The following is a 57,453-nucleotide window of genomic DNA, read 5'->3' as shown; positions in this document are numbered from 1 at the left end:
GCCGCTCGGTGCTGGGTGAAGCGGGAACCACTGTAGGCCGCAACTTCAACATGGGCAATGGCATGGTCGCCCAGCCTTATGTGCGCGTTGCGGTGCAGCACGAGTTCATCAATAACAACCGCGTGACGGTCAACGCTGATAATCAGTTCAACAACGACTTGTCTGGCACCCGTGGTGTGCTGGGCGCAGGCGTTGCAGTGGCATTGACCAAGGACCTGCAGGTGTATGCCGGTTACGACTACAGCCATGGCAAGTACATCGAGAAGCCGTATGAATTGACTGTCGGAGCGCGCTGGACGTGGTAAGCAGCGTCATGATGTGAATACCTGAAAAACGCCTCGCACCTGCCGGGCGTTTTTTTGTGCTGGCCTGCCGGTCAACCCGCTGTGCGGGCCGGCGGGTTGACCTGACGCCTGCGACTCAGGTGAATCGCAACACGTTGATTTCCTGATGCCCGGACTCATGCGTGCCCCGCCAGTGCGGCCCGTCACGGGACACCCGGTAGAACAGATTCAGTGCACCGTTCTCCAGCACCCGCAGATGTTTTCCCGGCACGTACAAGGTCACGAGATGATTTTCCACGTCCTGCGGGCTGACGATGTGCCGAACCTCATACAAGTAGGGAATGCCATTGGCCTTGGTGCCCAGCCAGGCCATGTCGACGATATCGTCCGCGGTCATGCCCGGGTACTGAATGTTCACGGTGGCCGATGTGATATCGGTGCTCACCGAATCGCCCGCGGCTTCGCTTAAGACCGGCGCGGGGATCCGGCCTTCCACGCTGGCGAGTTCGTGCCTGGAGGGGAGCGCAGAGCCATCGTCCTTTTTGTAGCGCACATACGATACGTCTGCGGTTCCCATGGCAATCGCCCGGACCTGCGCATTCGGAATCTGAAACATGAGGATGCTGGGGAAGCTTTCCACCCTCTGGGATTGTCGGTTGGGCAACGGAGCACCGGTGGGTGGTGTGCCTACCCAGGTCATGGTGACGGTGTCACCCACCTCGAAATCACTGGTGGAGGCGCGAACATGCACGTTGACATCGCGATTGTTCAATTTGTCGAGATCAATGATGCCGTTGACTGACTCCTGGATAATCGGCTCATCCAGCTGCCGGATTCCGGACATGACTTTGACTGGGGTCCTCAGCGACCACTTCTCGGAGTGGTTGAATACCTCGTCATGGATCCCGTAATGCACCACCTGCGCGTTGCCGTCGCCACCGGCCACAATATCGTCCTTGTGTGCGGTGATCTCGATAGGTGCCGTGCCGGCTGCTTCATCGGCGCTGACGGTATGAGGTGGCAAGAAGGCATTGCCCCATTGCACCTGGATAACGTCGCGCACGGCGATGTTCGGGTAGCGAGGAATAACCATCGGCACACCATTGGCTGCCCAAACCGCATCCACGCCGTTAACGATGACGTCGCGCGGCAGCTGCACGATGTGCAATTTTGCATGTCCGGGCAAATGGGGTTCATCGTCTTTGCCGCCTGGCAGATCCAGCTTCACCAATATTCGCAAGGGCGTGGCGGGCTCGTCGGGGCTGGTGCTGCCTGCGCGGGTCAGTACGTAGTAGACCTCGTCGACCCAGCCGGGAAGGATGTTCGTCACAGGCAGGAAGAAAAACACCGGTTGGTTGCTGCCGTCTTCGTCGTCCTGCAGAACCCGGGTAAAGATCTTGTGATCCTTGCCCCAATAGATATCGAGCGTGTCACCTTTGCGCATGGGTTCGGCGTAGGCATCGACGGAGCAGAACAAACCGTCGGGAAACTGGTAGTAGGTTTTGCAGTTGATACCGCCGTCCCCATCGACGATCGGCTCTATCATGGCCGAAATCCGCAAGGGACGCAGTTTCAGCCCCGGAATCTCAGTCTGCAAGCGTGGAAACAGGAAGGAGTGAAAGTGCGTCATGACGAAAAACCTCAGCGAAGGACAGGTGGCTCTGCGAGGAAGGCGTTGATTGATTGGGCCTGATATGGCGAGTGCTGCCAACTGTCAGAAATAACAGGTAGGAGGTTTTGTCCGACGAGCGGTCAGTGGCAGGGCACTTGGATAACTGGCTCGAAACACACGCAATAGACGGCCTGAGGCGCTGTATCGGGGATAAATGCAGAGGTAGCGGGAGCGGCGGTATTCAGGATTTATCCAAAGTCTTTTGCCGAAGGATGTACACCGTCACCAACACCGCACTGGTCAACATGAACCCCCGCGCCCACGGCAGTGGCACCAGGTAGCACGAGAACAGAATGCTCGCCCACATCAAACCGATCGCGTAGACCTTGCCCTTGAGCGGTATGCCGTTACCGTCGAGGTAGTCGCGGATCCATGGCCCGAGCTTCGGGTGCTCGACCAGCCATTGATAGAAACGCGGAGAGCTGCGGGCGAAACAGGCGGCCGCCAGCAAAAGGAAAGGGGTGGTGGGCAGAACCGGCAGGAAAATCCCGATCACCCCCAATGCCACGCTGAGCCAGCCGATGGCCAGCAGGAAGTAGCGCAACATCAGGGGGCGGTTGCCTATGGGGTTGTCCATAGGCCGGATCTTAGTGGTGACGTGGCTTGAGGATCGCCGGTTTTTCGTCTGGCGCCTGGCACAGCAGGTACAGCGCGGTCAGGGCTTCCGGGATCTGCACGATCATGTCGTCCATCAGGTTGGCGTCCTTGGCGATGTCTTCGAACTCTGGCTGCTCGTCGAACAAGCCCGAACCGACCATGATCGGCAGGAGCATTTCGCTGACTTCTTCTTCAGCGGTTTCGAACCAGGCCGCTTCACGCAGGAATACGCCTTCCATGAAGCCGATGCACCAGCCGCGCAGTTCAGAGTCGTCCGGCTCGTCGCCCAGGTCCAGGTCACACGGCAGTTCGAATTCTTCGTCGGACGCCAATTGGCGGGCGATGTGTGCCTTGAGACCAATCAGGGTGGCTTCGATTTCTTCGCGCTGGGCTTCGCTGCTGTAATGCGGCTCTTCGGCGAACAGGGCGTCGATCCACTCACGCTCCGGTACGTCTTCTGCACAGATTGACAGGGCGGTCAGGTAACCGTGGGCGGCCACGTAATCCAGCGCCTCTTCGTGCAGCTCGTCGGCGTCGAGAAAGACTTGCAGGCGGGTTAGTTGCTCAGCGAAGGACATTACGGGGCTACCTTGGGGGAATAAACAATGCGGGAATTCTAGGCCTTCTTGAGCGCTCAAGCCAGCCGCACGGCAGATTTGCCGCAATTACAGGCAACACGAATATCCCACAGGGTTTTCGTGTTGGCGGCTAGCGGAGTCTTATCAGCGGCACCCCCTGCCGGGGAGGGCTCGGGTATACTGCCGCGTTTTGCGCTCCCTGCTCGTATTGCGGTGGTCTGGCAATGCGCTCTTACGTTTTGTTTAAGCAGATGTGGCTGTCCTGAACCAGCCTGTGCAGGGATGTTTCGGTAGATTTTTGGAGTTTTTATGCTCGAACAGGCTCAACGCGTCCTCAAGGACATCTTCGGCTACGACAGTTTCCGTGGCCGTCAGGGTGCAATCATTGAGCGCGTGGCCAGCGGCGGTGATGCGCTGGTGCTGATGCCTACCGGTGGCGGCAAGTCCTTGTGCTTCCAGGTCCCGGCGTTGCTGCGCGAAGGCCTGGCGGTGGTGGTGTCGCCGTTGATCGCGCTGATGGACGATCAGGTCGCCACCCTCGAAGAGCTGGGCGTGGCCGCTGCGGCGCTGAACTCCACGTTGAGCGCCGAACAGCAGCGCGACCTCGCGGCGCGGATCAAACGCGGTGAAGTGAAGATGCTCTATCTGGCGCCCGAGCGTCTGGTGCAGCCGCGCATGCTGTCGTTCCTGCAAGGCTTGAACATCGCCCTGTTCGCCATCGACGAAGCGCACTGCGTGTCGCAATGGGGCCATGATTTCCGCCCGGAATACCTGCAACTGGGCCAGTTGGCGGAAATGTTCCCTGACGTACCGCGCATCGCCCTGACTGCCACCGCCGACAAGCGTACCCGCGAAGAAATCGTCACCCGCCTGCACTTGCAGAACGCCGAGCGTTTCCTGTCGAGCTTCGACCGCCCGAACATCTTCTACCGCATCGTGCCCAAGGAGCAGCCGCGCAAGCAGTTGCTGGCGTTCCTTGCCGAACGCCGCAGCGATGCCGGCATCGTCTACTGCCTGTCGCGCAAGAAGGTCGAGGAAGTCGCCGCGTTCCTCAGCGAGCAGGGCTTCCCGGCGCTGCCGTATCACGCCGGTTTGCCCAACGATTTGCGCGCCTATCACCAGAAGCGCTTCCTCAACGAGGAAGGCCTGATCATGGTCGCCACCGTGGCGTTCGGTATGGGCATCGACAAGCCCAACGTGCGTTTCGTCGCGCACCTCGATCTGCCGAAATCCCTGGAAGCCTATTACCAGGAAACCGGGCGCGGCGGCCGTGATGGCCTGCCGGCGGATGCGTGGATGGCTTACGGTCTGCAAGACGTGGTGATGCTCAAGCAGATGCTGCAGAACTCCGAGGGCGACGAGCGCCACAAGCGTCTGGAGCAGCACAAACTCGATGCGATGCTCTCGCTCTGCGAAGAAACCCGCTGCCGCCGGCAGACGCTGCTGGCGTATTTCGACGAAGACATGCCCGAGCCGTGCGGCCACTGCGACAACTGCGTCGACGGCGTGCAGACCTGGGACGCCACCGAGCCGGCGCGCCAGGCACTGTCGGCGATCTATCGCACCGGCCAGCGCTATGGCGTCGGCCATCTGGTGGACGTGTTGCTGGGCAAGGACAACGAAAAGGTCCGCAGCTTTGGCCATCAGCACCTGTCGGTGTACGGCGTCGGCAAGGCGCTGAGCGAGAGCGAGTGGCGCTCACTGTTCCGGCAACTGGTGGCGCGTGGTCTGGCCGACGTCGATCATGAAGGCTACGGTGGCCTGCGCCTGAGCGATACCTGCCGGCCATTGCTCAAGGGCGAGGTGAGCCTGGAGTTGCGCCGCGACCTCAAGCCGCAGGTCACCGCCAAGACCGCGAGCAAGAGCCCGGCCAGCCAACTGGTGCGTGGCGAAGAGCGCGAACAGTGGGAAGCCTTGCGTGCACTGCGGCGCAAACTCGCCGAAGAGCATGGCGTGCCGCCGTACGTCATCTTCCCCGACTCGACCCTGCTGGAAATGCTCCGCAGCCAGCCGACCTCGCTGGCCGACATGGCGCGGGTCAGCGGTGTTGGTGCGCGCAAGCTGGAACGTTACGGCGAAGCCTTCCTCGAAGTGCTCGGCGGCGAGGCCGAGGCGCCGAAAGTGGTGGCCGATGTGCGTCACGAACTGATCACCCTGGCCCGCGCCGGCATGACCCCGGTGCAGATCGCCGGGCAGTTGCAATGCTCGGAAAAGAACGTCTACACCATGCTCGCCGAGGCCATTGGCAAGCAACAGTTGTCGCTGGAGCAGGCGCTCGATTTGCCTGAAGAACTGATGGGCGAAGTGCAGGACGCGTTCCTCGACGGCGAGGGCGAGTTGCCGTCGGTCGCCGAAGTGGCCGAGCTGTTCGCCGGTCGCGTTCCGGAAGGCGTTCTTTACTGCGTAAGGGCTGCGCTGCAATCGGAATTCGAAATGTAAGAGGGCGATTGCGCCAACCGTCAGGCAGTTGTAACGATTCAGTACAGGTCGGCTCTTGCCTATAGCCAAATGTCATGCTTAGCTGACTAATAATTAGTTTTTCTCTATTTGTCAGTCTACTCATGAGTGTTTTATGCCGTTAACCGATCAACACCGCTTTGGCATGCAATTGGCCCAGATGTCTCGTGGCTGGCGTGCCGAACTGGATCGCCGGCTGGCCGGTCTGGGCTTGTCCCAGGCGCGCTGGCTGGTGCTGCTGCATCTGGCGCGTTTCGAAGACGCGCCGACCCAACGTGAGCTGGCGCAAAGCGTCGGTGTCGAAGGGCCGACCCTCGCGCGCTTGCTCGACAGCCTGGAAAGCCAGGGCCTGGTGCAACGTCAGTCGGTGATGGAAGACCGCCGGGCGAAAAAAATCGTGCTCTGCGCCCCGGCGCTGCCGCTGATCGAACAAATCGAAACCATCGCTACACAGTTGCGTCACGAATTGTTCGAAGGCGTCGACGAGGCGGATCTGAAGGTGTGCATGCGCGTTCACGGGCACATTCTGGGCAACCTGGAAAAATCTTGAGGCATAAACCGCGCGCCGGTTTTTTGAGGGATCGCGCAGAGCAGACTATAAGAACTACTGGGCAATATCGTGTTCGTACCGGATGTGCGAACGCATAGAAACCGGTTTTGCTTATTTAAGGGATGCTCATGCTCGCAAGTCGGCACGTTGTACTGCGCGGTGGCGCCAGATGGCTGCTGGTCGCTGGTGTATTCAGCTATTCGACCTGGTCGATGGCGCTGGGGTTGGGGGACATTACCGTCCATTCGGCCCTCAATCAGCCGCTCAAGGCCGACATCGCCCTGGTGGATGCCGTGGGCCTCAGTGCCAGCGACCTCTCGGCCAGCCTGGCCACCGCGGATGAATTCGGCCGGGCCGGGGTCGAGCGGGTGTTCTTCCTCAATGACCTCAGGTTCACCCCGATCCTGCATGGCAATCGCCAGATGATCCGGGTGACCTCGCGCAAACCGGTCAATGAACCTTTTCTGAATTTTCTGGTGCAGCTCGATCAGCCCAATGGCCGCTTGTTGCGCGAGTACACGCTGCTGATCGATCCACCCGGATCGCCGAGTATCGTGCCGGCCACCGACGAGCCCGATCCACGTCCGCAATCTTCTGAATTTCCCACCGTCGAACCTGCCACGGCGGCGCCTCAGGCTGCTCAGGGCAAGCGCGACGCCGCCCCTTCAGCGCCACCCGCTCCGGCGGCGCCAGCCAACGATGCCGTGGCCGAGCAATTGGCGGCCAGCGTGTTGCTCAATCAGCAGTTGCAGAAGACCGTGGACGAACTCAACGCCAGACTGCAGGCGCAAGATGTGCAGATTGCCGACGGCAAAAAGCAGGTCAGTGATCTGCAAACGCGTTTGAGCGAATTGCAAAAGCCAGCGGCACCGGCCGTTACGCCGCCAACACCCGCGCCGGTCACCACCGCGCCTGAAGCTGCCGACGATGGCCTCAACTGGCCGCTGCTCGGTGGCTTGCTGATGCTGCTGGGATTATTGGGTGCCGGGCTGTTCGTACGACGTCGGCGGCAACTGGTGGAGGGCGCGGCGCCACTGGCAGCTCTGCCGGCAGATCGGCAAACAGATCCTGAAGACCCGCCAACCACTCAATCGGCGAGCATCCGCGCAGCCACCGAACACCGTGAAGAACCGGCGGCCGGCGATGTGCTGGAGGCGGTGGGGATCTATCTGGCTTATGGGCGTTTGAGTGAGGCGGTCGGGTTGTTGCGCAATGCCATGGACAAGGAGCCCGAGCGCACCGAATTGGGTGTGCAATTGCTCGAAGTGCTGGGGCGGCAGGGCGACAGCGCTGCTTATGAACAACAGGAACATCGCCTGCGTGATGCCGGGGTGGATCCTCAGCAACTGGCCGCGATCCGTGAACGGCATCCAAAATTGACCGGCGCTGCGCCGATAACCCCGGCAGTGCCGATGGTCGCTGCCGCAGCGGTGGCGCAGGCGCCCGAGGATGATTTCGAATTGAATCTGGGTGAGCTGTCGATGGCGTCCAGTTGGGATCTTGAGGGCAGTCGCTCTGCACCTGAGCAGCACCCGGATCTGTCTGCATCGAACTCAGGACTTGAGATCCTGCCAGCAGACTTCGAGTTACCCGAAACCAGGGCCAGCGAAGAGGCGGAGCTGGAGTGGATCCCCGAACCGGACGCGCAGCCACTGGACGATGACTTTCTCAATGCGTTCGGCGATCCTCCGTCCACTCTGGCGCTGGAGCCGCTGAGCTTGCAGGAGCCGGAACCTGCTGTCGGGTCAGTGAAGCTCGAACAGGCACAGACCTGCATTGATGATGGGGATATCGACAGTGCGATTGCCTTGCTTAATGAGTTGCTCAAGGAAGGGGATGAACCCCTCAAGCAAACGGCGCGGACGTTATTGGCGGGGATTCGCTGAAGGTTGAGTCAGCGGAATTGTTCGCTGACTGAACTATCGCCTTCGCGAGCAAGCCCGCTCCCACAGTTGGAATGCGTTTCAGTGTGGGAGCGGGCTTGCTCGCGAAGGCGGCCTGGCAGGCAATATAGATCCACCTGAATGATCAGAATGTCTGCCCCAGATTCAGATAAACCGCCTGCTCGTTCGCATCATTCAAGCCATAGGTGAAGTTCAGCGGCCCCAACGGCGTATCGAAGCCGATAAACACGCTGGCGGCATTGATGTAGCCGCTGTCGAATTCATTGTCGTTGTTCCACGCCCGCCCACGCTCCAGCGAAGCCCCGGCATACAGCGGGAAATCGAGCGGCAAATAAGAGCGTGGCGTCAACCGGCGGTAGTACACCGCGCGCATCAGGCTGACGTTCTGCCCGGAAATCGAATCCTCGCGAAAGCCCGATAACTGTCGCGCACCGCCGAGCAGGAAGCTCGACGTCACCACATTGGCATCGTCCAGCGTTCGGCCATAACGGCCGCCGAGAATCAGCGTATCCGGGCCACGGCTCATGGCTTTATCGAGCTTGAATTCCCACTGCCGGTAGCGCGTGTCCGAGCCGAGGCCCGGTTCGAATTGCATCAGGGTCAGGCTGACGTCCTTGCCCTCGTGGGGGAAGTAGACGTTGTCCAGCGAGTCGAACGAGTACTTCAGCGAGTAGAACCCTTCAGTGAAGTTTTCTCTCGGCAAGTCCTGATCGCCGATGCGCACATCCGCTTTGCCCCAGGCCTCGCCGACCCCGAAGCGGATTTCACCGTTATTGCCGATCTGCCGGCCGAAATTGAGGCCGAAACCGTAGCGTTCGACGCGGTATTGGGCGATCGGGTCGTTGTCGAGCACAGCATCGACGTTCTGCGCTTCAAACGCAGCATACGGGGCGACGAAGTAGCGCGAGCCAACGTCCAGCGGCTGATAGAACTCGGTGTAGAGCTCCTGTTTGTCGCCGATTTGTGCGCGGGTCAGCCATTCCGCGCCGAGGCGGTTGATGCCGTTGATGCGGTAGCTGGCGCCGAGGTTGAAGGCGCTGTCACCGCGCATATCGTCTGACAGGTTCAGGCCGACCCGCAGGTAATCGGTGCCGCTGCGTTTGCCCCGGGCGCTGATCACCAGCGTGTGATCCTGGCCCTTGTGCACCACGCGGTACTGCACCTGTTCGAAGTAATCCAGGCCGTACAGCGTACCCATGTCCGAGTGCAGTCGGCCCAGGTCCAGCGGCTCGCCGATCGGCTGACGGATGTAATAGCGAATCACCTCATCGCCGACTTTCGAATCGTTCTCGACCCTGATCGCGGTGATGATCGGCGTGCGCTGGCCCGGGGCGCGGGCCGCATTGAGTTCGGCGTCTTGAGATTCGTGAGGTCTGAGCTGAGCGAGGCGGGCGTCGAGAATCCGTGTGGCGCGGTAACCGGCGTCGATCATTTCCTGGGCCTTGCCGAAATCGGTCACGCCGAATGCCGCCAGCGCTGGCTGGATCAGCACGTCGCTGGGTTTGAGGGCGGCCAGTTGCTCTTCGGAGTTGCGCCGGGTCATCAGGGTGATCGACTGGTTCAGCACATCGACCACGGTCGTCAGTTGTTTGCGGTTGCGCAGCGGCGTACCGATGTCGACCACGATTGCAACGTCGACACCCATCTCCCGCGCGACGTCGAGCGGGATGTTGTCAGTCATGCCACCGTCCACCAGCAGCCGCCCGTCCAGTTCGACCGGGGCAAACACCGCCGGAATCGACATGCTGGCGCGGATCACCTGCGGCAGGTGGCCTTTGCGGAACACCACTTTTTCGCCATTGGCGATGTCGGTGGCCACGGCGCGGAAGGGAATCGGCAGTTTGTCGAAGTCGCGGGTGTCACTGGTGTGCGCCAACAGGCTTTCCAGCATCAGCGCCAGGTTCTGGCCCTGAATCACCCCCAGTGGCAGGCCGAGGCTGCCATCATCGCGAAAACTCAGTTGCTGTTTCACCAGAAAGTCGCGGTCGTCCTGCTTGCGGCGAAACGGCACGTCTTCGCGGGGCGGTGCGTCGGACAGCGCCTGCTGCCAGTCGATGTTCAGCGCGAGTTTTTCCAGTTCATCGATCTTGTAGCCCGAGGCATACAGGCCACCGACCACCGCGCCCATGCTGGTGCCGGCAATCGCATCGATCTTGATGCCTTGCTCCTCAAGCGCCTTGAGCACGCCGATGTGCGCCAGGCCACGGGCGGCGCCACCGGACAGCACCAGGCCGACTTTCGGGCGGGGCGCTTCGGCGGCATGCACGGTGACATTAGCAAAGAGGGGCAGGAAGCCAAGCAGCAGGCAGAACAGCAAACGGCGCATGGTGAGTCTCGGGGCAAGCGATAAAGCCGGCTATTATAGCGGCGCCCTCTGTCTCAGGAGTTTCAGCGAACATGTCTGCTGCAAAACCGGAAATCGTCATCACTTATTGCACCCAATGCCAGTGGCTGCTGCGCGCCGCGTGGCTGGCGCAGGAGCTGCTCAGCACTTTCGGCGATGACCTCGGCAAGGTCTCGCTGGTGCCCGGCACCGGCGGGGTGTTTCACATCAGCTGCGACGACGTGCAGATCTGGGAGCGCAAGGCCGACGGTGGTTTTCCAGAGGCCAAGGTGCTCAAGCAGCGGGTGCGCGATCAGATCGACCCTGAGCGCGACCTCGGCCACAATGATCGCACTCAGTGAGACGCGGCTTCGGCAGCCACGGTTTTCTTGTCGGCACTGCCTGACATCCGCGCCGAGACCACGATGGCGATGATGATCAGCGCCCCCCCGATCAGCATGCGCACGGTCGGGTTTTCATCGAACAGCAACCAGGCGACGGTGATTCCGTAGACCGGCTCCATGGCGAACACCACGGCGGCGGTGCGCGCCTTGATCACCGCGAGGCTGGCGACAAACAGGCTGTGGGCGACACCGGTGCAGAACACTCCGAGCAGGCCGATCCACAGCCAGTCCAGCGCTCGCACTTCGCTCAGTTGCGGGGCAGCGACCGGCAGCAGACACAGCGCCACCACCACGTTCTGGCACAGCGCGGCCTGCACCGCCGGAATCCGTCCAGAGCTGGCGCGGTTGGTCAGCGACAGCAGGGCGAACAGCAAGCCCGACAGCACCGCCCAGAGCAACCCGGTGGTGGCGCCGCTGGCCAGATCGAACGCCGGGGTCACCAGCACCAAACCGACGCTGACCAGCACCACCAGCACGATTTCATTGGCGCGGATGCGTTCGCGGAAAATCAGCCCTTCGAGAATCACCGTGAACGCCGGGAAACTGGTAAAGCCCAGGGTCGCGATGGCCACGCCGGCGACCTTCACCGCGATGAAAAAACTCACCCAGTGCCCGGCCAGCAACACGCCGCTGAGCGCCAGACGCCGCCAGTCGACCGCCTGCAGTGTCCGCCAGCCGTGCTGACTGGCGAAGCGGGCAAAAAAGGCCAGGGCGAGCACGGCAAACGCTGCACGTCCGAAGACGATCACCGCCGGCGAGGCGGCCGCGAGTTTGCCGAACACACCGGTCAGACCGAACATTAAAGCGCCGATATGCAGGGCGCCGAGGGCGGTACGCGGAGTCATTGCAATCCTTAATCCGAACACGGTTTCAATGTTGCCCATTGAAACGTGTTGCGGCGCAGAAGTCTGTCGGCGAACTAGCGTTTTTTGTCGCAGGAGTCGCGGCGCAACTGCCCCGGCGAAGCGCCGAACTCGCGCAACACCGCCGCCGCGAACGCGCTTTGCGAACTGTAGCCGACCCGACTGGCGATCTCACCGATCGGCAGTGCCGTGTCGCGCAGCAGGCAAACCGCCTTGTGCAGCCGCCGGCTGCGAATGTAGTCCATCGGCGTCTGCCCGCATTCCGCCATGAACCGTGCGTGCAGCCGGGCGCTGGACAGCCCGGCGATCTGCGCCAGATCGGCCACCTGCAGCGGGTAGGCGGCGTATTGTTCGATGTGCGCATCCAGCGCTGCGTAGGGCAGGCGCCGCGCCGAATGTTCGGCAGGTCTGGCGTGATTCAGGCTGGCCAGCAGCAACACTGCGCCTTGCTGGGCGATCAGCGGATCGCTGACTGGGCTGTGCGCCAGCCAGTGGACCAACTGGCTTTGCCCGGCATCAAGCGACAACCGCGCAGGCTGGTCGAGCAAGCGCTGACTGGCGTCGGCGTGCTCGCCCAGCGAATCGTTCAGCCATGGCCCGTCGGGTACGTCCAGCACCAGACAACGGCTGCCATCGGGGCTGCCGCAGGCGTGATGCGCGCCGCCTGGAACCACCACGAAACTCTGCTGACGCACCTGGCTGCCCTGACCCTCGACTTCGAAATCCAGCGCGCCGGACAGCCCGAACACCAGTTGCGCGTGGTCGTGGCTGTGGACGATCAGGTCGTGGGTGTATTGGCGCAGGGTGAGGATCGGGCGCATGGCAGAGGTCTCCGAAGTGAGCGCCAGTCTACACCGGGGTGACGGGCTTGCGCGCTGTCACACGACTGACGCCTGTCTGTCATGGTCGATTCACCCGGTACGTGCACAGTGGCGAAAACATCGCAGAGGGTTGCCCATGACCAGCGCCGAGCTCGCCAAACCCAGCCGCAAACAACGGGTGCGTACCTTGTGGATTTCCGACGTGCACCTGGGCACGCGGGATTGCCAGGCCGAGCACTTGTCGCAATTTCTCAAGGGCTACCACGCCGACAAGATCTATCTGGTCGGTGACATCATCGACGGCTGGAAGCTGCGCGGTGGCATGTACTGGCCGCAGGCGCATACCAACGTGATCCGTCGCCTGCTGACCATGAGCAAGCGCGGCACCGAGGTGATCTACGTCACCGGCAACCATGATGAATTCCTGCGCCGTTATTCGAAGCTGATCCTCGGCAACATCCAGTTGGTCGACGAGGCGGTGCACGTCACGGCGGATGGCCGGCACCTGCTGGTGATCCATGGCGACCAGTTCGACGTGATCACCCGCTACCACCGTTGGCTGGCCTTCCTCGGCGACTCGGCCTACGAGTTCACCCTGACCCTCAACCGCTGGCTCAATCACTGGCGAGCGCGTTATGGCTACGGCTACTGGTCGTTGTCGGCGTACCTGAAACACAAGGTGAAGACGGCAGTGAGCTTCATCAGCGACTTCGAAGAAGCCATCGCCCACGAATGCGTGAAACGCGAGTTGCACGGCGTGGTCTGCGGGCACATTCACCATGCCGAGATCCGCAAGGTCGGCGAGGTGGATTACCTCAATTGCGGCGATTGGGTGGAATCGTGCACGGCATTGATCGAGCACTGGGATGGCACGATCGAGCTGTATCGCCTGGCGGATGCGCAGGCGCGGGAGGCACAGCTCAAGGCGGCCAAGGTTGCCGAGATTGCCTAGACCCCAGATATCTCCTGTGGGAGGGGGCTTGCTCCCGAATGCGGTGTATCAGTAAGTATATGTTTATCTGACACACCGCCTTCGGGAGCAAGCCCCCTCCCATGTTGAGTTGTGGTGTTCTCAGGCCGGGCTGTGTTCTTCCATCGCCGCCTTGTAGATCGAGTGCTTCGGCTGGGCAAACAACCGCTCCAGCATCGGCTCGAAGAAGCTCAGCGGCAGGGTTTCATAGGCCGGGTCGAACGCCGCCGCGTCGTACCTAGCGCAAAATTCCGCCGTGGCCTGATACTGCGGATGCGCGGCGAATTGCTCGCGCAGATGCCGATCCATGCCCAGGTGATGGAAGAAGTAGTAGCCCTGAAAGATGCCGTGCTTTTCGACCATCCACAGGTTCTCGGCGCTGACGAACGGTTTGAGAATCGCCGCCGCGATGTCCGGGTGGTTGTAGGAGCCGAGGGTGTCGCCAATATCATGCAGCAGCGCACAGACCACGTATTCCTCGTCACGCCCGTCGCGATAGGCGCGGGTCGCGGTTTGCAGCGAATGGGTCAGGCGATCCACCGGGAAGCCGCCGAAATCGCCTTCGAGCAACTTCAGGTGCGCGATGATCCGCGACGGCAATTGCCGAGCGTAGGCGCTGAAGTCGGCGGCGATGATCGCCCAGTCTTCCTGCGTGCCGTCCTGCATGTGAGTGAAGCGGGCATTGGCGTTCATCGGCAAGCCTCCTGATGGGTCGGGGTTCAGAACGCCACGCGGCCGAGGATCATGTCGCGGTACATGACGAAATCGCCGAGCAGGCTGTACAGCGGATGCTGGAAAGTCGCCGGACGGTTCTTTTCAAAGAAGAAGTGGCCGACCCAGGCAAAGCTGTAACCGGCCAGCGGCAGGGCCAGCAACAGCAGCCAGGCGCCTTTGGCGATGGTCATGGCCAGAATGAAAATCACCAGCGTGGTGCCGATGAAATGCAATCGTCGGCAGGTACTGTTGGCGTGTTCGCTGAGGTAATACGGGTAGAACTCGGCGAAAGTGTTGAATTGCTTGATGTTTTCCACGACTGCGATCTCTGTGGTTATTGTTCTGACGGCAAGTTGTTCGGCGGGTAGCTTATTTGAGTCTAGAGTGAACACTGGCATCAGCCAGTGACAATGGGCGCCACTTTAGTATCCTTCGCAAATCGGGTCGTAACATGCGATCCATCATGTAAAAGAATAACGCCATGAGCGAACGAACGACTTCTGCAAGCTGGGCGATGGGGATTGTCAAAGCATTGGAGATGGACGGCCTGGATTGCCGGGTACTGTTCAAGCAACTGGGGCTCGATTACGCGGCCCTGAATGATCCGGATGCGCGCTTCCCGCAAGATTCCATGACCCGCCTCTGGCAACGGGCGGTCGAGCTGTCCGGCAACCCGGCGATCGGCCTGAACATGGGCAAGGTGGTACGCCCGGCGTCGTTCCACGTTGCCGGCTATGCCTTGATGTCGAGCAACACCCTGGCCGAAGGCTTCCAACGCCTGGTGCGTTATCAGCGGATTATCGCCGAGAGCGCCGACCTGAGTTTTCGTCTGCTCGAAGAAGGCTATGCGCTGATTCTGACGGTGCATGGCGATCACCTGCCGCCAACCCGGCAGAGCGCCGAAGCCTCGCTGGCCTGTGCGCTTGGCCTGTGCGGCTGGTTGACCGGACGCACCCTGCACCCGGTCAAAGTGCTGTTTCAGGGTGACGAACCCGCAGACCTGCAACCCTACCGACAAGCCTTCCACGCGCCGCTGATGTTCAACGCGCCGTACGATGCGCTGATTTTCGAACGCGCCGACATGGAAGCACCGCTGCCCACCGCCAACGAAGCCATGGCGCTGCTGCACGACCGGTTTGCCGGGGAATACCTGGCGCGATTCTCTGAAAGCCGCGTGACCCACAAGGCGCGCCAGGTGTTATGCCGTTTACTGCCGCAGGGCGAACCCAAGCGCGATACCGTGGCGCAGACCCTGCATCTGTCGCAGCGCACCTTGCAGCGCCGTTTGCAGGAGGAGGGCACCAGTTTTCAGCAGTTGCTCGACGACACCCGCCGCGAACTGGCCGAGCAGTATCTGGCGCAGCCGAACATGACCTTGCTGGAGATTGCCTATCTGCTGGGGTTTGCCGATCCGAGCAACTTCTTCCGTGCGTTCCGCCGCTGGTTCGACACCACGCCCGGCGATTACCGGGCGCGGCTGTTGCAGGCGCCGGTCAGTGACGCCAAAAGGCCGGAATACACAGCACAAACACCGTAATGATCTCCAATCGGCCGAGCAGCATGCCGAATGACAGAATCCACTTGGCCGCATCCGGCAAGGTGGCAAAGTTGCCCGCCGGGCCGATGGTCTCGCCCAGGCCCGGGCCGACGCCGGACACGGTGCTGGCAGCGCCGGTCAACGCGGTCATCCAGTCGACGCCGAGCAGCGACAGCAGCAGGGCGATCACGCAGATGGTGATGGCGAAGAAGAACGAAAAGGTCAGGATCGAACGCACGATCTCTTCGTCGAGACGGTGGCCGTTGTACTTTTGCTTGATCACCGCGCGCGGGTGAATCAGCTGGTTAAGGTTGGCCTTGAGCAGGATGTAGGCGACCTGGAAACGGAAGATCTTGATCCCGCCCGCCGTCGAGCCGGAGCAGCCGCCGACAAAGCCCAGATAGAAAAACAGCATCAACGAGAAATTGCCCCACAGGCTGTAGTCGCCGAGGGCAAAACCAGTGGTGGTGACCACCGACGTTACGTTCAGCGCCACGTGCCGCAGCGCTTCCAGCCAGTGCAGCTTGGTGGTCCACCAATACCAGGTGCCGAGCACTAGCCAGGTCACCAGCAACATGCCGAGCAAACCCTGCACCTGCTGATCCTTGATCAGTGCCCGACGGTTGCCGCGCATGGTCGCCACATACAGGGTGAACGGCAGGCTGCCGAGGATCATGATTACCACCGCGACCCAGTGCACCGCCGGTTGCGTCCACTTCGCCAGGGACTGGTCGGAGGTCGAGAAACCACCGGTGGAAATCGCCGACATCGCGTGGTTGATCGCATCGAACGGGCTCATCCCGGCCCACCAGAACGCCAGGCTGCCGAGGATGGTGATACCGACGTAGGCTGCCACAATCAGGCGCGCCACCATGTGCGAGCGCGGCATGACCTTTTCCGAGCGGTCGGACGATTCGGTCTGGAACAGGCGCATGCCACCGATGCGCAGCAACGGCAGAATCGCCACCGCCATGCCGATGAAGCCGATGCCGCCGAGCCAGTGCAGCAGCGAGCGCCACATCAGAATCCCCGGGGACATGGTGTCGAGCCCGCTGAGCACGGTCGAGCCGGTGGCGGTGATGCCGGACATGCTTTCGAAGAACGAGTCGGTGTAGCTGATGTGCTGGGTCAGCAAAAACGGCAGCGCGGCGAAAATACACACCACCAGCCAGCTGCTGACGGTCAGCAGGTACATGTCGCGCGGGCGCAGGTGGATATGTTCGGGGCGGCCGGGGATCACCAGTGCGAGGCCGGCGAGGAAAGTGATCATGCTCGCCCAGAGGAACGACGGCAGATCGCCGGTGCGCTCGAAAATCACCAGGGTGGCCATGGGCACAACCATGGCGATGGCCAGGGTGATCAGGAAGATGCCGATGATGAAACCAATGATCCGTAAGGTCGGCAACGCCATGAAGTCCGCTCGGGCTGATGTAGGAAGGGCGCCATTCTACCCGTGGGGCAGGGCATGTAAACCGGCACCCTGTTGCCGGATACCGCTAGAATAGCCGCACATTTTTCTCAGGAGGTGGCCGATGCAGGCTCTCGACGCTTTGCTCAACCGTGTTTCCGTTCCACGTCTGGTCGAACCGGCCCCTACCGCCGAGCAGCGCGAAGCCCTGTTTGGCGCAGCCCTGCGCGCGCCGGATCACGGCCACTTGCAGCCGTACCGTTTCCTCACCGTCGAAGGCGCGGCGCGCGAGCAAATGGGCGAGTTGCTGGCTGAAGCGGCGCAGATGCAGGAAGGCGAAGTCACTGAAGCGATGATCGACAAGGCGCGCAACGGCCCGCTGCGGGCGCCGCTGGTGGTCGTGGTGATCGCGAAACTGCAGGATCACGTCAAGTATCCGAAGGCCGAGCAGTTGCTGGCGGCGGGGTGTGCGGCTCACGGGATTCTGCTGGCGGCGTACGCACAGGGGATTGGTGCGGTGTGGCGTACCGGTGATCTGGCTTATTCGGCGCACGTGGCCAAGGGGCTGGGCCTGGCTGAAGACGAACAAGTGATTGCCTTTCTGTACCTCGGCACGCCGCAGAAAGAACCGCGTGTGGCGGAGAAGGTTGATCTGGCCGCGTTCGTCAGCGCCTGGCCCGCCAAGGCCTGAGCCTTTGATGTCCATGTGGGAGGGGGCTTGCTCCCGAAAGCGGCGTATCAGACAAAACTATGTTGCCTGACACACTGCCTTCGGGAGCAAGCCCCCTCCCACATCTGTTTTACGGCTGCACGACAGCCCCTGGCACCAACGGCAATTCCAGGCTGGCGACAAACCCGCCCTCAGGATGATTGGCCAGCAGCAGGCTCCCGCCATGCCGCTCCGCCGCGCGCCTGGCAATCGCCAACCCCAGACCATGTCCCGGCGCCGTCTGACCCGGCGCCCGGTAGAACGGCTCGCCCAACTGGCTCAGATGCTCGGCCTGCACACCCGGCCCGTGGTCGCGCACACTCACCACAATTCGTTCGCCCTGACGCGTGGCCTGCATCTCGATTGCCTGATCCACCGGGTTGAAGCGTTGGGCGTTGCGCAAAAGGTTGTCGACGGCGCGCTCGATCATGGTTGGCCAACCGGTCAGCGTCAGGTGTGGTTCGGCATCCAGGCGCACGGTCTGCTCGGGTGAGCCGAGCTGGGCGTCCTTCTGCAAGGTGCCGAGCAGGGCGTTCAAGTCTACCGCTTCGGCACTGGCGTTGTCGGCATCGACTCGCGCCAGCACCAGAATCTCGCTGATCAGCGCTTCCAGCCGATCACATTCGCGGGTCAGGCGTGGCCAGAGCTTTTCCCGTTCTTCCGGGTTGGCCCGTTCCGCCAGTGCCAGCGCAATCCGCAGTCGCGCCAAAGGTGAGCGCAGTTCGTGGGACACATCGCGCAGCAACTGGCGCTGACTGCCGATCAGGCTTTGCAGGCGCGCGCCCATGCGGTTGAAGTCGTTGGCCAGCACGCCGAACTCATCGCGACGGTTGGCCAGTTTCGCCAGGCTGTTCTGCTGATAGGTGGTCTGCCCCAGATCATGCACCGCACCGCGCAAACGGCTGAGCGGGCGGGTGATGGAGAAGGTCACCAGCAGGCTGAACAGGGTCAGCACCACCAGCGCAATGCCCAGCGCACTGAGCGGCCAGAGCAGACTTTCGCGGTGCCAGGCGTCGAGCTCCGGGTGCGGGATGCGGAAGATGAACAGATAGGTGTCGCCGGTTTTTTCGCTGGTGAATTCGTCGGTCAGGCGCCGCCAGGGCAGGCGTCGGTCATCGTTGTTCTGCCGGGCTTCGAAGGCGGCGGCGCGACGCGGGAAGGTGCCACGCACCACCGGGTCGCCGCTTTCGTTCAGCACCTGCACATCGATGTGATATTGGCGTTTGCGCTGTTCGAGGATGTCCTGCGCGGCGTCTTCGCCCTGGGCTTCGTAGGTTTGCGTCCATTCGGCGGCCAGAGTGTTGAGGCCGGGATGGCGGCTGAGGATCCACGCGTCCTGGTTGAGCATGTGCCCGAGCAGAATCGACAGCCCCGCCACCAGAGCAATGGCCAGCCAGAAGCTCGCGAGAATACGCCAGAACAATGAACGCACAGAAAATCCTCAATCAAACAAAAAACTCAACAATGTGGGAACGGGCTTGCTCGCGAATGCGGTGTGTCAGTCAACATTACTTTGTCTGATACACCGTATTCGCGAGCAAGCCCGCTCCCACATTTGGATTGAGTGGCAACAGAACCGACGGCGCTTAGCCGTCGGATCCGAGGTTATCGCATTATTGCGCTTTTTGCGGTTGTTGCGCTTTCCACGCTTTGAACTCGGCCCATTCGGCGCGGCGTTCAGCCTGTTTCTTCTGAATCTCGTCGAATTTCTTCTGTTGATCCGGTTTCAGCAGGTTGCGTACGTCAGCTTCGGCTTTCTTGTGGTTGGCGGCCATCTCGTCTTTCATGGCTTTCTGGTCAGCCGGCGAGAGTTTTTCCAGGTACTTCTCGACTACCTGGCGACGCTCATGCATCTGCTCGCCCATGATCTTGCGGATCTGATCACGTTGTTCACGGGACAGGTCGAGTTGGCTGTACGGGCCTTTGCCGTGCTCGCCGTGCATCTGACCGCCGTGGCGTGGGCCGTCGAGCGGGCCACCCATCGGGCCGCCATCCTGTGGCACAGCCATGGCGACGGTTGGCAGAGCGGCAGCGAACATCAGAGCGATAAGAGTCTTGCGCATGGTGTATCTCCTTGTCTCGTTCCCGGTACGTTCCGGATGAGTTCAGATTACGGAGATCAAGGTCAGCGGCGGTCAGCGCTGCGTAAAGCTTGGGTAAAGACGCTTCGTACCCTGCCTGACAAATATCACTGGCACTCCGCCTGTGGCGCGGGAGCAAGCTCCCTCGCCACATATAGCATTCAGGCAGGTATTTCCCGATTTACAGGCTGTAGTAGTAACCGCGGCTGCGCAGGGCGACGATTCGCGGGCGACCGTCGGGGTGGGGGCCGATCTTCTTGCGCAGGTTGCTGACGTGCATGTCGAGGCTGCGGTCGTACAGGGTCAGCTTGCGGCCGAGGGCCAGTTGCGCCAGTTCCTGCTTGTCCAGCGGTTCGCCGGGCTGCTTGAGCAGGGCTTCGAGCAAACGACTTTCGGAAACGGTGAGAGTCAGTTCTTTCTCGTCGATGCTGACCACGCCGCGCACCGGGCTGAAGCTCAGGTCGCCCAGTTCGAGCTGGGTCGACACGGCAGCCGGGTGACTGCGGCGCAGCACGGCGCGCAGGCGCGCGGTGAGTTCACGCGGATCGCAGGGTTTGGCCAGGTAATCGTCGGCGCCCAGCTCCAGACCGAGGATGCGATCCAGCGGTTCGCCACGGGCCGAGAGCATCAGCACTGGCAAGTCGGCGTGTTCGCTGCGCAATTGCTTGAGCAGCTCCAGACCGCTGCCGTCGGGCAGCATCACGTCCAGCACCACCGCCGCCGGGGCAGATTCGGCCAACGCTTTGCGCGCGCTCTGGCCATCGTGGCAGGCGCGTACCTGGAAGCCTTCCTGGCTCAGCCAGCTACTCAGGAGTTCGCACAACTCCTGGTCATCATCAATCAGTAACAGCTCGCTCATGACTCACTCAATTTAGCCATTGCCGACGTTTTCGGCTTGCTCCACTGGCAAAGATACCGCACAGCAGCGCCAATAGCGCTACCCCGGCGCCGGTGACGAACCATTGCTGCTGTTCGGTCAACAGACGCGGCAATGGACTGGCCTGGGCTTCCTTGAGTTGCAGCTTCAGGCGCTGGTTCTCCTGACGCAACCGGGCAAGCTGGGCGCTTTCGCGGGTGTTATCGGCATTTTGCAGTTGTTTGCTCAGTTCTTCCCGCTGCTGCTCGCTGGCCTTCAGGCGCTGCTGCAGTTCGGTAATCTGACTGCCGGCACTTAACGACAATGGCGTGGAGCTGCCGCTTTCGGTGGTTTCCTCACCATGGGCGGGCGCCATGATCGACAACGTGACCCACATCAGACACAACGGACCTTTGCGCATTGCGATTCCTGCTTGCAAATGGATATTGGGCAGGTTGTCGGCAGGCAAACGAGAATAATGAGCGATTGAGAGCGGTTAGAGCCGGGAAGGTTCAGTGCTTGGAGTGGGTTGAGTGTGGCGAGAGAGCTGTTGTGGTGAGGGGATTCAGCGAAACGTCGCACCGCCCCGATGGGCTGCGAAGCAGACCTGAAATGGGAGCATGCGGTGTGTCAGGCACACCGCATTGGATGGCTTTGGGTTGCTGCGCAACCATCGGGGATAAATCCCCTCGCCACAGAGCCCCTCCACATTCCTTGGTTACGGCAAAACTTGCTTGAACGGCTTGACGATCACGTTGGCGTACACGCCGGCGGCGATGTACGGATCGGCGTCGGCCCAGGCCTGGGCGGCGCTCAGGGAGTCGAATTCGGCGACGATCAGGCTGCCGGTGAAACCCGCAGCGCCCGGATCATTGCTGTCGACCGCCGGGTGCGGGCCGGCCAGTACGATGCGGCCTTCGCCCTTGAGCACTTGCAGGCGTTCGAGGTGGGCCGGGCGCGCGGCGAGGCGGGCTTCGAGCGAGTTGGCGACGTCGGTGGCAATGATTGCGTAGAGCATGTCAGTCCTCGGTTTTTGGCGTTGTGGTATCGGCGTCATGCAGATGGCGGGACAGGTAGATGCCCTGACCGACCAGGAACAGCACGGTCATGCCCAGGCTGCCGAACACCTTGAAGTCGACCCAGATGCTCTGGAAGGTGAATGCCACGAACAGGTTGGCAGCGCCGCAGAACAGGAAGAAGGCGATCCAGGCGATGTTCAGGCGGGTCCAGACCGGATCCGGCAGGGTCAGCGCGTGGCCCATGATGCGTTTGATCAGCAGGCGGTCACCGATGAAGTGGCTGCCGATGAAGGCCAGGGCGAACAGCCAGTTGACCACCGGGGCTTTCCATTTGAGGAAGGTCTCGCTGTGGAAGGCCAGGGTCAGGCTGCCGAACACCAGGCAGGCGATCAGGGTCAGCCATTGGCTCTTTTCCAGCTTGCGCTGTTTGATGAACAACGCGCCGTAGACCACCAGGGAGCTGATGATCAGCATCGCCGTGGCGCTGTAAATACCGCCTACAGTGACTTCGTGACCGGCGATATCGACAACCCGTGGATCAAGTTTGTAAACGATGAAAAACAGCAGAAGCGGGATGAAATCGATGAATTGTTTCACAGTGAGAGCCAGAAGCTGGATGTGGCGGCATAATAACAAACATATGGGCGCGCGATAGCGCCAGCTGATTTGAGGTTACAACTCCCCGTGAATGTTGATTTGCACTGCCACAGCACGGCCTCCGATGGCGCCCTGGCGCCGGCGGTTCTGGTTGCGCGTGCGTTCGAAAACGGCGTGCGAGTCCTGGCGTTGACCGATCATGACACCCTCGAAGGCCTCGCCGAAGCGCGCAGCGCCGCCGAAGAACTGGGCATGCAGCTGGTCAATGGCGTCGAACTGTCCTGCACCTGGGGCGGCGCGACCATCCACGTGCTGGGCTACGGTTTCGACGTCAACGCCGCGCCACTGGTCGAGGCGATCGCCCGATTGCACGATGGCCGCTGGCTGCGGTCGGAAGAAATAAGCCGCAAGCTCGGCCTCAAAGGTATGCCCGGTGCCCTCGACGGCGCCCGGCAGATCCAGCAGGAGCTGGGCGACAGCGGCAACGCCCCGGCCCGTCCGCATTTTGCCGACTGGATGGTGCGTGAAGGTTTTGTAAAGGATCGCGCCGAGGCGTTCCGTAAATGGCTCGGCGCCGGCAAGCTGGGTGACGTCAAGCAGCATTGGCCGACGCTGGAAGACACCGTCGGTACCCTGCGTGCCGCCGGGGCGTGGGTCAGTCTGGCGCATCCGTGGCACTACGATTTCACCCGCAGCAAGCGCCGAAAGCTGATTGCCGACTATATTCAAGCGGGCGGGCATGCAATCGAAGTGGTCAATGGCCATCAGCCCGCGGAACAGGTCGGCAGCCTGGCAATCCTTGCCCGCGAGTTCGGTCTGCTGGTCAGCGCCGGCAGTGATTTCCATGGCCCTGGAGGCTGGTCCGAGATTGGCCAGTACCGGCCGGTTCCCGAGGACCTTCCACCCCTGTGGTGTCGGTTCAAACATGACACAGATATTGCCGCCGTCTGAACAGGTAGAAAACGTGAGTCAATTTTTCCAGATCCATCCGGAAAACCCGCAAGCGCGCCTGATCAAACAGGCAGTCGAAATCATCCGCAAGGGCGGGGTGGTGATTTATCCCACGGACTCTTCCTACGCCATCGGTTGCCAGATCGGCGACAAGACCGCGATCGAGCGCGTGCGCCGTCTGCGCCAGCTCGACGAGAAGCACAACTTCGCGCTGATCTGCAGCGACCTGTCGCAACTGGGCAACTACGCCAAGATCGACACCGGTACTTTCCGCATTCTCAAGGCGCATCTGCCGGGGCCTTACACCTTTATCCTCAACGCCACCCGTGAAGTGCCGCGCCTGTTGCTGCATCCGAAGAAACGCACCATTGGCCTGCGGGTGCCGAGCCATCCGATTGCCCTGGCGTTGCTGGCCGAACTCGGCGAGCCGCTGATGAGCGTGACCCTGATCATGCCCGGCGATGAAGATCCGCTGAGCGACCCGTACGAAATGCGTCAATTGCTTGAACATCAGGTGGACCTGATCATCGACGGCGGTTTCGGCGGGATCAAGGCGTCCACCGTGATTGACCTGACCGGCGACGACCCGGAAGTGATCCGCGTCGGTTGCGGCGACCCCGCGCCGTTCATGGTCGAGGCCTGAATGTCCGCAGTGGAAACCGTTGTCGATCCCCAGGCCGGCGCCCAGCAGGAACTGCCGTTTGCCATGGTCTATGGCCAGGCGGTCACGGAAATGCCGCTGGACCTGTACATCCCGCCGGATGCGCTGGAAGTGTTTCTCGAAGCCTTTGAAGGCCCGCTTGACCTGCTGCTGTACCTGATCCGCAAACAGAACATCAACATCCTCGACATCCCGGTAGCGGAAATTACCCGTCAGTACATGGGCTATGTCGAGTTGATGCAGTCGGTGCGCCTGGAGTTGGCCGCCGAGTATCTGGTGATGGCGGCGATGCTGGCCGAGATCAAATCACGGATGCTCCTGCCGCGCGCCGAAACCGTCGAAGACGAAGAGGACGACCCGCGCGCCGAACTGATCCGTCGCCTGCAGGAATACGAACGCTTCAAGGCTGCCGCCGAAGGCATCGACGGCCTGAGCCGGGTCGGTCGCGACGTGGTGGTGCCCAAACTCGACGCCCCGGAAGCCCGGGCGCGCAAGCTGTTGCCGGACGTCGCGCTGGAAGAGATTCTGATGTCCATGGCCGAAGTGCTGCGCCGGGGCGATATGTTCGAGAGCCATCAGGTCAGCCGCGAGGCACTGTCGACTCGCGAGCGCATGAGCGATGTGCTGGAACGGCTCAAGGGCGGTGGTTTTGTGCCATTCGTCGAGCTGTTCACTGCCGAGGAAGGTCGCCTCGGTGTGGTGGTGACCTTTATGGCAATCCTTGAATTGGTCAAGGAATCCTTGGTCGAGCTGGTGCAGAATGAGCCGTTCGCCGCGATCCACGTGCGAGCCCGAGCCGAATAACGAGTCGAAACATGAACCTGACTGAACCCCGCGAGCTGGCGCCCCTGCTTGAAGCCTTTCTGTTGGCCTCGGGAAAACCGCAATCGCTTGAACGCCTCTACGAACTGTTCGAAGAAGGCGAACGGCCCGAACCGCCGGTCTTCAAGAAAGCCCTGAGCCTGCTGGCCAAGTCCTGCGAGGGCCGCGCGTTCGAGCTCAAGGAAGTCGCCTCCGGCTACCGCCTGCAGATCCGCGAGAAGTTTTCGCCGTGGGTCGGACGTTTGTGGGAAGAACGTCCGCAGCGCTATTCCCGGGCGCTGCTGGAAACCATGGCGCTGATTGCCTATCGCCAGCCGATCACCCGCGGCGAGATCGAAGACGTGCGGGGCGTGGCGGTCAACACCAACATCGTCAAGACGCTGATCGAGCGCGAGTGGATCCGCATCGTCGGTTACCGCGACGTGCCGGGCAAACCGGCGATGTTCGCTACTACCAAGGCGTTTCTCGATCATTTCAACCTGAAAAACCTCGAAGACTTGCCACCGCTGGCGGAACTGCGCGAGATGGAAACCGAGCCGGTCCTCGATTTCGACGACGCACCGGCACCGCAGGGCCTGCAGGAACAGGCCGACGCTAGAGCCGAGCCGGAAGAGCCGAAGGAAGAAACCAGCTTCCACACCTTGCTGCTGGAGCTGGACAGCATGGAGGAGGGGATCAAGACCGACTTCGACGATCTGTTGCGCGATGCCGCGGATGGTGAAGCGTCGACGACTGAGCCGGAAGTCGAGACCGTCGAGCCGGCGATTGACGTTGAACTTGAGGCCGAGCCTGAAGCCGAACCGGAAGAGGATGTGCTGGGCGTTGCCGAGGCCCGGGAAAAACTCCTGGCTGCCGTCGCCGCCCTCGAACAACCGGTGCCAGAACCTGAACCCGAGCTGAGCGAAGAAGAAGCCGAAGCTCGTGCGCTGGCGGAAGCCATCGAAGCCGAACGCCGTGAGTTCGAGGACTGACACGGTTTTCAAGATCACTGGTCAACCCCTGTGGGAGCGGGCTTGCTCGCGAATGCGGTGTGTCAGATATGCATGTATTGCCTGATACACCGCATTCGCGAGCAAGCCCGCTCCTACAGGGGCAAGTGTCGTTCTGGAGTATTCGATGAGTTCCACCAAAGACCCGTGCATCAGCCTGTGCAAGTTCAGCGACGACATCTGCCTCGGCTGTGGCCGCAGCAAGCGCGAGATCCGTGCCTGGAAGAAACTCGACAAGGACGACAAGCGCACAGTGCTGGCTGAAGCCGCGCTGCGCCTGATCAAACTCGGTGGCGCCGGTCGGCGGAAAAACAAATAACTGGCGATCGATCAGCTAGTCTCTGATGCGCGATGGCGCACATCCGCGTATGATTCGCGACCCTTCGGCGATCCCTTCGCCCGAAAACCAGATTTCAATGCTTCAGGCGTCGCCTGAACAGACCACACCGGGAGGTGCCCAGATGAGTGACATCAATCAGCAAGACGACCAGGAAATCGGCCCAGCAGGCGAAAAACTGCAGAAAGTCCTCGCCCGTATCGGCGTTGGCTCGCGCCGTGACGTCGAAGCCTGGATCAGCCAGGGCCGGATCAAGGTCAATGGCAAAGACGCCACCCTCGGCCTGCGCGTCGACATGCACGACGCCATCACTATCGATGGCAAGGTGATCAAGCGCGAAGAGGCTGCCGAGTCGGTACGCCGCGTGATCATGTACAACAAGCCCGATGGCGAAATCTGCACCCGTGACGACCCGGAAGGCCGTCCGACCGTGTTCGACAAGCTGCCGCGTCCGAAAGAAGGCCGCTGGATCAACATCGGTCGTCTCGACATCAACACCACCGGTCTGCTGATGTTCACCACTGACGGTGAGCTGGCCAACCGCCTGATGCACCCGTCCTACGAGATGGACCGTGAGTACGCCGTGCGTGTCCGCGGTGAAGTCGACGACGAAATGATCGAGCGCCTGAAGGCGGGCGTGGTACTGGAAGACGGTCCTGCGCGCTTCACCGACATCCAGCAGGCACCGGGCGGCGAAGGCTTCAACCACTGGTATCACTGCGTGGTGATGGAAGGCCGTAACCGTGAGGTTCGTCGTCTGTGGGAATCTCAAGGGCTGGTGGTCAGCCGTCTGAAGCGCGTGCGTTTCGGTCCGGTGTTCCTCAACTCTGATCTGCCGATGGGCCGCTGGCGCGAAATGAGCCAGTACGAAGTCGACGTGCTCAGTGCCGAAGTCGGCCTGACCCCGGTGGCGATGCCGCAACTCAACGCCAAGAGCAAGGACAAGCTGGAGCGTATGCAGCGCAAATCGTCGCGGCCGATGGCCAAGACCGAGCGCGTGCGTACCCTGCGTCCAGCCGCTGGCGCGCCGACCGGTCCGCGTCCGAGCCGTGAGCCGCAGATCGAAGGCGAGCGTCCGGGTCGCAAGCCGGCTGCACGTCCGGATGGCGAGCGCGCTCCGCGTGGTCGTACCGAGCGTGGCGAAGGTCGTGCGCCGGCCGGTCGCGGTACGCCGGTGGCGGATCGTCCTGCCGACACCACCAACAAGCGTCCGGCCAAGCCTGCACCGAAGCGTCCGGGGATCAAACTGGTCGACGGTGACAAGCCGTCGGGCAAGCGCCGCGGCGCACCGGCCGGTTCCGGTCAGCGTCCGGGTTTCGGTCGCAAGAAGCCGGAATAAAGCAGTTGTGAGCTTTGAGCGGCAAGCTTCGAGCTAAAGCAAAAAACGCCACCGCAGGGTTGGCGTTTTTTTTCGTCTGGCGGAAGGTATGTAGCGTCTGATTCGGCCTCTTCGCGAGCAGGCTCGCTCCCACATTAGAATTGCGTCGAACACAAATCTCCTGTGGGAGCGAGCCTGCTCGCGAAGGCGTCGGTCGCCTAAAACACAAATCGCCCATCAAACACCGGCTTGTCATCCAGCGCCAACACCCCGCCGGAGAAGATCAGGTCCAGGTGATGACTGCCCTTGGCCCCACCGCCCAGTCCCAGATGCAACCCACAATGCCGCTCTTCGAACCCGGCATTGCGCGCATACAGATCTTTCACACCTTCATTGGTACCAATCCCCAATTCCTCGATGCGTCGGTTTGACGGGTTGGCGTCCAGGTATTTGTTGAAGTCGTGTTCCAGCCCCGGCACATCGGTGGCGATGCGGCTGATGGTCGAGTTCTCGATCCACAGTTCCAGTGGCGACTCCAGCACGCCGTACTTGCGTGCAAACGGGATGGTGCTGAGGAACGTGCCCTTGAATTTCACATGGCCGTTGATGGCTTCGCTGTGGGTGGCGATTTCGCCGGGGGCCAGGTCGAAGTTGCCGACGCCGTTGATGTCGGTCCACTTCTTGATGCTGCTCAGCGGTGTTTCGAACCGCGAACCATGTTCGTCGGTAAAGCTTAGTGTGGTGGCCTGGGACATGCGCTGGATCAAGTGGCTGTTGAGCCCGGCGATGCGCTGCGGGGTGACGCTGAAAGTGTCGTAGAAATAGTCGCCGTAATCCTTGAACAGCAGCGACTTCTTCCAGTTTTCCGCCATCACGCCCTGCAGGGCGCGAACGAACTCCGGGCCGTCGGGGCGCGGGTTGGGCAGGGTGGAAGAGTCGTAGAAGAAAATGTACAGATCGCTGTCGGCAATCGCCGCGGTCAGCGTTGCGGTGCTTTCCAGGTCCAGGCGACGGGCACTGAACGTGAAGCGGGGATGATCGCCGGCCTGTTCGGCGATGGCGCCGGTCAGGGCTTCGTAATCGGCGGTGTGGCCGAGCAGTACCTTCGCTGAATCGAGACCGGCAAGGGCAGGGTGATGTTCGAGGTAGTAAAGGAAATGCGAGATCGCGCGGGGCTTATCCATGAGTCCTCCCTGACTGACCGTGAAGAAAGCGGCAGGCACGACCGGCCGGATCGTGCCTGCCCGGGGATGTCTTACAGAGGCCACATCGCCGTGCCGAACGGAACCACCGCGTCGGCTTGCATCATTTCCACAGCCGCCTCATGGGTCGGTGCTTCGAACCATTCGTCCAGTTGCAGTTCGGTGTCCAGGTCTTTTTCCAGTGCTTGCATGGTCGATCTCCTAGATGACTTTCACAGTTATGACTGGCCGGTCGAGTTGGCCGGCAAGACGTGAAGAACCTAGTTCAGGGTGTTTTGTAATGCAAAAAATTATTTATTTAAAATTTAAATAAACTTTTTATTCTGTTTTTAAGCGGCGGATTTCTTATTTGAAAACAAAAAACTAAGCGGCAACTTTCATTAGCAAGCTTGCTACCGTCAATTTGCAGACGTCCTACAGAATTTTCAGAAATGGAAAATCTGCGTTACGCGTCGTAAAGAAAAGTTTACGAAAATCCCGATGAAGCCCTGTGGATATACCCCCTTCCCGACGCTGTAAGGAAAACCTGCCGAAGCCCGGCTGCAAAGGCGTCGCGCAGGGCTCTGGCGCGCTTGTTTCAGCGCTGTTTGCAGGGTGAGATGCGCCTCATGCCTGTCGTGCAGGTGCATAACAAGAAGGAGGCGCAATGAACGCCGTGATCGATCTCCACTTCTCTCCGTGGGGCGGTTTTTCGCTCGTCCCCGTCGATGGCCTGCAAAGGCCTGACTCAATTTTTGCAGCCGCCCGATTGTCTCGAGGCGGACCCACGCAATCCCGGCAAGCGCCACGCTGATCCAGCGGGGTCTGGCAGCAGGGGGTTAGCGGTGTACAATGCGCCGCGTTTTAACTGTGACCCTCTGCGTAATCGCGCAAACCTCAAGGTTATCCGCCTTGTTCACTCCGCCACGTCACAAGCGTGTCGGGTTCGATTTCGTCACAGATAAAAACAAACAGGTGACGCATGACCGTTGTAAAAACGCTGAATTCCTGGTGCTTGCGCTGGGGTTTGATCGGGGTTGTCTGAAATCGCAACCTTGCAGCAACGTCTACTGAACATCATCAAACCTTGCGTGGGACCTTTTTCATGAGTGGACAAAACTCGCAATCAGGCGAGCTGAAACGCGGCCTGAAAAATCGCCATATTCAACTGATCGCCCTCGGTGGCGCGATCGGTACCGGATTGTTCCTCGGCTCGGCCGGGGTGCTGAAATCCGCCGGCCCGTCGATGATCCTCGGCTACGCCATCTGCGGCTTCATCGCCTTCATGATCATGCGCCAGCTCGGCGAGATGATCGTCGAAGAGCCGGTGGCCGGTTCCTTCAGCCATTTCGCGCACAAGTACTGGGGCGGTTTTGCCGGTTTCCTGTCGGGCTGGAACTGCTGGATTCTGTACATTCTGGTGGGCATGTCGGAGCTGACCGCGGTCGGCAAGTACATCCACTACTGGGCGCCGGACATCCCGACCTGGGTCACCGCCGCCGCCTTCTTCGTGCTGATCAACGCGATCAACCTGGCCAACGTCAAAGTCTTCGGTGAAGCTGAATTCTGGTTCGCGATCATCAAGGTCGTGGCGATCGTCGGCATGATCGCGCTGGGCAGCTACCTGCTGGTCAGCGGCCATGGCGGCCCGCAGGCCTCGGTCAGCAACCTGTGGTCGCACGGCGGGTTCTTCCCCAACGGCGTCAGCGGTCTGGTGATGGCGATGGCGATCATCATGTTCTCCTTCGGCGGTCTGGAAATGCTCGGTTTCACCGCAGCCGAAGCCGACAAGCCGAAGACCGTGATCCCGAAAGCGATCAACCAGGTGATCTACCGCATCCTGATTTTCTACATCGGCGCGCTGGTGATCCTGCTGTCGCTGACTCCTTGGGACAGCCTGCTGGCAACCCTCAACGCGTCCGGCGATTCGTACAGCGGCAGCCCGTTCGTGCAGGTGTTCTCGATGCTCGGCAGCAACACCGCCGCGCACATCCTCAACTTCGTGGTGCTGACCGCAGCGCTGTCGGTGTACAACAGCGGCACCTACTGCAACAGCCGCATGCTGCTGGGCATGGCCGAGCAGGGCGATGCGCCGAAAGGTCTGGCGAAGATCGACAAGCGCGGCGTGCCGGTGCGTTCGATCCTGGCGTCGGCAGCGGTCACGCTGGTGGCCGTGCTGCTCAACTATCTGATCCCGCAGCAGGCGCTGGAACTGCTGATGTCGCTGGTGGTTGCAACGCTGGTGATCAACTGGGCGATGATCAGCTTCTCGCACTTCAAGTTCCGACAGCACATGAACAAGACGCAGCAGACACCACTGTTCAAGGCGCTGTGGTACCCGTACGGCAACTACATCTGCCTGGCGTTCGTGGTGTTCATCCTTGGCGTGATGCTGCTGATCCCGGGCATCCAGATCTCGGTGTACGCGATTCCGGTGTGGGTCGTGTTCATGTGGGTCTGCTACGTGATCAAGAACAAGCGTGGAGCGCAGCAGGCGCTGCACGCGGCGGGTTCTGCCGCGAAGTAAGCCAGACGCAGAAAGTGAGAAACCCGGCCAATGTGCCGGGTTTTTTATTGGTCGTCAGACGTATTCGGCGATGGGATGGGCTGTGCAGAACGCTTCGGTCTGCAACCGGAATTGCTCGCGCAAGGCCGGTTCCAGCAGGTAATCCTGCTCGCTGATCGGTCTCACACTGTCGAGGATCCGGCAGATCAGATCGACGATCTGGCGACATCCCTGCGGATCGATTCTGCGCTGCGCGATGGAGCCCGTGCCGATGCGCAGACCGCTAGTAATGAGTGAAGGGCGTGTCTCGCCCGGTACACGATATTTGTCCACGATAATTGCGCAACGCTCCAGCGCCGACTCGGCAATGGCGCCGGTAATGCCGCCACGCAACCGAATCAATACCGTATGGTTCTCACTGCCCCCGCCGACGACTTCGTAGTCGTGAGCCTGAAAGGCGCTGGCGAACTCGTCAGCCGTGCTGCGAACCCGCCCCATGCTTCTGTCGAACTCCGTGGACTTTGCGTAAGCCAGAGCCGCCGCCTTCGCGGCGATCATGTTGACGGCAGGCGCGCCCTGCATTCGCGGATAAACGGCCTGGTCGAGGGCGCGGCTGAATGTCGTCCTCAAGCCGGGGACCTTGGTGTTCGCCGCTTGACCCGAAAGGATCAGACCGCCGCGCGGGCCCATGAGTTGTTTGTGGGTGCAGGTGGTGGTGACGTGTGCGATGTCGATCGGACTGGGATGCCGCCCTGTGGCAACCAGTCCGGCGATATGCGAAATATCGGCGAGCAGGATGGCGCCGGCTTCATCGGCAATCTCGCGAAATCGTTGGAAATCGATGACCCGTGAGTACGCCGTCGCGCCGCACATGATGATGCGTGGGCGATGGGCGAGCGCCAGTTTGCGCACCTGGTCGTAATCGATGACCCCCGCTGAAGTCGTGCCGTACCGAATCGCCTTGTAGTAAATGCCGGCGAATGAGGTGGAACTGCCATGGGTATGATGGCCGCCGTATTTGACGCCCATTCCCAGCAAGGTATCGCCTGGTTCGAGCAGGGCGGTCAGCACGTGGTAATTGGCGTTTGATGCCGAATGCGATTGCACGCTTGCGTACTGGGCATCGAACAGTTCCCGCGCTCTGCGGATGGCAAGCGCTTCGACCAGATCGACGTTTTCGCACCCGCCGCCGTAACGTCTGCCGGGCAACCCCTCGGCCGTCACATTGACCAGTGCCGAAGCGGAGGCGGCCAGGGTCATGGGCCTGACGGCGCAAGAGGAGGAGACCAGCGACAGCACCTGGTGCTGACGGGCAACTTCCGCGTCGAGGATCCCTGCCAGTTCGGCGTCTTGCGCCCACAGATCCGCCAGGCCCCGTTGCAGCAGATCAGCCTGGTTCATGAGCGGTTCGGTATGGACTGCCATTGTCTGTATTCCTTCCCTGTGTGCAGCGCGCTGCGAACGAGCGCGACTTCCTTGGTTTTACCGGAGGGTGCGTGCGTTTCTGCCCTTGCCCGACCGGATACAGCGGATTCCTTGTTTTCGCGGCAGTGCGCGCAAACTAATCTCTGTATCGACGACCCGTTTTCTGCTGACTGCGGTCGCTGCCGACAGCCCGGTTGCCCGACGCATCATAGGTTTTTCACGGCGGAACACCAGAAAATTAATCAGAAAAATGAACATTGTTCAAATAAAATGATTCTTTTCTCAGGGCCTCAGGGTGTAAAACTGCAGGCGGGAAGGATCGCTATTCACGAGATTCTGCTGGCCGATAAGCAGAACTGACGGGTCAGTAAAGAATTCGAATTGTTCTTTCTGGTTCACACCAGCGGTGTTGTTCACACTATGTTTATGCCGAAATCAGGGAGGGGGAATGCTATGATCTGCCGCGGCTCTAATACCCGTATAACTATTTCCTAGTGGGCCTGTTGAGTCCCTGAATGATGATTCGAGGGGTATTTTCAAATTGCCTTTATAAAAGACGGTAAGCATTCCATGCACAGAAGAGAACGATCGGAGAATCTGAAGAACAATATCAAGTACCTGATAAAGAGTCGTGGGGAAACGCAGCTGTCGTTATGTAATTCCAGTGGACTGACCCGAACCACGATCTACAACATTCTTGAAGGTAAAGTGGTCAACGTACAGCAGTCCACTGTGCGCAAGATTTCCGACTTTTTCGGAGTGTCCTACGAAGAGATAGAGACGATCTCGTTTGAAGAAAAGGAAATCATCGACAGCAGCATCTCGCCGCAGGGCAACATGAACCCGGCGGCAGTGCCTGTCATCAAGGAAAGTCTGCTTCTGCAGAATCTGGATAAGCGAATCGGCGAGTTGGCGACGATTTTTCCATTGACTTACTATTTCGGAACGTCCTTCAATTTGATAGGCGTCCTGCTGGAAAATGAAGTCAGTGGCATGAATGAACCGGGCGACCTGCTGATCGTGCAGAAAGGCGCGGCAAGCATCGACAAGGAAAAACTGGTGTATGACAAGGTCAGTAAAAGGTTATTCATAACAACTGAAGTTGATCTTGCGCTGGAGAGTGTTTGTGTTGTCGGGGATATAATCGAGGAACGATTTAATGGATTGCAGCGTTGAAAGGGAAAACACCAAATATAAGCTGTTGGGGTTCGAAAACGGAAAAAGCCTGGCGGTGATCATGGTCATTGCGACAGGCAAGATAATTAAAATAAAGCTGAGTGAAGTGTTGAATAGTGAGATTATGGATAATCTGAACAAGATAGAAGTAAAGAATCTGTACAAGAAATTCTACTCCCAGGGAGGGTCGCTTACCGCTTATGAAATAAATGATCGCCACGAGAGTTCCTGGATGATTTATATCATTCTGAACCTGATGCTGTTCACGCTTTATATTTTTACCAGCATTGCTGCGACCAAGCCTATCTATCTGGAATATTTTGATATTGTCGTAACGCCGGGTACTTTCCTGTATCCGCTGACGTTTTTGATCGTCGACTTGCTGAATGAAACCTTCGGCCTCCGGTTGGCGCGCAAGGCGATACTCTTCGCGTTCATCAGTAATGCGGCCATTATCATTTTGCTGGCCATGACTACGTACCTTCCCGGGCTACCCGGGTGGAAGCTCGACGGGCCTTACAATGATGTGATCAGTCAGCTGTCGTCGGTGCTGGTAGCTTCGTCTGTATCGTTTCTGGTGTCGGAAAATATAAACTCTTATCTGTTGTGCAAAATCAAAGAACTGACCAACTCCCGGTTTCTCTTTTTGCGGGTGTTTCTGAGTACTTTGTTTGCGGTGATAATCGACAGTTTTCTTTTCTGCTACATCGCCTTTTACGGGACGATGGAGAACAGCGCGATACTCAGCATGATTTACGTCCAGATCGCGATAAAGGTCGGTTTTGCGTTCTTCAATATCATGCCGGCATACGGTGCCAGGTCATTGTTCAAGAGGTATCTGACGGGTAGTCAGGCTTGATGGATTAAATAATGCGCTCACTCGAAATTTTCAAGTGAGCGCATTTTTATATGCTGGGTGCTTTATTGCAGATTCAGCTTCGCTTTCAAGCTGTTTATCACCTCATCCTTGTTTTCCAGAAACTCATTGAGGCCTTTTGCGCGTAGATTGCAAGCGTCGCAATTTGCACATCCGCTACCGGTTATGCCGTTGTAGCAGGTCAGTGTCTGGTGGCGAACCAAATCAAGCTGATGGTGATGATCGGCCAACGCCCAGGTTTCCGCCTTGTTCAGCCACATCAGCGGAGTATCAAGTTTCAATGAGTAATCCATGCCCAGCTCAAGGGCTTTGTTCAGTGCCTTGACGAACTCGTCCCGGCAATCCGGATAGCCCGAGAAGTCCGTTTCGCAAACCCCGGTGATGACCGTTCTGGCTTGTACCTGATAGGCGTAAATAGAGGCGAGGGTCAAAAACAGGATGTTTCTTCCCGGCACAAAGGTGCTTGGCAGACTTTCGCCAGAACTATTAACCGTCGGAACCGGGATGTTGTCGCGAGTCAGGCTGCTGATGGCCAGCTCATTCAGCAAAGATACATCCATCACTTTATGCACGGTCACGCCGAGCTGTTTGGCCAGTTGCTGCGCGACTTCGATTTCCGCGCGATGACGCTGACCATAGTCAAACGTGATGCAATGAATTTCGTCATAGTGGCTCAGTGCATGGATCAAACAGGTCGTCGAGTCCTGTCCGCCACTAAAAACGATAACTGCTTTATTGCTCATGCTTATGCTTCCTGCATTGAACTGGTAAATTTTCGCTGGGGATCATAACGCGAAACGATTGATGCAAGAAGTTGCGCATGGCCGCAGGAGACCTGCTTTGTGGCTAATCGCGGTATCCTGCACGCTCTGAATTCGGACTTTTTTCCATGCTGGTGATTTCCAACAACGTGCATCTGCCGGATGCCGAGATCGAATTGACGTACATCCGCGCGCAAGGCGCCGGTGGGCAGAACGTCAACAAGGTCTCCAGCGCTGTGCACCTGCGCTTCGACATTCCGGCCTCGTCCTTGCCCGAGTTCTACAAGGAACGGCTGCTGGCGCTGCGTGACAGTCGCATCACCAGCGATGGCGTGTTGATCATCAAGGCTCAGCAGTACCGCACGCAGGAAGCCAACCGTGCCGATGCGCTGGAGCGTCTGACCGAGTTGATCCTCAGCGCCACCAAGGTCGAAAAGAAGCGCCGCCCGACCAAGCCGACCCTCGGCTCGAAGAAGCGCCGGCTCGAATCCAAGACCAAGCGCGGTAGCATCAAGGCCGGGCGCGGCAAGGTGGATTTTTAAGGGTTGGTGTCATGGAGTTGTTCCATTTCATCCGGAGCGGGCATTGTATCCATTACGCACCTCTCAACTTAAATCAATTTCCGGACATTGAACGACTCTTTTATAACTAATTGGTCTACATTACTGTCATATCTGACAGGTGTGCCGGATTGCTGTTACACGTTTACTGAGCTCTCTTTTCATTGATTGAGCAAAAGTAAATGAATAACTTAAATGTTGTGCGTGGTACTCCTGATACTGATTTTGGTGTGCGCAGTGAGGTCGTTTTATACGGAGAACAAGGTCAGAGGCTTCAACCTCGGGTCGTCACTCTTCTCTCAGAACCGAACAGGATTCTTTGCGCAGCAACTGACGAGGAGCGGCAAGAGATTTACCTGTGCATGCTTGATGAGGAAGGAGGTATCGACGAGAGTTTCGGAAAAACGGGTAGTGTTTTTTTTAGACTCTCGGAGTTTTTTCCTGGGTGGGATTTGCCGCAGCCCTATAGCGTGAAGTTTGATAGTGTTCATGGCAAGTATGTGTTGGGGTTCTTCGCTCGTAAAGACGGCTTTAATCGTGCTACGGGCCTGGCTCGATTCGATTTGAATGGGAAACTTGATGAAGGGTTTGGCAGCGAAGGCGTCATGTTGTGGAGTCTGGATCTGAAAGAGGTTGTTCCTGCAAGTTTAGATGTTCCAAAGATGAAGCAACCTCTGGCGGATAAGGGGCGCGACTACCACGGAACTATGGAATTATTGGACGATGGCGGCGTTTTGCTTCTGACCACGCTTGATGAAAGAGGACTTTTCGATAGTGCGATCCTGGTCAAGTTAAAAAATAACGGTAGTTTGGACGGAGCGTTCGGTAATGGCGGGTACCGATTAGTTTTTCGAGGTCCGTCTGTTTTAGTCATAGGACAGGATATGTTTCGCCAAGGCGATGGTTATATTGTCGCCGCTTCAGAGGGGCTGCGTGATAAACGTTGGTTTGTTGGCCGGTATGATGCCGGTGGTGATCTTGACGCCAGTTTTGGGGTCGGAGGATATTATGATGGAGTACCTTCGGTTAAAAACGTCATTCTGAAACGCGACGATCGTTCTCAGTTTTATATTGTAGGTACTTCGGATAATGGAGTTCCGCAGTATCTGTTTCTCCAGCTTCAACGTCGCGGGCTCAAAGGCGAGGAAGATCCACTTTTTGGCAAACAAGGGTGGGGAGGATTTATCACTGATGATTTCAGCGATATCTATATGACGAAAGCAGTACTTTATAATTTGAAATCAACCGTTGTGGTAGCAGGTTATGCTTATTTGCGTGGCGGGTCGGATAGTCAGGCATTTATTGCCAGTCTTGAACAAGACATGGGTTGGGACGAGGGGTTTGGTAATGTTGGAAAGGTTGTATTTCCAAAAGACCAGATTATTCACGATCTCGCGGTCCAGGAAGATCGAAAAATTGTGTTTGTATCCAGTAAAAATAGAGAGAACGGTAGCTTCGCCATTTTCCGTTTGCACGGTTAGCGTATAAAAGCCGCAGTTGTTTATTGGCCATTCGGAACCAATGAATGGCCAATATTGGGCGATCAATGAAAGTGGTGTTTTGGTTTAATGCGGTACAAATACACACTCAGGATCAGGCCGCTCAGTGAGGCAATGGCGGCAAACAGAAAGATCGAAGCAAAGCCGAAACCCGCCGCAATTGCCCCCGCCAACGGTCCGGTGATCCCCAGCGACAAGTCGATGAACAGCGAGTACGCGCCGACCGCTGCGCCACGGCTGGAGGCTGGCACCAGATTCACCGCCTCCACGCCCAGCGCCGGGAATACCAGCGAGAAGCCGAAACCGCTCAACGCCGCCCCGGCCAGCGCCCAATGCGCATCCGGCGCCAGCCACAGCAGCAACAGGCCGAGGGTTTCCACCGACAGGCAGGCGATCGCTACGCGGAAGCCGCCGAGGCGGTTGATCAGGTTGCCGAACAGCAGTCGCGCGCCGATGAAGCTGGCGCCGAACAGGCTCAGGCACAGCACTGCGTTGTCCCAGTGCCGGGTGGCGTAATACAGGGTGATGAAGGTGGCGATGGTGCCGAAACCAATCGAGCCTAGCGCCAGGCCGCAGCCGTGGGGGAACACGCGACCGAGCACATGCATGAACGGCAAGCGCTCGCCGGCGACAATCGGCGCCGCGGTTTTCGGCCACGCCAGCAGCAGGCCCAGCGCTGCCAGCAGAATGATGCTGACGCCCATGCTCCACAATCCCAGCTGGCCGACCAGCCAGACCCCGAACGGCGCGCCGACCGCGAGCGCGCCGTAACTGGCGATGCCGTTCCACGAAATCACTTTGGCGGTGTTCGCCGCGCCAACGCGGCCGATGCCCCAGCCGATCGAACCGGAGCCCACCAGACTTTCCGCGCTGCCCAGCACCAGACGCCCGATCAACAGGCTGATCAGGCTGAACATCGGCAAGTTGGGTGTCCACGCCGAAATCAGCATAAACACACCACTCAAGCCGCATCCGGCCAGACCGATCATCACCGCGCGCTTGCTGCCCTGGTTGTCGATGATCTTGCCGGCGTACGGGCGGCTGAGCAGGGTGGCGAGGTATTGCACGCTGATCACCAGCCCGGCGATCACCGCGCCAAAGCCCAAATCACTATGGACGTAACCCGGCAGCACGGCGAGCGGAATGCCGATGTTCAGGTAGCCGATGAAGGTGAAGAGGACGATGGACACGACTTGCAGCGTGACCGCCAGGGGGCGCTGGGGTTGTGGCATAGAGGACGACATGAGAAACGATCCACGGCAAAGCAGGATTAGATAGGCTGCTTATGATACCGGCGCGGACGAGTCAGGGGCGGGGAAAAGTAAAACTATTTGCCGGGAGGGTGGCTTCAGGGTTTGGCCGGGGCGACCAGTTGTGTAGTGACCAGTGCAGCGAGGGCGTTTTCTTCGCTGCCGAAACGGGCGAGCAGGGCGGCCTGCTTTTCCGGGGAGAGGCGGTTCCAGATCTCGATCATTTTCTCGGTGGCGCCGATCAGGACGGCGGCTTGGCTTTCAGAGAATTCGTCGGTCATGGCGGGCTCGGTTTCAGGCAGTGTGGAAAGCGCATCTTAGCGCTTTCCACACGGTCTGTACGGCGGGGTTTTACTCTTCGCTGTCGGCCTGGCGGCTCTCAACGGCTTCTTTCGGCTCGGGCTGTTGGGCACCGGCTTGTTGCGTGGTCGTCTGCTCAGGTACGTGCAGGCTTGGGAAGGGGAGATTAGGAATCTCGTGCATGGTTGCGCTCCTCGCTAAGTCTGTTGATAGATCTGGTAGATCCGCGCTTCTTGAAAGCCTGCGCAGGATACAGCAGGAAAAATGACAATCAGACTTTTAATTGAAAATAATGCGACAGATGGCCGCAGGGGGGGCGCGATAACAAAGGTCGCCGCAAAAACAACTGTAGGAGTGAGCCTGCTCGCGATGGCGGTGTGTCAGTCAACTCATATGCTGGCTGATACGCCGCTATCGCGAGCAGGCTCACTCCTACAGGGGGATTGCGGGGTTATTTGCAGGCGTTGGCGATGGCCTCGGCCAGCAATGCCAGGCGCGTGGCGTCGATCCCGGCGACGTTGGCCCGACCCGAGCTGACCATGTACACGCTGTGCTGCTCACGCAGTTGTTTGACCTGCTCCGGCGACAGCCCGGTGTAGGAGAACATTCCGCGTTGCACGCCAATGTGCGCAAAGCGCTCGCGCAGACCGTGTGGTTCCAGTGCTTCGACCAGACCGCTGCGCAATTGGGCGATGCGCAAGCGCATGGCTTCCACTTCATCGGCCCAGCGCGCTTTCAGCTCCGTGTCGGCGAGGATGGTCGCCACCACGGCCGCGCCGTGATCCGGTGGCGTCGACCACAGGTTGCGGGCGATGTTGGCCAGTTGGCTGCGGATGTCGATCAGCTTGTCGGCGGTTTTCGCGCAGACAATCAGCGCGCCGGTACGGTCGCGGTACAGGCCGAAGTTCTTCGAGCAGGAGCTGGTGATCAGCAGCTCAGGCACCTCGGCGGCGAACAGTCGGGTCGACCACGCGTCCTGTTCCAGTCCTTCTCCAAAGCCCTGGTAGGCAAAGTCGATCAGCGGCAGCAGGTCACGGCGGCGCACCACGTCGAGCACACGCTGCCAGTCGTCATGGTTCAGGTCGAAACCGGTCGGGTTGTGGCAGCAGGCATGCAGCAGCACCACGTCGCCTTGCGGCACTTCGTTAAGCACGGCGAGCATCGCATCGACGTCGAGGCGGTTGTCGCTGCCCACGTACGGGTAGTGACTGACCTTGACTCCGGCGGCGGCGAAAATCGTTTCGTGGATCGGCCAGGTCGGATTGCTCAGCCACACGCCCTTGCCCGGCAGGCATTGGGCGATGAAGTCGGCCGCCAGGCGCAGGGCACCGGTGCCACCCGGAGTCTGGGTGGCGCCGGCGCGCTGCTCGGCGATCAGCTTCGAGTCGGCGCCGAGCACCAGCTCATTGATGACCTTGCCGAACAATGGATTGCCGTGACCGCCGATGTAGGTCTTGGTGTCCTGGCTTTCGACCAGTCGCGCCTCGGCGATTTTCACCGCTTCGGGGATCGGCGTCAGGCCCTGGGCATCCTTGTAGACGCCAACGCCGAGGTCGAATTTGCGCGGGTTAGTGTCCTGCGCATAGGCCTCCATCAAACCGAGGATCGGGTCGCCGGGTACCCGGCCGATGGCGTCAAAGTGCATTACTTGCGTCCTTCTGCGGTCTTGGCCACTTCGTCAGTGCGCGCAGCCATGATGAAGTCGTTGCGGTGCAGGCCTTTGATCGAGTGGCTCCACCAGGTCACGGTGACTTTGCCCCACTCGGTCAGCAGACCCGGGTGGTGCCCTTCGGCCTCGGAGATCTCGCCGACGGCGTTGGTGAACGCCAGAGCATGCTTGAAGTTCTTGAACAGGAAGACCTTCTCCAGCTGCATGATGCTGTCGCGTACTTCGATGTTCCAGTCCGGGATCTGCTTGATCAGGATCGGCAGTTCTTCGTCGCTGACTTGTGGCGCATCGGCACGGCAGGCTTCGCAGTGGGCTTGGTTCAAAGTGGACATGGTGTGATTCCTGAAATCGAGTGTGTTTTTTTTATAGAAGCTATCGGCCCGTCAATGCCGTCACGCTAAACCAAAGTGACGGCGACTGACAGACTCAATTCTCAGCAAAAGTCGCGGATCACGCGGCTTTCGGTTTTGGCGGAAACTTCGGTGCGTGCAACCCGAGCTGCATGCCTTGGCGAACCATGGCCATGATGTCTTCATGGGCGACATCGAACAGGCGCTTGAGGTTCGGCAGGACAAAGTACAGCGGCTGCAGAATGTCGATGCGATACGGTGTGCGCATGGCTTCCAGCGGATCGAAGGCCTGATGCTCGGGTTCGTCCGACAGCGAGTAAACGGTTTCTTTTGGCGAGGACAGGATGCCGCCGCCGTAGATGCGTTTGCCTTGCGGGGTGTCGACCAGGCCGAACTCGATGGTCATCCAGTACAGGCGCGCCAGATACACGCGCTCTTCCTTCGTGGCCTGCAGGCCGAGTTTGCCGTAGGTGTGGGTGAATTCGGCGAACCATGGGTTGGTCAGCAGCGGGCAGTGGCCGAAGATCTCGTGAAAAATGTCCGGCTCTTGCAGGTAGTCCAGTTCTTCGCGGGTACGAATGAACGTGGCCACCGGAAACTGTTTGCTGGCGAGCAATTCGAAGAAGGTCTGGAAGGGGATCAGTGCCGGGACGCGGGCAACCTGCCAACCGGTGGTCTCACCGAGCACCTTGTTGATCTCGCCCAGCTGCGGAATGCGGTCGTGGGGCAGACCGAGTTTTTCGATACCGTCCAGGTACTCCTGGCACGCCCGACCCTCGATCACTTTCAACTGGCGGGTGATCAGCGTGTTCCACACCGCATGCTCTTCGGCGGGGTAGTCGATAAAACCTTGCGCATCGGGCTCGCGGGCCACGTATTGCGTCTGCTTCATACTGCTCTCCTGCTAGGGGAATTCGTTCTTGTTATGTCCAGCGATGGACTGAGAATTACCCGAGAGTGCGGCGTGATGCAGCAGGTTGAGTGCGTTCCTGGTAGGAACAATCACTGCATTTCGTAAAAAAATCGTTACGCTTTGACTGATATCACGCATTTGCGGTGATTTGCAGGTTTGAAAAGGGCTGTGGCTGTCACATAATCTTGACAACTATCTGCGCGCCTCGACAGAAAAGTCGGGGCGCTATCCCTGTGGGAGCGGGCTTGCTCGCGAAGGCGGTGTGTCAGTCACCATTCATTCAGCTGACACACCGCCTTCGCGAGCAAGCCCGCTCCCACAGGGATTGTGTTTAACCCCTCATCCTCGTCGGGCCTCTTTATATGCGTATCAAAGTCCACTGCCAAAACCGCATCGGCATCCTGCGCGACATCCTCAACCTGCTGGTGGAGTACGGGATCAACGTTGCACGCGGCGAGGTCGGCGGCGAGCACGGCAACGCGATCTATCTGCACTGTCCGAACCTGATCAACATCCAGTTCCAGGCGCTGCGGCCGAAGTTCGAGGCGATTGCCGGGGTGTTTGGGGTCAAGCGCGTCGGGTTGATGCCCAGCGAGCGTCGGCACATGGAGTTGAATGCGTTGCTCGGTGCGCTGGAATTTCCGGTGCTGTCGATCGACATGGGCGGCTCGATCGTTGCGGCCAACCGCGCGGCGGCGCAGTTGCTCGGAGTGCGCGTGGATGAGGTGCCGGGGATTCCGCTGTCGCGCTATGCCGAGGATTTCGACCTGCCGGAACTGGTGCGTGCCAACAAATCGCGAATCAACGGCATGCGCGTCAAGGTCAAGGGCGACATCTTTCTCGCCGACATCGCGCCGCTGCAATCGGAGCACGACGACAGCGAAGCCATGGCTGGTGCGGTGCTGACCTTGCACCGCGCCGACCGCGTTGGTGAGCGCATCTATAACGTGCGCAAACAGGAATTGCGTGGCTTCGACAGTATCTTCCAGAGCTCGAAAGTGATGGCCGCTGTCGTGCGTGAAGCGCGGCGCATGGCGCCGCTGGATGCGCCGCTATTGATCGAAGGCGAAACCGGTACCGGCAAAGAATTGCTCGCCCGCGCCTGTCACCTCGCCAGTCCGCGTGGGCAGTCGCCGCTGATGGCGCTCAACTGTGCAGGGCTGCCGGAGTCGATGGCCGAGACCGAGCTGTTCGGCTATGGCCCCGGCGCGTTCGAAGGGGCGCGCGCCGAAGGCAAGCTTGGTCTGCTGGAGCTGACGGCGGGCGGCACGCTGTTCCTTGATGGCGTCGGTGAAATGAGCCCGCGCTTGCAAGTGAAGTTGCTGCGCTTTCTGCAGGACGGCTGCTTCCGCCGGGTCGGCAGCGACGAAGAGGTGTATCTGGACGTGCGAGTGATCTGCGCCACTCAGGTCGACCTGTCCGAATTGTGCGCGCGCGGCGAGTTTCGTCAGGATCTGTATCACCGCTTGAACGTGCTGTCGCTGCACATCCCGCCGCTGCGCGAATGCCTCGACGGTTTGACCCCGCTGGTCGAGCACTTCCTCGATCAGGCCAGCCGTCAGATCGGTTGCTCGCTGCCGAAACTGGCGCCGGCGGCGATGGATCGCCTCAGTCATTATCACTGGCCGGGCAACGTGCGGCAGCTGGAGAACGTGCTGTTCCAGGCGGTTTCACTGTGCGAGGGCGGCACGGTCAAGGTCGAACACATCCGCCTGCCGGATTACGGCGTGCGTCAGCCGCTTGGCGATTTCTCGCTGGAGGGCGGGCTGGACGAGATCGTCGGACGCTTCGAGAAAGCGGTGCTGGAGCGCTTGTATTCCGAACACCCGAGCAGTCGGCAACTCGGTAAGCGGTTGGGGGTTTCGCATACCACCATCGCTAATAAGTTGCGTGAGTATGAGGTCGGTAAAGACCCCGAGAGTTAACAGCAACACTGTGGTGAAAAGAGCTTTTGTGGTGAGGGGATTCATCCCCGAAGGGTGGCGAAGCCGCCCCAAACCAGCGAATGCGGTTCATCTGTTACACCACCATGTATGGATTGGGGGCTGCTGCGCAGCCCGTCGGGGATAAATCCCCTCACCACAGGTTCTTTTTCCATCTGCAACAATCGGGATTGCCGCCCAGCGGCATAACACCGCCGGTTTTTCGACTTCGATACATTTCCAATTTCCCCGCAAAACCCCGCAAGTCCTTTGTTTACCGGGCCGCAAGCCGCCAGAAAAAAGTTGGTCTGCAAATTGCTTATGGCTCAGCAGTACAGCGGTGGGCGGCAAACGTCCGGCATGCAGAGGAAAGAGTGTGGACAAGTACCTTTATGTGGCAATGACCGGCGCCAGTCAGAACGCACTGGCGCAAAAGGCCCATGCCAACAACCTGGCGAACATCTCCACCAATGGTTTTCAGCGCGACCTGGAGCAGGCGCGTTCGATGCCGGTGTTCGGTGACAGCTTTCCGGCGCGTGCGTTTGCCATGAGCGAACGGCCCGCCACCGACTTCACCGCCGGTTCGCTGGTGCAGACCGGGCGTGACCTCGACGTCGCCGTGACCGGCAACGGTTTTATTGCCGTGCAGAACCCTAACGGTGGCGAAAGCTACGTGCGCACCGGCAGCCTGAACATCGACGCCCTCGGCGTATTGCGCGCCGGCAACGGCATGCCGGTACTCGGCAACGGCGGTCCGATCGCCGTGCCGCCGGAGCAGCAGGTCGAAGTTGGTGAAGACGGCACCATCAGTATTCGTGCGATGGGCGAAGGCCCGCGCGTCATGGCGGAAGTCGACCGGATCAAACTGGTCAACCCGGACATCAAGAACCTCAACAAAGGCCTCGACGGCTCGATCTACACCAAGGACGGCCAGCCGGCGCCGGCCGATGCCAACGTCAAACTGGTGTCGGGTTTCCTTGAGTCGAGCAACGTCAATGCCGTGGAAGAAATGACCTCGGTGCTGGCCCTGGCCAAGCAGTTCGAGTTGCACGTCAAGATGATGAACACCGCCAAAGACGACGACCAGGCCATGGCTCGGGTCTTGCAGATCAGCTAATTATCAGAACGTCGCGCCGTAAAACAGGCGCACGAGGAGAATCGAATGCTTCCGGCTCTATGGGTTGCCAAAACCGGTCTGTCCGCCCAGGACACCAACCTGACCACCATTTCCAACAACCTGGCGAACGTCTCGACCACGGGTTTCAAACGTGACCGTGCCGAGTTCCAGGACCTGCTGTATCAGATCAAGCGTCAGCCAGGCGCCCAGTCGACCCAGGACAGCGAACTGCCGTCGGGTCTGCAACTGGGTACCGGTGTGCGCATCGTCGGCACCCAGAAAAACTTCACCGCCGGCAGCCTGCAAACCACCGAGCAGCCGCTGGACATGGCCATCGACGGTCGCGGTTTCTTCCAGATCCTGCAGCCGGACGGCACCACGTCCTACACCCGTGACGGTACTTTCCACCTCGACTCCAACGGTCAGATCGTCAACGCCAGCGGTTTCGCCCTGGAACCGGCCATCGTCATCCCGAACAACGCGCAGAGCTTCACTGTCGGCACCGACGGCACCGTGTCGATCACAGTGCCAGGCAACCCGGCCGCTCAGGTGATCGGCAACCTGCAAACCGCCGACTTCATCAACCCGGCCGGTCTGCAAGCAGTGGGCAACAACCTGTTCCTGGAAACCGCTGCTTCCGGCGCGCCGCAAATCGGCACCCCGGGCCTGAACGGTTTCGGTACCACGCTGCAGAACACCCTGGAAGGTTCCAACGTCAGCACCGTTGAAGAGATGGTCAACATGATCACCACTCAGCGCGCTTACGAGATGAACTCCAAGGTGATTTCCACCGCCGACCAGATGCTCTCGTTCGTAACGCAGAATCTGTAATCAAGTCTATGGGGCGGCCTGAGGTCGCCAGCAACACCGTGAGGTAGGGTCATGAAACGCTTCGTATCTGTTCTGGCATTGGGTGGGGTCGTCTCGCTCGCGGGCTGCGTCGCACCGACGCCCAAGCCCAATGACCCTTATTACGCTCCGGTGTTGCCACGCACGCCATTGCCGTCTGCGGCCAACAACGGCTCGATCTATCAGGCCGGTTTCGAACAGAACCTGTACAGCGACCGCAAGGCATTCCGGGTCGGTGACATCATCACCATCACCCTGAACGAGAAGACTCAGGCGAGCAAGAACGCCAACTCGCAAGTGGCCAAGAACAGCAAGACCGGCATCGGCCTGACTTCGCTGTTCGGCGGCAGTGGCACCACCAACAACCCGTTGGGTGGCAATGATCTGAGTCTCGACGTCGGCTACAGCGGCGACCGCGCGACCAAGGGCGACAGCAAGGCGGCGCAGGGCAACACCCTGACCGGTTCGATCACCGTGACCGTGGCCGACGTGTTGCCCAACGGCATCATCGCCGTGCGCGGCGAGAAGTGGATGACCCTCAACACCGGCGACGAGCTGGTGCGGATTGCAGGTCTCGTGCGTGCCGATGACATCGCCACCGACAACACCGTGTCGTCGACCCGTGTCGCCGATGCGCGCATCACCTACTCGGGCACCGGTTCGTTTGCCGATGCGAGTCAGCCAGGCTGGTTCGACCGTTTCTTCCTCAGCCCGCTGTTCCCTTTCTAGGTGGCGACTTTGAATTTCAAGAGCCTCATGCTGGCTGCGGCCCTGTTGTCCGCAGCCTTTGGTGCCCACGCCGAGCGGCTGAAAGATATCGCCAGCATTTCCGGCGTGCGTTCCAACCAGTTGATCGGTTACGGCCTGGTGGTCGGGCTTAACGGCACCGGCGACCAGACGACGCAGACCCCGTTCACCCTGCAGACCTTCAACAACATGCTCTCGCAGTTCGGCATCAAGGTGCCGCCGGGATCGGGCAACGTGCAGTTGAAAAACGTCGCGGCGGTGTCGGTGAGTGCCGATCTGCCGGCGTTCGCCAAACCGGGTCAGCAGGTCGACATCACCGTTTCGTCCATCGGTAACTCCAAGAGTCTGCGCGGCGGCACCCTGTTGCTGACCCCGCTCAAGGGTATCGACGGCAACGTCTACGCCATCGCTCAGGGCAACCTGGTGGTCGGTGGTTTCGATGCCGAAGGGCGTGACGGTTCGAAGATCACCGTCAACGTTCCGTCGGCCGGTCGTATCCCCGGCGGTGCGTCGGTGGAGCGTTCGGTACCGAGCGGTTTCAACCAGGGCAACAGCCTGACGCTGAACCTCAACCGTTCCGACTTCACCACGGCCAAGCGTATCGTCGACAAGATCAACGACATGCTCGGCCCTGGCGTGGCGCAAGCCATCGACGGCGGCTCGATCCGTGTGACGGCGCCGCTCGATCCGAGCCAGCGCGTCGACTACCTGTCGATCCTCGAAAACCTTGAAGTCGATCCGGGTCAGGCGGTGGCGAAAGTCATCATCAACTCGCGCACCGGCACCATCGTCATCGGCCAGAACGTGAAAGTTTCGCCGGCCGCCGTGACTCACGGCAGCCTGACCGTGACCATCACCGAAGACCCGATCGTCAGTCAGCCGGGCCCATTGTCCAACGGCCAGACCGCGGTGGTTCCACGTTCGCGGGTCAACGCCGAACAGGAAGCCAAGCCGATGTTCAAGTTCGGCCCGGGCACCACCCTCGACGAGATCGTGCGGGCGGTGAACCAGGTTGGCGCGGCACCGGGTGACCTGATGGCCATTCTCGAAGCACTGAAGCAGGCCGGCGCGTTGCAAGCCGACCTGATCGTGATCTGAGGACGGCGACCATGGATATGCGCAAAGGCAGTCTGGTGGGTACGGGCGATTCGGGTTCGTACTCCGACCTCAATCGTCTGAACCAGCTCAAGGTTGGCGACAAGAACAGCGATGCGAACATGCGCAAGGTGGCGCAGGAATTCGAATCGCTGTTCCTTGGCGAAATGCTCAAGTCGATGCGTTCGGCCACTGAGGCATTGGGTAAAGACAACCCGATGAACACCCCGGCGGCCAAGCAATATCAGGAAATGTACGACCAGCAACTGGCGGTGTCGCTGTCCCGCGAGGGCGGCGGTATCGGTCTGGCCGACGTGCTGATGAAGCAGATGTCGAGGAACAAACCGCTAGCACCGGGTGAGGCTGCGGCCGCGTCCGCTGCCAAGCAGGAAGCGGCGAAAGCCGCTGCGGTGCAGACCCCGATTGCCGCCGGCACCACCGCCACCAATGGGCCGTTATCGCGGCTCAATGGCGAGCGTCCGTTGTGGGCCTCGCGTTCCGGGCGTGTCGCCAATACCGAAGCCTCGCACAGCAATGACATGGCAATGATCAACAAACGTCGTCTGGCATTGCCGCCGAAACTGGCCGATCGTTTGCTCGCCGGTCTGGTGCCTTCCGCCACGCCGACTGCCACCAATGCCTTGCCGCAACGTGCGGCGACCACGGCCGCCACCGGCGCCGGCCCGCTGTACAACGGCGACTGGCTGACCCGTGCCGAAGACGCCAAGGCGTCCGGCGGGCAGATGCAGATTTACGGCCGGGCGATGGCGCAGATTCCGCTGGCACCGGCCAAGCGCGCTTTCAGCTCCGCCGATGAATTCGTCAACACCATGTTGCCGATGGCCAAAGAAGCCGCCGCGCGTATTGGCGTCGATCCGCGTTATCTGGTGGCGCAAGCCGCACTGGAAACCGGCTGGGGCAAATCGGTCATGCGGGCCCAGGATGGCAGCAGCAGTCACAACCTGTTCGGCATCAAGGCCAGCAGCAACTGGACCGGCGATTCGGCCCGGGCGATCACCAGCGAGTTCCGCAACGGGCAGATGGTCAAGGAGACGGCGCAGTTCCGTTCCTATGCCTCGTACAAGGACAGTTTCCACGATCTGGTGACTTTGCTGCAGACCAACAATCGCTATCAAGATGTCGTGAAGTCGGCCGATAACCCAGAACAGTTTGTACGCGAGTTGCAAAAGGCCGGTTACGCGACCGACCCGAACTACGCGACGAAGATTTCGCAGATAGCCAAGCAGATGAACAGTTTCGAAAACTACGCTGCGGCCGGCGTTTCAACGACGCCTCTATAAACACACGGTAAGGTTTGAATCATGAGTTTGCTCAATATCGGGATGTCGGGGTTGTCCGCGAGTTCTTCCTCTCTCGCGACCACAGGTAACAACATTGCCAACGTCGACACCGCCGGTTATTCACGCCAGCAAACCGTGCAGAGCACCAAGGCCTCGCAGCAGTTCGGCAACGTCTTCATCGGGACGGGGACGACCCTGGCCGATGTGCGCCGGGTCTACAACTCTTACCTCGAAAACCAGCTGCATACCGCCACCTCGCTCAATAGCGAAGCGGCTGCGTACGGTGCCCAGGCCACTGCGCTGGATGCCTCGATGTCCGATACCAACACCGGCCTGACCGGTGTGCTGCAGAAGTTCTTTACTTCGATGCAGGGCGTGGCGACCTCGGCCACTGATGACACCTCCCGTCAGTCGGTGCTGACCGGTGCGCAGGCCCTGACCAGCCGTTTCAATGCGCTGGCCAAACAGCTGAACGATCAGAACACCACGATCAATGGCAACCTGGGCGACATGACGTCCCAGGTCAACAAGCTGGCGACTTCGATTGCCAACCTGAACCAGAAGATCGGCGAGATTTCCACCAGCGGCGGCCAGCCGAACGATCTGCTCGACAGCCGTAACGAAGCGGTGCGTCAGCTCTCCGAGCTGACCGGTGCACAGGTCGTCGAGCGTGGCACCAGTTTTGACGTGTACATCGGCACCGGCCAGCCGCTGGTGATCGGCAACACCACCAACACCCTGAGCACCGTGCCGAGCAAGGACGATCCGACGCGCATGGCGATTCAGCTGGACCGCGGCTCAAGCGTGATCGACATCACGTCGGCCATGAGCGGTGGCGAAATCGGTGGCCTGCTGACCTATCGCAAAGAAGTGCTCGACCCTTCGCTCAATGAGTTGGGGCGTGTCGCGCTGGTGGTGGCCGATCAGGTCAACAGCCAACAAGCCCAGGGCATCGACAAGAACGGTGACTTCGGCGCAGCGATCTTCAACAACATCAACAGTGCCGCACTGGTCAGTCAGCGCAGCATTGCGCAGTCGACCAATAGCGCCGGCTCGGGCAACCTTGATGTCACCATCAAGGACACCGGCAAGCTGACCACCAGCGATTACCAGGTGACCTTCACCAGCGCCACCAACTATTCGGTCAAGCGCTCCGATGGCACTGACATGGGCTCGTTCAGCACCACGACCACGCCACCGCCGGTAATCGACGGCTTCACCCTGGCCCTCAACGGCGGGGCGCTGAGCGCTGGCGACACCTTCAAGGTGACGCCGACCCGTAACGCGGCCAGTTCCATCCAGACCGTATTGACCGATCCGAAGAAAATCGCTGCGGCAGCGCCGTTGACCGGCGTGGCCAGTGCCAACAATTCGGGTACCTACACCCAGCCGACGCTGACTGATTCGTTCGACATCTACAACCCGGCGTCGCAGACCGAGTTGCAGAATGCGCTCAAATATTCGACGCCGGTCAAACTGGTGTTTGGTGCGGTCGCCAGCGGCAGCCAGTCGTACAACATGGTCGACGCCAAGGGCAACACCATCGGTTCGGGCACCATCGTGCCGGGGCAGGCCAACACCTTGAACCTCAAGGTCGGCATGGTCGACTCCACCGGTGCTCCGGTGATGGACACCACGGTCACGCCGAACGTGCAGAAGACCTTCACCGTACAGACCACCGTGGGCGCGACGCCGAAGTCCGGCGAAACCTTCACCATCAACCTGACCGGCGCGGCGTCTTCGGACAACCGCAACGCACAGACACTGGTTGGCCTGCAGACCAAGCAGACCGTGGACACCGGCAGCGGCAGCAAGGGCATCAGCCTGACCGACGCCTACAACAAACTGGTGACCAACGTCGGTACCAAGGCTGCGCAGAGCAAGTCCGACAATGACGCCACCTCGGTGATCCTCGATCAGGCCAAGGGCGCGCGTGATTCGCTGTCCCAGGTCAACCTCGATGAAGAGACCGGCAACCTGGTCAAGTATCAGCAGTACTACACAGCGTCTTCGCAGATCATCAAAGCTGCGCAGGAAACCTTCGCCACGCTGATCAACAGTCTTTAAGGAGTCGTAATTCATGCGCATTTCCACCGCCCAGTATTACGCGACGCAAGCTGCTCAATATCAGCGCAACTACAGCAAGACGGTCGCGACCGCCAACGAAGCGAGCAGCCTGCAGCGCATCAACACCGCTGCCGACGATCCGATCGGCGCCGGTCGCCTGCTCAAGCTGGGTCAGCAAAGTGCGATGCTCGACCAGTATCAGGGCAACATCGACACCACCAAGAGTTCGCTGACCGTGCAGGAGTCGACGTTGAACTCCATCACCACGGCTCTGCAGCGCGCCAAGGAAATCGGCCTGGCCGCCAACAACGGTATCGCCACCGACGACAACCGCAAGGCGTACGCGGCGGAACTGAGCCAGATCCAGCAACAAGTGCTGGGCCTGATGAACTCCAAGGATGCCAACGGCAACTACCTGTTCTCCGGTTCCAAGACCGATACCGCGCCGTACTCGCAAAACGTCGACGGCACCTACACCTATAACGGTGACCAGACCCAGATCAACCTGGGCATTGGCGACGGTATGTCGGTCGCGACCAATACCACCGGTTGGGACGCCTTCCAGCAGACCATCAACACCAGCCGCACCCAGACCACCATGACCGCTCCGGCGGTGGATGACGGTCGTGTGGTGCTGTCCAACGGTACGGTCGGCACCGCAGCGACCTACAACGCCAAGTTCACGGCGGGCCAGCCATACACCGTGGATTTCATCAGCAGCACGCAGTTGAAAATCACCGATGCCCTGGGCAACGACGTGACGTCCGAGGCCAGCCAGAACGGCCTGATCAGCAACAGCAATGGTGCCAACCAGACCGTCAGCTTCCGTGGCGTCGACATGAAGTTGAACATCAACCTCAAAGCCGGCGACACCAACCCGGATGCGGTCATCGCCGGTCACAGCTTCCAGCTGTCGGCCACGCCTGATTCGTTCACCACTGCGCGCAGCCCGGGCAACCCGTCGACGGCGGTCATCACCGGCTCCAGCGTGACCAACCAGGCGGCGTACAGCGCGGCCTTCCCGTCGGGCGGCGGCGCGGTGCTGAAGTTCACCAGCGCCACCGATTTCGACCTGTACGCGGCCCCGGTGACCGCTGACAGCAAGCCAGTGTCGTCGGGCACCATGGTTGGTGGCAACGCCACGGCTGCCGGTGTGACCTTCGCCATCGGCGGTACGCCGGGCGCGGGCGATCAGTTCTCGATCCAGTCCAATAACCACCAGACCCAGAACGTGCTCGACACCCTGGGCCAGATGGTCACGGCGCTGAACATGCCGGTCGACGGTGATCCGGTAGCCAAGCAGAAATTCCAGGGGGCCATGGAGTCGGCGCTGGGCAACATCGACAGCGCCTCCAACCAGATTGGCGCTGCGGTGACCTCGATCGGTGCGCGCGGTCAGTCGCTGGATGACCAGGACACCACCAACCAGAGCCTGATCCAGGCCAACACCACGACCCAGGGTTCGATCCGTGATTCGGATCCGGCCGAGGTGATGACCCGCCTGACGTTGCAGCAGACCATGCTGCAAGCCTCGCAACTGGCGTTCAGCAAGATCAGTCAGTTGGGTCTGTTCAACAAGATCTGACGTTGGACGGGCGCCCCGGCGCCCGTTTGTCTCGTCCCTCAGTTAATGTTTTTTTGCGGTTTCATGGGCTCGCTTTACCGAGCGGGCTCGTACCGCCTGTGAGTCCGCCGTGAATCCACTTCCTCTCGTCAGTCTGGTCATTCCCGCCTTCAATCCGCGCTTCTTCGAGCGGACCTTGAACAGTGCGGTGAGCCAGACTTATGGCCAACTCGAAATCATTGTGTGCGACGACAGTCGCGGCAGCGAGATCGAAGCCATCACAGCGTCTGTGACCGAACAGACGGGTGTGGCCGTACGCTACGTGCGCAATCCACGGACGCTGGGACTGGTCGACAACCTCAAGGCTTGTCTCGAGCAGGCGCAGGGCGAGTACATCAAATTTCTGTGCGATGACGATCTGCTCTATTCCGCCTGCATCGAGCAGCAGGCCCATGAGATGCAGCGTGCAGAAGTCAGCCTGGTGGTGGCGCAACGGCTGCTCTGGGACGCAAACGACATCATTCTGCCGGCGCGCATCGAAAACACGCCGTTGTCGCCAGTCAGTGGCTTGCTCAAGGGCGACGACGTACTGGGCATCTTTGAAAAATTCCCGGTCAACGTGCTCGGTGGATTCAGCAATGCGCTGATGCGTCGTGCCGACGTCGTCGAGCTGTTGCCAGCATTGACCGAGGATGGCGCCTGCTTCGTCGCAACGCTGGATTTTGCCCTGTATGTCTGCCTGCTGCGGCGCGGCAATCTGGCGGTGTCCAACAGCGTACTCAGTGCCGAACGCCTCTACCCGGAGCGTCTGAGTGCACAGCAACCGATGAAGGATGCTGCGCAAGTCGAGCGCGAGTGGATTTCGCAAATGCTCAAGGCGCGCAGCGGTGAATCGGCGCCTGCGCCGGGATGGGTGCGTTATGTTCCGTTGTCCCGCGCTGATGAGTTGCCCCGGGTCTGGCAAGAGTTGCCCCTGAGTCGAACCCTGGGTACCAAGCAGAGCCGTCAGGAGTGGGGAGTCGGCGTCAACAGCTTCAGCTTCGGCGAACTGTACGCGCAGTGGCTGGGATGCCGGGTGCTCACCGAGCAGCAACGCCACTGGTTGCCGGAAACGCTCGCCAGTTGGCCCTGCCAGCCGCGCATCGTACCGATCATCATTGACGGGCAGGGCAGTCGCGATGGTCTGGAGCGCACGTTGGAGGCGCTCACTGCGCAGGATTATCCGCCAGAGCTGATCCTGGTCCTGTCCGCTTCGTGTACCGAGGCGCGCCTTGACGGGCGAGTGTTCCACATGCCGTTGCAGGATGATGGGCTGGAGCAGATCAACACACTGCTGCCGCAGCTCGAAGGGGCTGACTGGTTCTATCTGTTGCAGCCAGGCGATCGCCTGGTGGCGCCGGCGTTGCTGGTCATGGCCGACCGGATCGCACACACCCCAACCCTGACATGTCTGTACAGCGACGAAGGCAGCCTGCGCAGCGGCGAGTCGGCAGAGCCTGCGTTCAAACCGGATTTCAACCTCGACCTGATGCGCAGTTATCCCTATGTCGGGCGCGCCCTGGCATTCAAGCGCGAGCGGTTTCTGGCGCTCGGCGGCTTTGCGCCGACGTTTGCCGAACTGGCACCGCATGATGCGCTGTGGCGGATGGTCGAGAACGACGGCTTGCACGTCGTGGGGCACATCGCTGAAGTGTTGCTGGAGTCCAAATTCGACCTCTCCCAGTGGCTGACCGAGCCCGGTGTCGTGGCGCAAAGCCCGCGGATTCTCGAAGCGCATCTGCAACGCCTGGGGATTGCCCATGACATCCGCCGTGGCGGCAGCGAACTGCTCAACCGCGTGGATTATCAGCATGCGCGACGCCCGCTGGTGTCGGTGGTGATTGTCACTCAAGACCAGACGGCTGCATTGCAGCGCTGTGTTGAAACGCTGCTGGAAAAGACCGCTTACACCGAGTACGAGTTGCTGTTGGTCGACAACGGCAGCGAAAGCGCCGAGGCGCGGGTGTGGCTGGACGGCATGGCGCAACTGGGCAGCGAGCGAATTCGTGTGCTGAGCTATCCGCAAAAGGGTAATGCGGCGGCCGCGCACAACTTTGCGGTCAGCCATGCGCGTGGCGAGTATGTGTTGCTGCTCAATGCTTTTGCGGTGATCACTCAGGCCGACTGGCTCGACGAACTGCTCAATCATGCGCAACGCCCGGAAGTCGGCGTAGTCGGTGCGAAGCTGTTCAACCCGGACGGTGGTGTGCTGCACGCGGGGCTGATTCTCGGTTTGAACGGCCCGGTCGGTCTGCCGTTCTATGGCCAGCCCGTGCAGTCGGACGGGTACATGTTCCGCCTGCAAGCGGTGCATGACCTGAGCGCGGTTGGCGGCGATTGCCTGATGATTCGCAAGTCGGTCTTCGAGGTTGCCGGTGGGCTCGACGAACAGGATCTGAAGCAGACGTTGAACGTCGTGGATCTGTGTTTGCGGGTCGGCCGCGAAGGCTACCTGGTGGTATTGAATCCCCACGCCATGCTCGCAGTGGGCGCACGCCCGAGCGCCGCGGCGACGACTGAAGACGAAGCGCTGTTCGCCGAGGAAAGGGAAACCTTCTACCAGCGCTGGTTGCCAACCATCGCCCGCGATCCGGCCTACAACATTAACCTGACTCTGCAGGGTGTCGGTGCTACCAACTTCAGTCTTGAGCCTGGCCTGCGAACCGGTTGGAGTGCCTTTTCCAAAGCGCAGTTGCCGAATGTGCTGGTGGTGCCGATCAACGCCTCGGCCATCGGCCATTACCGCATGAGTCAGCCGATGATCGAGTTGCAGGCGGCTAACAGAGTCGAGGGGCGCATTTGCTACGGTTTGCCGTCGATCATTGATATCGAGCGCCAGTCGCCTGATGTGATCGTGCTGCAAGGGCGCTATTCGGAACACGCCATCGATGAAATCCCGCCTCTGAAAAAATACTTCAATGCGCGGCGCATCTTCGAGCTCGATGACTACGTCATCGACGTTCCCCACCGCAATGCGCACATCCGCAACATGCCGAGCAAGCAGGACATGGAGCGTATGGTGCGACGTGCCATCGGTCTGTGTGATCGTGTGGTCGTATCGACCCAGCCCCTGGCTAACGTGCTGTCCGACATGCACCACGACATTCGTGTCGTACCGAACATGCTGTCCAAGGACTTGTGGAGCCACTTGCGCAGTCAACGCCGCACCTCGAAGAAACCACGGGTCGGTTGGGGCGGCGGGACCAGTCACCACGGTGATCTGGCGGTGATCGCCGATGTGGTGCGCGAATTGGCCAACGAAGTCGACTGGGTCTTCTTCGGCATGTGCCCGGACGATCTGCTGCCGTACATGCATGAGTTCCACGGCGTGATCGATCTGGAGATCTATCCGGCGAAGCTGGCCAGCCTGAACCTGGACCTGGCCCTCGCACCGCTGGAATTCCACGTCTTCAATGACTGCAAAAGCAACTTGCGGCTGCTGGAGTACGGTGCCTGCGGCTATCCGGTGATCTGCACCGACACCGAGGCCTACCGTGGTTATCTGCCGTGTACCCGGATCAAGACCAACAGCACGGACGAGTGGCTGCAAGCGATCCGCATGCACTTGGCCGATCCGGATGCCAGTTACCGCATGGGTGATGAATTGCGTGAGGTGGTGCTGCGTGACTACGTGCTGCGTGGCGATAACCTGCGGTATTGGGAGTATGGCTGGCTGGCGGATTGATCTGCGTTCGGCTACCGGAAAAAGGCGACCTGAAGGTCGCTTTTTTTTGTCCGTGAAGTGCGTGTCTGCGTTAAATGCCGACGGATTTGCGCGCGGATTAAAGCTTTGGTTTTTCCCTGTCGATATCAACGTATTCTCGATTTATCAATGTGCTTGGCGGGGGATGATCGCCACGCAAGCAGGGGCCGGTTCATAACAAGGCAAGGAAGAAGTAATGGCAGTTATAAACGGAACAAACGGCGCGGATACGCTGACCGGTACCAGTGGGGATGATGAAATCAATGGCCTGGCCGGCAATGATCTGATCAGGGGAAGTGCCGGAGCAGACAAGATCGATGGCGGTACCGGGACTGATACGGTGGACTATTCCACATCGGCTGATGGAATCAACGTCGACATCCGCTCTAATGCTGTCGGTCTTGCGGGCATCGGCGGCGACGCTCAGGGTGACACCCTGAGCGGCATTGAAAAGGTGATCGGCACGGCGTTCAACGACACCTTCAATCTCGATACGGCCACCGCGACGTTCGAGGGCGGAGCGGGGGATGATGTCTACGTTCTCAACGGTAGTGGCGGCACGGTTATCGAACAGTCGAGTGGCGGTAACGATGAAGTACGCAGCAACTTCGCCCAGATTTACCTGAGCGCCAACGTCGAGCGTCTGACCTATACCGGAACCGGTTCATTCACCGGTTGGGGCAATGCCAGCGACAACGTCATTACAGGAGGCGTTGGCAACGACTTCCTGTATGGCGGCGCGGGAGCTGATCAGTTTATCGGTGGTGCCGGTATCGACACGGTCGGCTATACCGATAGCACTGTCGGTGTCAGCATCAACCTGAAAACCGGCGTCAATTCCGGGATCGCGGCGGGGGATACCTACACCGGCATTGAACGAATCCTCGGCTCGAACGGCAACGATACATTCGTCGCCGATAGTCGGGTATTTGCCTTTGACGGCGGCGCCGGAGCGGCGGATGTGGTGGATTACTCGACATCCAACGAGGCGATCAATGTCGACATCCGCTATAACGCTGTCGGTCTCGCGGGCATTGGCGGCGACGCTCAGGGTGACACCCTGTTCGGCATTGAAAAGGTGATCGGCACGGCGTTCAACGACACCTTCAATCTCGATTCGGCCACTGCGACGTTCGAGGGTGGAGCGGGGGATGATGTCT

54 protein-coding genes (1 of these 54 only partly in view) are annotated in these 57,453 nt (G+C 60.0%); 29 read left to right on the top strand and 25 right to left on the bottom strand.

The window, feature by feature from the left end; genetic code table 11:
* Window positions 1-305 carry the 3' portion of an autotransporter outer membrane beta-barrel domain-containing protein gene (locus H043_RS0124005; RefSeq protein ID WP_256214476.1) on the top strand. Its footprint begins 1,942 nt before the window's first position, so the window shows 305 of its 2,247 coding nt (coding positions 1,943-2,247); its start codon lies beyond the left edge, outside the window; its stop codon occupies window positions 303-305.
* 115 nt (window positions 306-420) lie between these two features.
* Here the strand turns inward: H043_RS0124005 and H043_RS0124000 are convergent, their stop codons facing one another.
* The 3 genes from H043_RS0124000 to H043_RS0123990 all read right to left on the bottom strand — a co-directional run bounded on the left by H043_RS0124000 (window position 421) and on the right by H043_RS0123990 (window position 3,131).
* On the bottom strand, window positions 421-1,914 hold the full coding sequence (locus H043_RS0124000) for a hypothetical protein (protein ID WP_027613991.1): 1,494 nt from the start codon (window positions 1,912-1,914) through the stop codon (window positions 421-423).
* A 223-nt stretch (window positions 1,915-2,137) separates the two neighbouring features.
* Window positions 2,138-2,533, bottom strand: a complete 396-nt coding sequence (locus tag H043_RS0123995) for a YbaN family protein (protein WP_027613990.1) — start codon at window positions 2,531-2,533, stop codon at window positions 2,138-2,140.
* 10 nt (window positions 2,534-2,543) lie between these two features.
* Complete coding sequence (locus H043_RS0123990) at window positions 2,544-3,131, bottom strand: YecA family protein (RefSeq protein WP_007962155.1); 588 nt, start codon at window positions 3,129-3,131, stop codon at window positions 2,544-2,546.
* Between the two features lie 309 nt (window positions 3,132-3,440).
* Here H043_RS0123990 and recQ point away from each other — a divergent pair, with 309 nt between their 5' ends.
* From recQ to H043_RS0123975, 3 genes are all read left to right on the top strand, one after another.
* A complete protein-coding gene (gene recQ, locus H043_RS0123985; protein ID WP_027613989.1) occupies window positions 3,441-5,570 on the top strand; it encodes a DNA helicase RecQ in 2,130 nt (709 codons plus the stop codon).
* Window positions 5,571-5,703: 133 nt separating this feature from the next.
* Window positions 5,704-6,138: a MarR family transcriptional regulator gene (locus tag H043_RS0123980; RefSeq protein WP_027613988.1), complete on the top strand. Its 435-nt coding sequence runs from the start codon at window positions 5,704-5,706 to the stop codon at window positions 6,136-6,138.
* Window positions 6,139-6,266: 128 nt separating this feature from the next.
* On the top strand, window positions 6,267-8,024 hold the full coding sequence (locus H043_RS0123975; protein ID WP_027613987.1) for a FimV/HubP family polar landmark protein: 1,758 nt from the start codon (window positions 6,267-6,269) through the stop codon (window positions 8,022-8,024).
* Window positions 8,025-8,166: 142 nt separating this feature from the next.
* Here H043_RS0123975 and H043_RS0123970 read toward each other — a convergent pair whose 3' ends face one another.
* A complete protein-coding gene (locus H043_RS0123970) occupies window positions 8,167-10,368 on the bottom strand; it encodes a patatin-like phospholipase family protein (protein ID WP_027613986.1) in 2,202 nt (733 codons plus the stop codon).
* A gap of 71 nt (window positions 10,369-10,439) precedes the next feature.
* Here H043_RS0123970 and H043_RS0123965 point away from each other — a divergent pair, with 71 nt between their 5' ends.
* Window positions 10,440-10,727, top strand: a complete 288-nt coding sequence (locus tag H043_RS0123965) for a SelT/SelW/SelH family protein (RefSeq protein WP_027613985.1) — start codon at window positions 10,440-10,442, stop codon at window positions 10,725-10,727.
* On the opposite strand, the gene H043_RS0123960 is transcribed toward H043_RS0123965, so the two are convergent.
* Window positions 10,721-11,614, bottom strand: coding sequence for a DMT family transporter (locus tag H043_RS0123960; RefSeq protein ID WP_027613984.1), 894 nt, complete (start codon window positions 11,612-11,614; stop codon window positions 10,721-10,723). The two genes, H043_RS0123965 and H043_RS0123960, sit on opposite strands and share 7 nt — an antisense overlap.
* Window positions 11,615-11,688: 74 nt before the next feature.
* Window positions 11,689-12,453: an AraC family transcriptional regulator gene (locus tag H043_RS0123955; protein ID WP_027613983.1), complete on the bottom strand. Its 765-nt coding sequence runs from the start codon at window positions 12,451-12,453 to the stop codon at window positions 11,689-11,691.
* 136 nt (window positions 12,454-12,589) lie between these two features.
* Here H043_RS0123955 and H043_RS0123950 point away from each other — a divergent pair, with 136 nt between their 5' ends.
* Entirely contained in the window at window positions 12,590-13,405 is an 816-nt protein-coding gene (locus tag H043_RS0123950; protein ID WP_007966031.1) for a UDP-2,3-diacylglucosamine diphosphatase, read from the top strand.
* Between the two features lie 120 nt (window positions 13,406-13,525).
* On the opposite strand, the gene H043_RS0123945 is transcribed toward H043_RS0123950, so the two are convergent.
* Both H043_RS0123945 and H043_RS0123940 read right to left on the bottom strand, forming a co-directional pair.
* Complete coding sequence (locus H043_RS0123945) at window positions 13,526-14,116, bottom strand: HD domain-containing protein (protein WP_027613982.1); 591 nt, start codon at window positions 14,114-14,116, stop codon at window positions 13,526-13,528.
* Window positions 14,117-14,142: 26 nt separating this feature from the next.
* Window positions 14,143-14,454, bottom strand: coding sequence for a DUF962 domain-containing protein (locus H043_RS0123940; protein ID WP_003222750.1), 312 nt, complete (start codon window positions 14,452-14,454; stop codon window positions 14,143-14,145).
* A gap of 164 nt (window positions 14,455-14,618) precedes the next feature.
* On the opposite strand from H043_RS0123940, the gene H043_RS0123935 reads away from it, so the two are divergent.
* A complete protein-coding gene (locus H043_RS0123935; protein ID WP_202369364.1) occupies window positions 14,619-15,674 on the top strand; it encodes an AraC family transcriptional regulator in 1,056 nt (351 codons plus the stop codon).
* On the opposite strand, the gene H043_RS0123930 is transcribed toward H043_RS0123935, so the two are convergent.
* Window positions 15,631-17,085, bottom strand: coding sequence for a TrkH family potassium uptake protein (locus tag H043_RS0123930; RefSeq protein ID WP_027613980.1), 1,455 nt, complete (start codon window positions 17,083-17,085; stop codon window positions 15,631-15,633). The two genes, H043_RS0123935 and H043_RS0123930, sit on opposite strands and share 44 nt — an antisense overlap.
* Window positions 17,086-17,206: 121 nt before the next feature.
* Here H043_RS0123930 and H043_RS0123925 point away from each other — a divergent pair, with 121 nt between their 5' ends.
* The gene (locus tag H043_RS0123925; protein ID WP_027613979.1) at window positions 17,207-17,773 is read left to right on the top strand and encodes a nitroreductase family protein; all 567 of its coding nucleotides are present in this window, start codon (window positions 17,207-17,209) and stop codon (window positions 17,771-17,773) included.
* Window positions 17,774-17,882: 109 nt separating this feature from the next.
* Here the strand turns inward: H043_RS0123925 and H043_RS0123920 are convergent, their stop codons facing one another.
* The 6 genes from H043_RS0123920 to H043_RS0123895 form a co-directional block, all read right to left on the bottom strand.
* Window positions 17,883-19,223, bottom strand: coding sequence for a cell wall metabolism sensor histidine kinase WalK (locus H043_RS0123920; protein WP_027613978.1), 1,341 nt, complete (start codon window positions 19,221-19,223; stop codon window positions 17,883-17,885).
* A gap of 181 nt (window positions 19,224-19,404) precedes the next feature.
* Window positions 19,405-19,854 carry a Spy/CpxP family protein refolding chaperone gene (locus H043_RS0123915; RefSeq protein WP_027613977.1) on the bottom strand — a complete coding sequence of 150 codons (450 nt, stop codon included), beginning with the start codon at window positions 19,852-19,854 and terminating at the stop codon, window positions 19,405-19,407.
* 199 nt (window positions 19,855-20,053) lie between these two features.
* Window positions 20,054-20,731 carry a response regulator transcription factor gene (locus H043_RS0123910; RefSeq protein ID WP_007966021.1) on the bottom strand — a complete coding sequence of 226 codons (678 nt, stop codon included), beginning with the start codon at window positions 20,729-20,731 and terminating at the stop codon, window positions 20,054-20,056.
* Window positions 20,732-20,738: 7 nt separating this feature from the next.
* Window positions 20,739-21,149: a translation initiation factor 2 gene (locus H043_RS0123905; RefSeq protein ID WP_027613976.1), complete on the bottom strand. Its 411-nt coding sequence runs from the start codon at window positions 21,147-21,149 to the stop codon at window positions 20,739-20,741.
* 297 nt (window positions 21,150-21,446) lie between these two features.
* Window positions 21,447-21,746, bottom strand: a complete 300-nt coding sequence (locus H043_RS0123900; protein WP_007966019.1) for a YciI family protein — start codon at window positions 21,744-21,746, stop codon at window positions 21,447-21,449.
* Window position 21,747: 1 nt separating this feature from the next.
* Window positions 21,748-22,344, bottom strand: a complete 597-nt coding sequence (locus H043_RS0123895) for a septation protein A (protein ID WP_027613975.1) — start codon at window positions 22,342-22,344, stop codon at window positions 21,748-21,750.
* A gap of 87 nt (window positions 22,345-22,431) precedes the next feature.
* Between H043_RS0123895 and H043_RS0123890 the strand changes: the two genes are divergently transcribed.
* The 6 genes from H043_RS0123890 to rluB all read left to right on the top strand — a co-directional run bounded on the left by H043_RS0123890 (window position 22,432) and on the right by rluB (window position 27,443).
* Window positions 22,432-23,295, top strand: coding sequence for a PHP domain-containing protein (locus tag H043_RS0123890; protein ID WP_027613974.1), 864 nt, complete (start codon window positions 22,432-22,434; stop codon window positions 23,293-23,295).
* Window positions 23,296-23,308: 13 nt separating this feature from the next.
* Entirely contained in the window at window positions 23,309-23,938 is a 630-nt protein-coding gene (locus H043_RS0123885) for an L-threonylcarbamoyladenylate synthase (protein ID WP_007966016.1), read from the top strand.
* Window positions 23,939-24,061: 123 nt separating this feature from the next.
* Complete coding sequence (locus H043_RS0123880) at window positions 24,062-24,760, top strand: ScpA family protein (protein WP_171061841.1); 699 nt, start codon at window positions 24,062-24,064, stop codon at window positions 24,758-24,760.
* Window positions 24,761-24,771: 11 nt separating this feature from the next.
* A complete protein-coding gene (scpB, locus tag H043_RS0123875) occupies window positions 24,772-25,749 on the top strand; it encodes an SMC-Scp complex subunit ScpB (protein ID WP_027613972.1) in 978 nt (325 codons plus the stop codon).
* A gap of 145 nt (window positions 25,750-25,894) precedes the next feature.
* Window positions 25,895-26,086, top strand: coding sequence for a DUF1289 domain-containing protein (locus H043_RS0123870; RefSeq protein WP_027613971.1), 192 nt, complete (start codon window positions 25,895-25,897; stop codon window positions 26,084-26,086).
* A 142-nt stretch (window positions 26,087-26,228) separates the two neighbouring features.
* A complete protein-coding gene (gene rluB / locus H043_RS0123865; protein ID WP_027613970.1) occupies window positions 26,229-27,443 on the top strand; it encodes a 23S rRNA pseudouridine(2605) synthase RluB in 1,215 nt (404 codons plus the stop codon).
* Window positions 27,444-27,640: 197 nt separating this feature from the next.
* On the opposite strand, the gene H043_RS0123860 is transcribed toward rluB, so the two are convergent.
* Together H043_RS0123860 and H043_RS30515 are read right to left on the bottom strand one after the other, a co-directional pair.
* A complete protein-coding gene (locus H043_RS0123860) occupies window positions 27,641-28,606 on the bottom strand; it encodes a leucyl aminopeptidase (aminopeptidase T) (RefSeq protein WP_027613969.1) in 966 nt (321 codons plus the stop codon).
* A gap of 71 nt (window positions 28,607-28,677) precedes the next feature.
* On the bottom strand, window positions 28,678-28,815 hold the full coding sequence (locus tag H043_RS30515) for a hypothetical protein (protein WP_003222780.1): 138 nt from the start codon (window positions 28,813-28,815) through the stop codon (window positions 28,678-28,680).
* A gap of 893 nt (window positions 28,816-29,708) precedes the next feature.
* On the opposite strand from H043_RS30515, the gene H043_RS0123850 reads away from it, so the two are divergent.
* Window positions 29,709-31,130: an amino acid permease gene (locus tag H043_RS0123850; RefSeq protein ID WP_027613968.1), complete on the top strand. Its 1,422-nt coding sequence runs from the start codon at window positions 29,709-29,711 to the stop codon at window positions 31,128-31,130.
* A gap of 54 nt (window positions 31,131-31,184) precedes the next feature.
* Here H043_RS0123850 and glyA read toward each other — a convergent pair whose 3' ends face one another.
* Window positions 31,185-32,534: a serine hydroxymethyltransferase gene (gene glyA / locus H043_RS0123845; protein ID WP_027613967.1), complete on the bottom strand. Its 1,350-nt coding sequence runs from the start codon at window positions 32,532-32,534 to the stop codon at window positions 31,185-31,187.
* A gap of 570 nt (window positions 32,535-33,104) precedes the next feature.
* Between glyA and H043_RS0123835 the strand changes: the two genes are divergently transcribed.
* Window positions 33,105-33,710, top strand: coding sequence for a helix-turn-helix transcriptional regulator (locus H043_RS0123835; RefSeq protein ID WP_027613966.1), 606 nt, complete (start codon window positions 33,105-33,107; stop codon window positions 33,708-33,710).
* Complete coding sequence (locus tag H043_RS0123830) at window positions 33,694-34,569, top strand: queuosine precursor transporter (RefSeq protein WP_027613965.1); 876 nt, start codon at window positions 33,694-33,696, stop codon at window positions 34,567-34,569. The genes H043_RS0123835 and H043_RS0123830 overlap by 17 nt, the downstream gene beginning before the upstream one ends.
* 62 nt (window positions 34,570-34,631) lie before the next feature.
* Here the strand turns inward: H043_RS0123830 and queC are convergent, their stop codons facing one another.
* Window positions 34,632-35,330, bottom strand: a complete 699-nt coding sequence (gene queC / locus H043_RS0123825; protein WP_027613964.1) for a 7-cyano-7-deazaguanine synthase QueC — start codon at window positions 35,328-35,330, stop codon at window positions 34,632-34,634.
* A gap of 146 nt (window positions 35,331-35,476) precedes the next feature.
* On the opposite strand from queC, the gene arfB reads away from it, so the two are divergent.
* On the top strand, window positions 35,477-35,890 hold the full coding sequence (gene arfB / locus H043_RS0123820) for an alternative ribosome rescue aminoacyl-tRNA hydrolase ArfB (RefSeq protein WP_027613963.1): 414 nt from the start codon (window positions 35,477-35,479) through the stop codon (window positions 35,888-35,890).
* Window positions 35,891-36,090: 200 nt separating this feature from the next.
* Complete coding sequence (locus H043_RS0123815) at window positions 36,091-37,389, top strand: hypothetical protein (RefSeq protein ID WP_027613962.1); 1,299 nt, start codon at window positions 36,091-36,093, stop codon at window positions 37,387-37,389.
* A gap of 62 nt (window positions 37,390-37,451) precedes the next feature.
* On the opposite strand, the gene H043_RS0123810 is transcribed toward H043_RS0123815, so the two are convergent.
* The 6 genes from H043_RS0123810 to phhA all read right to left on the bottom strand — a co-directional run bounded on the left by H043_RS0123810 (window position 37,452) and on the right by phhA (window position 41,868).
* Window positions 37,452-38,651, bottom strand: a complete 1,200-nt coding sequence (locus H043_RS0123810; protein ID WP_049827945.1) for an MFS transporter — start codon at window positions 38,649-38,651, stop codon at window positions 37,452-37,454.
* A gap of 104 nt (window positions 38,652-38,755) precedes the next feature.
* Window positions 38,756-38,938, bottom strand: a complete 183-nt coding sequence (locus H043_RS0123805; RefSeq protein ID WP_003222790.1) for a hypothetical protein — start codon at window positions 38,936-38,938, stop codon at window positions 38,756-38,758.
* Between the two features lie 70 nt (window positions 38,939-39,008).
* Window positions 39,009-39,140: a hypothetical protein gene (locus H043_RS30840; protein WP_256214475.1), complete on the bottom strand. Its 132-nt coding sequence runs from the start codon at window positions 39,138-39,140 to the stop codon at window positions 39,009-39,011.
* Between the two features lie 268 nt (window positions 39,141-39,408).
* Window positions 39,409-40,602 carry an amino acid aminotransferase gene (locus H043_RS0123795; RefSeq protein WP_027613960.1) on the bottom strand — a complete coding sequence of 398 codons (1,194 nt, stop codon included), beginning with the start codon at window positions 40,600-40,602 and terminating at the stop codon, window positions 39,409-39,411.
* Window positions 40,602-40,958 (bottom strand): 4a-hydroxytetrahydrobiopterin dehydratase, encoded by a 357-nt coding sequence (locus tag H043_RS0123790; RefSeq protein WP_003222798.1) that lies wholly within the window; start codon window positions 40,956-40,958, stop codon window positions 40,602-40,604. The genes H043_RS0123795 and H043_RS0123790 overlap by 1 nt, the downstream gene beginning before the upstream one ends.
* Before the next feature lie 118 nt (window positions 40,959-41,076).
* On the bottom strand, window positions 41,077-41,868 hold the full coding sequence (gene phhA, locus H043_RS0123785; protein WP_007965510.1) for a phenylalanine 4-monooxygenase: 792 nt from the start codon (window positions 41,866-41,868) through the stop codon (window positions 41,077-41,079).
* Window positions 41,869-42,251: 383 nt separating this feature from the next.
* Between phhA and H043_RS0123780 the strand changes: the two genes are divergently transcribed.
* The 10 genes from H043_RS0123780 to H043_RS0123735 all read left to right on the top strand — a co-directional run.
* On the top strand, window positions 42,252-43,814 hold the full coding sequence (locus tag H043_RS0123780) for a sigma-54-dependent phenylalanine hydroxylase transcriptional regulator PhhR (protein ID WP_027613959.1): 1,563 nt from the start codon (window positions 42,252-42,254) through the stop codon (window positions 43,812-43,814).
* Window positions 43,815-44,187: 373 nt separating this feature from the next.
* Window positions 44,188-44,928: a flagellar basal body rod protein FlgF gene (locus H043_RS0123775; protein ID WP_007965507.1), complete on the top strand. Its 741-nt coding sequence runs from the start codon at window positions 44,188-44,190 to the stop codon at window positions 44,926-44,928.
* Window positions 44,929-44,973: 45 nt separating this feature from the next.
* Window positions 44,974-45,759: a flagellar basal-body rod protein FlgG gene (gene flgG / locus H043_RS0123770; RefSeq protein ID WP_003222804.1), complete on the top strand. Its 786-nt coding sequence runs from the start codon at window positions 44,974-44,976 to the stop codon at window positions 45,757-45,759.
* 51 nt (window positions 45,760-45,810) lie between these two features.
* Window positions 45,811-46,506, top strand: coding sequence for a flagellar basal body L-ring protein FlgH (gene flgH / locus H043_RS0123765; protein WP_027613958.1), 696 nt, complete (start codon window positions 45,811-45,813; stop codon window positions 46,504-46,506).
* A gap of 27 nt (window positions 46,507-46,533) precedes the next feature.
* Window positions 46,534-47,622, top strand: a complete 1,089-nt coding sequence (locus H043_RS0123760) for a flagellar basal body P-ring protein FlgI (protein ID WP_177325661.1) — start codon at window positions 46,534-46,536, stop codon at window positions 47,620-47,622.
* Window positions 47,623-47,633: 11 nt separating this feature from the next.
* Complete coding sequence (gene flgJ / locus H043_RS0123755) at window positions 47,634-48,920, top strand: flagellar assembly peptidoglycan hydrolase FlgJ (RefSeq protein WP_027613956.1); 1,287 nt, start codon at window positions 47,634-47,636, stop codon at window positions 48,918-48,920.
* A 21-nt stretch (window positions 48,921-48,941) separates the two neighbouring features.
* Window positions 48,942-50,987, top strand: coding sequence for a flagellar hook-associated protein FlgK (flgK, locus tag H043_RS0123750; protein ID WP_027613955.1), 2,046 nt, complete (start codon window positions 48,942-48,944; stop codon window positions 50,985-50,987).
* A 13-nt stretch (window positions 50,988-51,000) separates the two neighbouring features.
* Window positions 51,001-52,572, top strand: coding sequence for a flagellar hook-associated protein 3 (locus H043_RS0123745; protein WP_027613954.1), 1,572 nt, complete (start codon window positions 51,001-51,003; stop codon window positions 52,570-52,572).
* 109 nt (window positions 52,573-52,681) lie between these two features.
* Window positions 52,682-56,275: a glycosyltransferase gene (locus H043_RS0123740; protein ID WP_027613953.1), complete on the top strand. Its 3,594-nt coding sequence runs from the start codon at window positions 52,682-52,684 to the stop codon at window positions 56,273-56,275.
* Window positions 56,276-56,489: 214 nt separating this feature from the next.
* A partial coding sequence (locus tag H043_RS0123735; protein WP_027613952.1) for a calcium-binding protein occupies window positions 56,490-57,453 on the top strand: 964 nt, incomplete at its 3' end.

The organism is Pseudomonas sp. URIL14HWK12:I6, from assembly GCF_000514195.1.
Taxonomy (GTDB): Bacteria; Pseudomonadota; Gammaproteobacteria; order Pseudomonadales; family Pseudomonadaceae; genus Aquipseudomonas; species Aquipseudomonas putida_A.
The sequence above is the reverse complement of the archived record's forward strand: the minus strand, read 5'-3'. Positions and strand labels throughout refer to the sequence as shown.

Coding starts and splice junctions, on each gene's coding strand:
- H043_RS0124000 (WP_027613991.1), bottom strand. CDS start 1,914: ATGACGCACTTTCACTCCTTCCTGTTTCCACGCTTGCAGACTGAGATT.
- H043_RS0123995 (WP_027613990.1), bottom strand. CDS start 2,533: ATGGACAACCCCATAGGCAACCGCCCCCTGATGTTGCGCTACTTCCTG.
- H043_RS0123990 (WP_007962155.1), bottom strand. CDS start 3,131: ATGTCCTTCGCTGAGCAACTAACCCGCCTGCAAGTCTTTCTCGACGCC.
- recQ (WP_027613989.1), top strand. CDS start 3,441: ATGCTCGAACAGGCTCAACGCGTCCTCAAGGACATCTTCGGCTACGAC.
- H043_RS0123980 (WP_027613988.1), top strand. CDS start 5,704: ATGCCGTTAACCGATCAACACCGCTTTGGCATGCAATTGGCCCAGATG.
- H043_RS0123975 (WP_027613987.1), top strand. CDS start 6,267: ATGCTCGCAAGTCGGCACGTTGTACTGCGCGGTGGCGCCAGATGGCTG.
- H043_RS0123970 (WP_027613986.1), bottom strand. CDS start 10,368: ATGCGCCGTTTGCTGTTCTGCCTGCTGCTTGGCTTCCTGCCCCTCTTT.
- H043_RS0123965 (WP_027613985.1), top strand. CDS start 10,440: ATGTCTGCTGCAAAACCGGAAATCGTCATCACTTATTGCACCCAATGC.
- H043_RS0123960 (WP_027613984.1), bottom strand. CDS start 11,614: ATGACTCCGCGTACCGCCCTCGGCGCCCTGCATATCGGCGCTTTAATG.
- H043_RS0123955 (WP_027613983.1), bottom strand. CDS start 12,453: ATGCGCCCGATCCTCACCCTGCGCCAATACACCCACGACCTGATCGTC.
- H043_RS0123950 (WP_007966031.1), top strand. CDS start 12,590: ATGACCAGCGCCGAGCTCGCCAAACCCAGCCGCAAACAACGGGTGCGT.
- H043_RS0123945 (WP_027613982.1), bottom strand. CDS start 14,116: ATGAACGCCAATGCCCGCTTCACTCACATGCAGGACGGCACGCAGGAA.
- H043_RS0123935 (WP_202369364.1), top strand. CDS start 14,619: ATGAGCGAACGAACGACTTCTGCAAGCTGGGCGATGGGGATTGTCAAA.
- H043_RS0123930 (WP_027613980.1), bottom strand. CDS start 17,085: ATGGCGTTGCCGACCTTACGGATCATTGGTTTCATCATCGGCATCTTC.
- H043_RS0123925 (WP_027613979.1), top strand. CDS start 17,207: ATGCAGGCTCTCGACGCTTTGCTCAACCGTGTTTCCGTTCCACGTCTG.
- H043_RS0123915 (WP_027613977.1), bottom strand. CDS start 19,854: ATGCGCAAGACTCTTATCGCTCTGATGTTCGCTGCCGCTCTGCCAACC.
- H043_RS0123910 (WP_007966021.1), bottom strand. CDS start 20,731: ATGAGCGAGCTGTTACTGATTGATGATGACCAGGAGTTGTGCGAACTC.
- H043_RS0123905 (WP_027613976.1), bottom strand. CDS start 21,149: ATGCGCAAAGGTCCGTTGTGTCTGATGTGGGTCACGTTGTCGATCATG.
- H043_RS0123900 (WP_007966019.1), bottom strand. CDS start 21,746: ATGCTCTACGCAATCATTGCCACCGACGTCGCCAACTCGCTCGAAGCC.
- scpB (WP_027613972.1), top strand. CDS start 24,772: ATGAACCTGACTGAACCCCGCGAGCTGGCGCCCCTGCTTGAAGCCTTT.
- H043_RS0123870 (WP_027613971.1), top strand. CDS start 25,895: ATGAGTTCCACCAAAGACCCGTGCATCAGCCTGTGCAAGTTCAGCGAC.
- rluB (WP_027613970.1), top strand. CDS start 26,229: ATGAGTGACATCAATCAGCAAGACGACCAGGAAATCGGCCCAGCAGGC.
- H043_RS0123860 (WP_027613969.1), bottom strand. CDS start 28,606: ATGGATAAGCCCCGCGCGATCTCGCATTTCCTTTACTACCTCGAACAT.
- H043_RS30515 (WP_003222780.1), bottom strand. CDS start 28,815: ATGCAAGCACTGGAAAAAGACCTGGACACCGAACTGCAACTGGACGAA.
- H043_RS0123850 (WP_027613968.1), top strand. CDS start 29,709: ATGAGTGGACAAAACTCGCAATCAGGCGAGCTGAAACGCGGCCTGAAA.
- glyA (WP_027613967.1), bottom strand. CDS start 32,534: ATGGCAGTCCATACCGAACCGCTCATGAACCAGGCTGATCTGCTGCAA.
- H043_RS0123835 (WP_027613966.1), top strand. CDS start 33,105: ATGCACAGAAGAGAACGATCGGAGAATCTGAAGAACAATATCAAGTAC.
- H043_RS0123830 (WP_027613965.1), top strand. CDS start 33,694: ATGGATTGCAGCGTTGAAAGGGAAAACACCAAATATAAGCTGTTGGGG.
- queC (WP_027613964.1), bottom strand. CDS start 35,330: ATGAGCAATAAAGCAGTTATCGTTTTTAGTGGCGGACAGGACTCGACG.
- arfB (WP_027613963.1), top strand. CDS start 35,477: ATGCTGGTGATTTCCAACAACGTGCATCTGCCGGATGCCGAGATCGAA.
- H043_RS0123815 (WP_027613962.1), top strand. CDS start 36,091: ATGAATAACTTAAATGTTGTGCGTGGTACTCCTGATACTGATTTTGGT.
- H043_RS0123810 (WP_049827945.1), bottom strand. CDS start 38,651: ATGTCGTCCTCTATGCCACAACCCCAGCGCCCCCTGGCGGTCACGCTG.
- H043_RS0123805 (WP_003222790.1), bottom strand. CDS start 38,938: ATGACCGACGAATTCTCTGAAAGCCAAGCCGCCGTCCTGATCGGCGCC.
- H043_RS30840 (WP_256214475.1), bottom strand. CDS start 39,140: ATGCACGAGATTCCTAATCTCCCCTTCCCAAGCCTGCACGTACCTGAG.
- H043_RS0123795 (WP_027613960.1), bottom strand. CDS start 40,602: ATGCACTTTGACGCCATCGGCCGGGTACCCGGCGACCCGATCCTCGGT.
- H043_RS0123790 (WP_003222798.1), bottom strand. CDS start 40,958: ATGTCCACTTTGAACCAAGCCCACTGCGAAGCCTGCCGTGCCGATGCG.
- phhA (WP_007965510.1), bottom strand. CDS start 41,868: ATGAAGCAGACGCAATACGTGGCCCGCGAGCCCGATGCGCAAGGTTTT.
- H043_RS0123780 (WP_027613959.1), top strand. CDS start 42,252: ATGCGTATCAAAGTCCACTGCCAAAACCGCATCGGCATCCTGCGCGAC.
- flgG (WP_003222804.1), top strand. CDS start 44,974: ATGCTTCCGGCTCTATGGGTTGCCAAAACCGGTCTGTCCGCCCAGGAC.
- flgH (WP_027613958.1), top strand. CDS start 45,811: ATGAAACGCTTCGTATCTGTTCTGGCATTGGGTGGGGTCGTCTCGCTC.
- H043_RS0123760 (WP_177325661.1), top strand. CDS start 46,534: ATGCTGGCTGCGGCCCTGTTGTCCGCAGCCTTTGGTGCCCACGCCGAG.
- flgJ (WP_027613956.1), top strand. CDS start 47,634: ATGGATATGCGCAAAGGCAGTCTGGTGGGTACGGGCGATTCGGGTTCG.
- flgK (WP_027613955.1), top strand. CDS start 48,942: ATGAGTTTGCTCAATATCGGGATGTCGGGGTTGTCCGCGAGTTCTTCC.
- H043_RS0123745 (WP_027613954.1), top strand. CDS start 51,001: ATGCGCATTTCCACCGCCCAGTATTACGCGACGCAAGCTGCTCAATAT.